The organism is Nonomuraea polychroma, from assembly GCF_004011505.1.
Lineage (GTDB): Bacteria > Actinomycetota > Actinomycetes > Streptosporangiales > Streptosporangiaceae > Nonomuraea > Nonomuraea polychroma.
The window spans coordinates 114,592-172,089 of the sequence record NZ_SAUN01000001.1 but is presented as its reverse complement, the minus strand read 5'-3'; the positions used below and the strand labels follow the sequence as shown (position 1 = coordinate 172,089).

The following is a 57,498-nucleotide window of genomic DNA, read 5'->3' as shown; positions in this document are numbered from 1 at the left end:
CCGCGAGCGCTGGCTGCCGCCCAGGTGCGCACCCTCAAGAACGTCGTGGACCGGATCGAGGTCTTTCACGAGCTCAAGGGCCGCCGTCGCCGCGGCGCTGGCGCGCGTGCACACGCCCATGCGCGCCCGCTGCGCGACCGGGCCATCGTCTACCTGCAGTTCGGCACCGGGCTTCGCCGCGCAGAGGTGGTCGGCCTGGACCTTGCCCAACTGGAACCGGCCGACCCGGACCGGTTGCGCCAGGCCAAGAAGGCGCGCCTGACCGGCGTGCGAGGCAAGGGCCGCACCAGCCGGACCGTGTTCCTCGGCCACGACGCCCGCCAGGCGCTGGCCGACTACCTGCGCGGCGAACGGCCCGGCGACGCCGCCGCCAGCATCGAGGCGGCCGCGCTGTTCCTGTCGGCCGCCTCGATCGTCGCCCGCCGCCCCGACGGCCGCCTCTCAGCCCGCTCGATCAACACCATCGTCGGCGAGATCGGCCGCCTGCACGACGCCCAGACCATGGATCCCGACCGCAACCTGGGCACCCTGCACCCGCACGACGCCCGTCACACCTTCGCCTACGCGCTGTCGCAAACCTCCGACCACAACCGCGCCGAACTCGAACGCCGCCTCGGTCACGCCAATGACCGCTACCTGCGCCTATATACCAACCCACCCGACGACATCGCCGCTGGCTACGTCGAAGGCCTATGACCGCAAGGCTCGAGCACCCTGAAGACCAGTGGGTCGACATAGGGCGTGAGGTACAACGGTTCCAGCCAGGATGGACCACGACAAATAGCGATCCCAAAATCACGTCATCAAACGATCCAAGTCACAGCCGAACCCGAGCCCACCCCGGCCCGGCCCGTCGAACGACAAGCGCTCCATGGTCGTGACGGTGAAGTTCTGCTTGAACATCTCCTCCGCGCGCCCAGCACGCGTTCCATCCGGGTCGTCTTCGGCGGCTCGATCCTGTGTTCGCGGCAACGCGCCAGTAGCGCGCCGCGCAGCCGATCCCGCGACATCTCCACCGGGCAGATCTTGGTGGCCAGCCAGTCGGCGAGGTTGTCCTCATCGCCCACTGTCGGCTCGCGGACACATGCTGCCCCGTGGGACGACATGTTGTTCCGGACGGTTTCGAGCGGAGTTGTTCAGGTCTACCCGCCGCGAGACGGCTGGTGTCGCAGACATCAGCTGAGCGGCCACCTCATGCCAAGCCGCTTGGCCCACTCCGCGCGCCGTTGGATCACATACGGGCCCACACGAAACTCCGCAACCCAGCCATGATCACCTCCGTCCCCGCCTGGAATCGGTCGAAAGTACGGCTGGGAACGGCGGCAACGGTACCTGCGGCCGGTGCCGGGCGCCGATCCCGAGCTGCAAGATCAACCCATGCCACATGACAACACCCGCCCAGCACGGAAATGGCCGGCGCTTCTGGCCACCGTCGCAGGGCTGCTCGCCCTCACCGCCTCCGCCCTGTGCGCGCCGGGCGCGGCCGCGGCAGCCGGTACGCCGTTCCTGCCCAAGCCGACCGGCCCGCACCGGGTCGGCACGACCTCTCTGCACCTGACCGACGCCTCCCGCCGTGACCCGTGGGTTCCCTCCGCCAAGACCCGCGAGCTCATGGTCTCCCTGTGGTACCCGACGGCCGCGCGTGACGGACGGCGCGCGCCGTACGTGACGCCCAAGGAGTCGGAGCTGCTCATAAAGGGCGTGGCGAAGCCGGAACTGGAGAAGATACCGCCCACAGCGCTGAGCCGGACGCGGACGAACGCCTTCACCGACGCCGAACCGGCCGGACGCCGGCGCAGCCTGCCGCTCGTGGTGCTGTCACCAGGCTTCACCTGGCTGCGCACCTCGATGACGGGTCTGGCCGAGGACCTGGCCAGCAGAGGGTACGTGGTGGCGAGCATCGACCACACCTACGAGAACTTCGCCACCACCTTCCCCGACGGCCGAGTCACCAGTTGCGCCGCCTGCGAGATCGAAACCGACGACAACGCCCACCCCGACGCCTTCGGTCGAACGATGATCCGGAGCCGGGCGATCGACATCTCCTTCGTGCTCGACCAGCTGACCGGTCCCCGCCCCAAGTGGAAGGGCGGCGCCCTGATCGATCCGGCCCGGATCGCGATGGCGGGCCAGTCCCTCGGAGGCGCCGCCGCCCCCGAGACCATGCTGAAGGACTCCCGAGTGCGCGCCGGGATCAACATGGACGGCAGGTTCTTCCTCCCGATCCCCAAGAGCGGACTGGCACGCCCGTTCATGCTCATGGGCGAGCCGAAGCTGCACACCCCCGAAGGCAAGGACGACACATGGAAACGTGACTGGCAGCACATGACCGGGTGGAAACGCTGGCTGGTGGTGAAGGGGGCGCTGCACCCGTCCTTCACCGACTACGACATGCTGATCCAGCAGCTCGGCGCGGACCTCGGCAGCGGCCTGAAGGAAACCCGCTCGATGGACATCACCCGCAAGTACGTCGCAGCCTTCCTCGACCTGCACCTGCGCGGCAAGCCTCAACCCCTGCTCGACAAGCCCTCCCCGCGCTACCCCGAGGTCCAATTCTGCTCACCGCCCGCCAAGAACTGCCGATGAGAACACCTGCACCCCCAGGCCAATGATTCTCCACGACAGCAGCGGGGCACCGTGATCGAGACAAGTTCACTCCCTCATGGCGGCGAGGAGAGGCTGCGCGCCTTGGGCAGACCTGCCGGAAGCTGATTCCCGCGGCAGTGTGTTCGCGTTCTTCGGGTGCCACCGGAATAGGGAAGATTCAGGCCGCCGAGCCTCTGACCTGGGACGTTGCAAGGCCGGTCGCTCGCTGTCCAGGTGCACGTTCTCGGACGGCGAGCCCACCTGCACGAATGCCGTCCGAAAACCTGTGTCCGAGAAGTCCCTGCCGCTCGGCGGCCCATGCCAGCCGTATTCCGGTGGCACCCCAAGTACGCCGGACTCGACCTCCACCGACTCCGGCGCAGCGCCGCTCCCCATCTCGGCGACGCCGAGGCCATCGCGGCCGTGCCGGTTCGCCCTCGGCTATGACCTCACGCTCGAACCCGCTGGAGCCGCCGTCATTCAACAGCGGCCTCAGGCCTAGGCACCGGGACCATGTGAGGTCGCGTTCTCGCGTCGATTTCTGCACGACGGGGCAGAGGGTTCTCTGCGTCAGTGCGCGGCGCCCTACGGATCCTCCCGGCGGGGCAGGCGGGCCCACCGCCGCTGCCGACCAAGGTATGGATCAACCAGCCGCCCACAGCACTACCGGACACTCCACTACAAACCACAGAAGCAACCTGATGTCTCATCAGGTTTGACAGGTTCCGGGCGTCGGGCACCTTGCGGACAGGCGGGGTGGCGCGTGAGCAGCGACCGGCCCAGAAATGGCCTGGGATGTGGACTGTGCCCGTGCCTAGGTTCGGCCTTGCCTGGGCCCGCTCATGATGCGGGCTGGGCCGTGCCGCGTATGGCGAATGCCTTGCCGCGGCTTGTCGAAGCAACCCGTCGGAACAAGGAGAAGACCTTGAAGCGTGCCCCGCTGGCTGGTGCCACCCCTATCCCCTTGCGTCGCGCGATGATCGGCGCCGTGAACGCAGCTCTGGTCGCCACGGCCATCGCCTCGCCCGCTGCTGCTTCCACCGCAGCCTCCGCCGGCGCCGTCACAGCCGCGGCCGCTGCACCTCCAACCGGCACTCTGAGCATCAGAAACCGCAAGACGAGCCTGACGTTGGAGGTCGGCGACGTCGGCGGCAGCGGTAAGGGCAAGGTGTTCAGCCGCTTCGCCCGCGGCGGCAACGACGTTGAGCAGCAGTGGAACTTCATCAACGGCGGCAAGCTCGTCAGCAGGAAGCTCGTCCGGGGACAGACCATGTGCCTGGAGGCCGACAGAGCCAGTCAGCTGTTCGTGGCCCGGTGCGTGGGCGGCAAGCAGAGCCAGAAGTGGGCGTTCAAGCTGGCGGTGGATGCTCCGGCTCCCTTCAAGGACGCCTTCACCATCCAGAACTTCGCGACCAAGAAGTGCCTGGTCAGCGCACGGCCCAACACGCGCGGCAACGCCGTGGTGGGCGTCGGCAACTGCCAGACCGGCAACCCGCTCCATCAGTGGACCCCCGCGCAGACGTTCACACCCTAGTAAGGAGCGGTACGCGATGAGGGGCGGGAATTCAACATGGCTGACGAAGGCGATACCGGTGCGATGAGCCGCCGAACCCGCTCTGAACTGGGTAATCAGCGGCCCGTTCGCAGCTCGGCCCGGGAACTTCTCCCGAACGTGTCCTGAGCCGCCGTTGGGTGAGAAAGATGGGAGAATGCGTAAATCCGCTCCGTGCTGTGGCCGGAATGGTCGAGTAGTCGCCAGGCTCGGGACTGTGCAGCAATGGGAGAGGAAGCACGCCGTGGATGAACTGACCGGTTGTGCCCCTCCCGCACGGTCCACCGGTCCCTCCGGAGCACGCGTCGTAGAGACGGCGGGCACAGCGCCGCACGTGCGGCCGAGCCTGCTATGACACTGGTCGGCCGGCAATCCGAGATCCGTCGCGTCCTGGACGTCATCGAGGCGGATCGCGGCAGATCGCGGATGCTGCTCCTGCTCGGCGAGGCCGGCGCCGGCAAGACAAGCTTGGTGGCTGCCGCCGCCGACCATGCGCGCGGCAGCGGATGGGCCGTACTGGCGTGTCAGGGCAGCGAGGCGGAGTCGCAGCAGTCCTTCGCGTCCTTGCACCAGTTACTTCTTCCTGTCCTGCCGGAGGCCGGCACGCTTGCCGAGCATCTGCGGGAAGCGTTGGAGAGTGCGGTGGGCATCGCTCCGGCGGGCGGGCAGCCTGACCCGACGCTGCTGCGTGTGGCGGTCCTGACGTTGCTGACCGGCGTCTCCCTGCGGCAGCCCGTCTTGCTTGCCGTGGACGACGTCCAGCACTGCGACCGGGACTCTCTCGACGTTCTGGGCTTCGTGGCCCGCCGTATCTCGACGGAGGACGTTTCGGTGCTGCTGGCGGCGCGTGGGCAGACGCCTCCGGAGGGTGTCGCCGGTAACCTGCCCACGCTGCTTCTGGGGCCGCTGACCGAGCAGGCCGCGACCGAACTCGTGGACGCTCAGCCGCACCCGCCGACCGGCCGAACTCGCATCGATGTGCTCCAGCAGTCCGGTGGGAATCCGCTGGCCATCATCGAACTGTGCCGGGCGACCAGGACGGGCGGCCCGGAAGGGATGCCCGGTGGTGGGCTGCCGCAGACCGAGCGCATCCAGCAGATGTACGCCGCACGCCTGCGCGGCCTGCCGGAGATCACCCAGCGGCTGATCCTGTACGCGGCGGCGGCGTCGCAGTACGAAGACCTGGCCACGATCATGGCCGCCACCGGCGCGGGGCCGGACCTCGCGGTATGGGCTCCCGCCGAGGACGCCGGCCTGGTCACCGTCGTGGACGGGCGGGTCGCCTTCCGGCATCCGCTGGCGCGTGCGGGCTCCTATCACGGGGCCCCGGCCTACCTCAGGCAGCAGGCGCATCGGGATTTGGCGGCGGTGCTGACAGCTGATCCGGCCCGCCGGGCCTGGCATCTGGCTGCCGCGTGTCTCGGCCACGACGAGTCGGTGGCGGCGGCGCTGGAGGACACCGCGGAGCTCGCCGAGCGGCGCGGCGGTTTCTTCGCGGCGGCGCGGGCGCTCGAGCGGTCGGCGGAGTGCAGCCCCGTACCCGCCGATCGGGCACGCCGGTACGCCAAGGCGCTGAGAGCCGCCAACAACGCCGGCGACCCTTCGTGGGTACGCGAGTTGTACGGCAGGGTCATCGCACTGACGCGTGATCCCGATGTACTTGGCATCGCGGCGTGCGGAGCCGGCTTGGCCCTGTCGCTGCTCGGCCGCCAACGGGAGGCGTTCCAGGTGCTCATGAGCGCCCTCGAGCCGGATCAGCCCCGGGATGGCATGACGGTGCTCGCTCTTGCGTCCAACATGCACGCGGTCGCATTCCAGTCCGGGCTGCCCGAGATCAGGCGTCCGATCGCGGCTCTTCTCGAGGGAATCGACGCCGACGGCCGAGACACGCCCTACCCCGAACTGAGGACGGCCGAAACCTCCGACGGAGTGCGGGCCGCGGCCCTGGCCGGGGCCGATCCGAGGACCGCCCCCGAGCTGCTGCGGCGGATACTCCGGCGGCCTGACCCGCCGGAGGCGGAGGACGACGTGGCGAAGATGACCCGCTTGCACACGTTCGGCGCGGTCGCTTCGTACGCCGACGAGTCCGGCCTGTGCGTGGAGTTCTTCCGGCAGGCATACGCCATGCTGGCGGCGTACGGGTCCATGGGCTCTGCCGGACCCTCGCTCGCGACGATGGCATCGGCGCTGATCGACACCGGGCGGTGGGCGGAGGCCGACGAGCATCTGGAGATGACGGCAACGCTGACGGCGGTCCAAAAGCTGAGGCACCTGGAGATCGACGTCGAGGCGCTGCGGATCACCCTGCAGGCCCTGCGCGGGCAGCCCGCCGTCATGCCGGCCGACCCGGCGTGGATGGCCGTCGGGCTGGAGGAGAACCGCGCCACGCACGCGCGCCTGCTGCGCGCCGCCGGCACCGCCGCCGCCGCAGCCGGCGACTTCGACGGCGCGTTCCGCCACTTACGGCTGCTGTTCGACGAGGACGGCGCTCCTTTGCACTACTTCTTGTCCCACCGCGCGATCACGGATCTGGCTGCGGCCGCCCAGCGGACGGGCAGACAGGAAGAGGTGGCGCACATCGTCGTGGCGGTGCGCGCCGCGCTGGGCCCACGGCCGACCACCCGGATGACGCTGCTGCTTCACCACGCCGCCGCGCTGACCGGCGATCCCAAGGACGCCGAGCACCACTTCCGGCTCGCCACGGTGAACCCGGCGGGCGAGCAGTGGCCGCTGGCCCGCGCGCAGGCAAGGCTCCACTACGGCCAGTGGCTGCGCAGGAAACGGCGCCCCCTGGACGCCCGCCCGCTCCTGGCCACGGCACTGGAGTCGTTCACCCGGCTCGGCGCGATCGGCCTGGCCGAAGAGGCACGCGCGGAACTGCGGGCCAGCGGCGTCGCCACCGCGCCTGCCCCGGCCGACCCGCTAGCGGGGCTGACCACCCAGCAGCGCGAGATCGTCCGCCTGGCGGCGCAGGGACTGCGTAACCGGGAGATCGCCGAGCAATTGATGCTCTCGCCCCGCACGGTCGGCTCCCACCTCTATAACGTGTATCCGAAGCTTGGTGTGAGCAGCCGCAACCAGCTTCGGGCCCTGCTGGGCGATCTGTGACCGCCGCGTCGAGCCGTCCGGTGGACGCCGCTTTGCGGCCCTTGCGACCCTTGCGACCTTTGCGGACCGAGGGCGAAGGCGAGGGCGCTCGCTGCGGCGGCCGGTGGGCCGCTGCATGATGATCCCTTCGACGACAGGAAAGGTGGAGCGCGTGAGTTTCGAGCCCGTCACGGGCCCACGGGGACACGACCGTTCGGCCCTCGTCCTCGACCCCCTCGTCCAGCGACTGGTCGACGCCTCGGCCGCGCCGCCCTACCTGCACCAGCTCGGCCCGGTCGATGGACGGCAGGCGTTGCTGGAGATCCAGGGCCACGCGTACGACGACTTCGGCGTGGACGCCGATTACGCCGTGGCGCCGGTGGGCCCCTCCGGGCTCGCCGGCTTCTGGATCTTCCGGCCCGCACGGGCGGCCGGTCCTTTGCCCGTGGTCGTGTACCTGCACGGCGGCTGCTGGATGCTCGGCGACGCGCGGACCCACGCACGCATGATCTGCGAGCTCGCGGTCGCCAGCGCCGCCGCATTCGTGGTCCCCGAGTACACCCGCACCCCGGAGGCCCGCTACCCGGTCGCGCTGGAGGAGTCGTATGCGGTGCTGACCTGGCTGGTCGAGCAGGCCCCTGGCCTGGACCTGGACGGCCGGAGGCTGGCGGTGGCCGGCGACTGCGCCGGCGCGACCTTGGCCACGGCGCTCACCATGATGGCCAAGCAGCGCGGCGGCCCCCGCATCCGCGCGCAACTGCTGTACTACCCGACGACCGCCCCGTACTGCGACACCGCGTCCCGGAAACAGTTCGCGTCCGGCTACCTCCTGACGCGCGCGGCTTTGGAGTGGTACTGGCAGCAGTACAGCGACCACAGCAGTGAACTCGCCGAACCCACCGCCTCGCCGCTGCACGCCACCACGGCGGACCTCGCCGGACTGCCCCGCGCTCTGGTCGTGTCGGCGGAGGCCGACGTCGTAAGGGACGAGGCCGAGCAGTACGCCGGCCTGCTGCGGCGGGCGGGAGTGCCGGTGACCTGCGTGCGCTACCTGGGCACGGTCCACGACTTCGCGTCACTGAACCCGCTGCGCGACAGCCCGCCCACCGTGGCCGCACTCAGACAGGGCGGCCGCTTCCTCAAAGAGGCCCTGGCCGACCGGAGCTGACACCGGCAGTCCGCCTTGTCCACACCCGGAGGCGATAGGTCCCTCTCTCTTCCGTCGGCAGCCTGCGACAGACCAGTCAATTTACTGATGTGTACGGAAAGCGTGGTTTGCCAGGATGACGGGCGTGAGGCCGCGGCGGCGGCACGTCATGCACAGGGAAAGAGGCCAGGATGCCCACCGACAAACCCGTTCTCGAAGATGCCGCGCAGGCCTTCGCCGAGGCCACCGCCGACCCGCCCTACCTGTTCGACCTCGATCCCGCCGACGGCCGCAAGGCCGTGGACCAGGCCCAGACGCCCGAGATCGAAGTGCCCGGCACCAGCAAGGAGATCCTCCCGGTCGCCGACGGGCTGACGGTGAGCGTCTTCCGGCCGACAGGCGCGACGGGCCCCCTACCGGTGATCATCTACGTGCACGGAGCCGGCTGGGTGTTCGGCAACGACCACACCCACGGCCGCCTCGCCCGCGAGCTGGCCCTCGGCGTCGGCGCGTCGGTGGTGTTCGTCAACTACAGCGCCTCTCCCGAGGCCCGCTACCCGGTCGCGATCGAACAGGTCCACACCGCCGCCCGCTGGGTCATCGAGCATGGCGCCGCCCATGACCTGGACGCCTCCCGCCTGGCGGTCGCCGGAGACTCGGTCGGCGGCAACATGGCCATCGCCCTCACGCTCATGGCCAAGGAGCGCGGCGGGATCCCGCTGGCCGCGCAGGTGCTGTTCTACCCGGTCACCGACGCCGCCTTCGACACCGGCTCCTACCACGAGTTCGCCGAGGGATACTTCCTGCGCCGTGACGGCATGCAGTGGTTCTGGGACCAATACACCACCGACGCCGCCGAGCGTGACCAGATCACCGCCTCGCCGCTGCGGGCCGGCCTGGAGGAACTGGCCGGGCTGCCGCCGGCACTCGTCATCACCGCCGAGGCCGATGTGCTGCGCGACGAGGGCGAGGCGTACGCGAACAAGCTGCGCGCGGCCGGCGTCGCCGTCACCGCCGTGCGCTACCAAGGCATCATCCACGACTTCGTGATGCTCAACGCCCTGCGCGGCACCCAGGCCGCTGAAAGCGCCATCCGACAGGCCATCGACTTCCTGTCCACCGCCCTGAAGACCGACCAGGAGAGCTCATGACCACTTCGCCCACCATCGTCCTCGTCCATGGGGCCTTCGCCGAGTCGGCCAGCTGGAACGGCGTCATCACCAGGCTGCGCGAGCACGACCTGAGCGTGATCGCCGCCGCCAACCCGCTGCGCAGCCTGTCGGGCGACGCCGACGTCGTCGCCGGCCTGGTTTCCTCCCTCGACGGCCCGGTCGTCCTGGTCGGCCATTCCTACGGCGGTCAGGTCATCTCGAACGCCGTCCGCGGCGACGACCGCGTCAAGGCGCTGGTGTTCGTGGCCGCGTTCGCCCCCGAAGAGGGCGAGAGCATCGCCGAGCTGAGCGGCCGCTTCCCCGGCAGCACGCTGGGCGACACGCTGAACCCGGTCCCGCTGCCCGATGGCAGCACCGATCTGTACATCCGCCAGGAGCGCTACCATGCGCAGTTCGCCGCAGACCTGACGCCGGAACGCGCCGCTCTGGACGCCGTGACCCAGCGGCCGTTGAACGACCGGGCGCTGCATGAAAAGTCCGGTCCGCCGGCCTGGCGGGACCTGCCGTCCTGGTTCGTCTATCCCGAGCTGGACTTCAACATCCCGCTTGCCGCGCACCGGTTCATGGCGGAACGGGCCGGCGCCCGCGAGCAGGTGGAGATCGCCGGCGCCTCGCACGCGTTGCCCGCCTCCCAGCCCACCGCCGTCGCCGACGTCATCCTCAAGGCCGTCCAAACCGTCGCATGACAGCCCTCCCGCCACAACCGGCCGGCACCTCAGCCACCGCGAGGGGCGGTAACATCGGCCGGCTCGGCAGGTCGCCTTCGAACGGGCGATCCGCCGAGCCGTCATCCAAGCCTCACGGCGCTCGTCGCCGATGCGCGGGCGTCGCCCCGCCTCCGTGGCGGGGGCATGTCCGGTCAACACGCTCTCGGTGGCCATAGCGGAGAGCACGTATCCCCCGCAGGACCGCCATCTGCCGGCAACAACCTCCAAGGAATCCGCTATGTCCCGTATCTCCCGCACCCGCTCGGTCGTTCGCACCCTCGTCACCGTGGCCCTGGCTCCGGTCGTGGCCGGCTCGCTACTGGCCGCCACCGTGACCAGCAGCAGCGCCGCCGCCTCGCAGAACGACGAGACGGCCAAGGCCCAGCCGACCATCGTGCTCGTCCACGGCGCCTTCGCCGACGCCTCCAGCTGGTCCGACGTCATCCGGCGCCTGCACCGCGACGGCTACCGCGTCGTCGCCGCGGCCAACCCCCTGCGCGGGCTGAGTGACGACGCCGCCTACGTGCGCAGCGTCCTGGACACCGTGGACGGGCCCGTGGTCCTGGCCGGCCACTCCTACGGCGGCTCGGTCATCACCGAGGCGGCCGCCGGCGACCCGGACGTCAAGGCACTGGTCTACATCGCCGCGTTCATCCCCGACGCCGGTGAGAGCGCCGGCGAACTGGCCGGCAAGTTCCCCGGCAGCACCCTGGGCGAGACCCTGAGCACCGCCTCCTACCCGCTGCCCGGCGGAGGCGCCGGCACCGAGCTGACCATCAAGCAGGTCAAGTTCCACAAGCAGTTCGCCGCCGACGTGCCTGCCACGACCGCCGCGATCATGGCCGCCACCCAGCGGCCGGTCTCCACCCTCGCCCTGGAGGAGAAGGCCACCAAGGCCGCCTGGAAGGACATCCGGTCCTACGCTCTGATCGCCGGCCAGGACTACAACATCCCGCCCAAGGCCCAGCAGTGGATGGCCGAACGCGCCGACGCCCGCACCGTCACCGTCAAGGACGCCTCACACGCGGTCTCGGTCTCCGAACCCGCGGCGGTCACCGACCTCATCCGCCGCGCCGCCCGCGACAGCCGCTGAGCGACCACGGGCGCACTGCGCAAGCCGAGAGCCACGTCCCGGAAACGGCGATGAGCCACGTCATGACGGACTTTTCCAAGTCGAACACAAGGGGGATCTTTGATGGCGGCGGATGAGCGAAGCGGCGTACCGCAGCCGGTACTGAGCCCGTTGACGACCGCCGCCGTCTTCCTCGTGCTGAGGATCGATGATGGCGGCGAACCGGTCGTACGGGAACTGCTGGGCGACCTGGCCGGGCTGTCGCGGTCGGTGGGTTTCCGGGTGCCGGGCGGCAGACTGAGCTGCGTCGCCGGCATCGGGTCGGACGCCTGGGACCGCCTCTTCGACGGACCTCGACCGGCTGAGCTGCACCCCTTCCGCGAGGTCTCCGGAGCCGCGCACCGTGCGGTGGCCACCCCGGGCGACCTGCTGTTCCACATCCGCGCCGAAATGCTCGACCTGTGTTTCGAGCTCGCGTCCCAGATCATGAACCGGCTGCGGGGAGTGGTCACGGTCGAGGACGAGGTGCAGGGGTTCATGTACTTCGACGTGCGCGACCTGCTGGGCTTCGTCGACGGCACCGAGAACCCGGTGGGTCCGGCGGCGGCCGCGGCGGTCCTGATCGGCGACGAGGACCCCGACTTCGCCGGCGGAAGCTACGTGATCGTACAGAAGTACCTGCACGACCTTGAGGCGTGGAACGCCCTGCCCGTGCAGACTCAGGAGCGCATCATCGGCCGCACGAAGCTGGACAACATCGAGCTGGACGACGCCGTCAGGCCGTCCAACTCGCATGTCTCGCTGACCACGCTCACCGACCCCGACGGGACGGAACTCCGCATCCTGCGGGACAACATGCCGTTCGGGAACGTCGGCCGGGGCGAGTTCGGCACCTACTTCATCGGCTACGCCCGCACCCCGGCGGTCACCGAGAAGATGCTGGAGAACATGTTCATCGGCGATCCGCCGGGCAACCACGACCGGATCCTCGACTTCTCCGCCCCGGTCACCGGGACCCTGTTCTTCGTTCCGGCCGCCGACTTGCTGGAAGACCTCCCCTCGGTGGCCATCGAACCCGCCGCCGCGAGCGACATCCCCTGGTAGGGCACCGGCGCAGCCGCGGTGAGGACGGCGTCCGGCAAGCCGGAAAGCCCGCCCGACGGTTCGTGAGGATCGGCGGCCTCCCGTCGCGGCAGCGGACGTCTATCTCTCCGCGGCCCTTCTCGGCAGGAACGAGATGCCGGCTCCAGGACACAAGGACGGTAAGGCGGTGCCCGTCTTCCATCTCCGCGGTAACAAGGTCAGCTACGCGTTCCAGTGGAGGAGGATCGCCGCTCCGACCGCCTTCCACATTCACCAGGGCAAAGCAGGCACGAACGGTGATGTCAAGATCCCCTTCTTCGGTCAACATGGCTACCAAGCCTTCCTCCTCCAAGGAGCGCAGCGCCGCCGCCCGCACCAGGCTCCTGGCCGCCGCCGACGAGCTCTTCTACGCCGAGGGAATCCAGGCGGTCGGCATCGACCGCGTCATCCAGCACGCCGGCGTCGCCAAGGCCACTCTCTACAACATCTTTGGCGGCAAGGAGGCGCTGGTGCGCGCCTACCTGCGAGCCCGTCACGCCGTCACCCAGGAGCGCATGGACCGCGAGCTCGAACGGCGCTACCGCACGCCACGGGAGCGCCTTGTCGGAGTCTTCGAAGTGCAGGGGCTGTCCTTCTCCGACCCGGTCTTTCATGGCTGCGCCCTCGTCAGCGCCAACGCGAACGCGCCACTCGTTGGTGCCGTCAAGGAGGTGTCCGCCGAATACCGCACCTGGCTGCACGCGCTCTTCCATGATCTCGCCGAGCAGGCCGGGGCCAAGGATCCCAAGGGATTGACTCGTCAGCTGGTCCTGCTGTACGACGGTGCGGACATCAGCGCCTGGCTGGATCGCGACCCGAGCGCCGAAACCACCGCCCGCGCCGTTGCCCAAGCACTGGTTGACGCCGCGATTCCCGCGAGCGCGACGCATCCGGAGGACCTTCCGTCCCAGCGGTGAGGGGAGGGAAGCGGCATGCGCCGGTAGATCGTCGCCGCCGTCACCGCTGACCAGACCAGCGCCGCAAGCAGCATGAATGCTCGACGACGCCCTCCTCGAACGGTGGCTGATCGTGCTCAACGTCAGCTCGAACGGGATGACCTCGAAGTCGTCCCAGTCCACCGTCAGCAGACTGTTCAGTTACCCGACTGCTCGACTGCTCACTCTGCGTTCGCCCTGCACATGAGCTGAGCCGGATACCGGCAAATTCGATCACACCCCTTGATGAGGAAGGACGCCGGCGCGGCCGGCATGCGCGTGACGGCGAGGGTCGCTCAGGCCAGCGACCGCGCGATGCCAAGGATCGGCGGGTCGGGCTGTTCCGCGCGGCGCTGGCGGGCGGCTGGCCGGGGAGGCCGGACACGTGCCGGGCGAGGGACCGGTCGTGGTCGCGGCGCCGACATCGCCGTCGGCCACACCCAGCCGGGCTGGGGGGAACACGTGCGGGAGGCGACCGGCGAAATGGGCATGGACATCGCCTGCGACGCCAGTGGCGGACCCTCGGCAAGACCTTGCTGATCCCCTGACCGCGACTGGGCGCACAGCCGCCACGCGACAAGGCTGAACGCGCCGCTCTGGCACCGCGGGGTGGGCGGAAATCGGCGGCCGGACAGTCTGGGAAATGAGCAGTCCTTCGTAGTGGGCTGTCGGCAGCACACCAGACGACTGAGGAGCTGCACACGATGGAAACCGAGACGAAGACCCTCACCCCGACCGAGCGGATCAACCGCCGGACCGTCACCGAGATCTACTCGGCGCTGGCCACGGGCGACATGCAGGGGTTCATGGAGCGCCTGGCGCCGGACGTCACGTGGACGGTGGCGGCCGGCGGCGCGACCGGCGGCACCTACCACGGCCCCCAGGAGGTCCTCGAAAAGGCGATGGCGCCGATCGCCGTCGACTGGTCCGACTTCACGATCACCACGTTCGAGCTCACCCCCGTGGGCGACAAGCTCTTCGCCCAGGGCGAGTACCGCGGCGTGAATCGCACGACCGGTAAGGAAGGGGCGGCCAAGTTCGTCCATGTCTGGCACCTCCTGGACGGGATCGCGCAGCGGTTCGAGACCGTCTTCGACACCCACACCATCTGGCGAGCCACGCAGTAGGCCATGTCCCAACGGCCGCCCCGATCCGGCGGCCGCCCACCCCGGAACCTCCGGGGCGTCATCCGCTTGGGCGGCACGATCTCGCGACAGCTGCCCAAGCAGGCCGGCTGACGCCGGAAGGGCGGCGTCCGTCCTTCACCGCCACCGCCGCGCCCAGCAGCAACGCCAGCGGATGGCCGCCGGCGAAGGTCAGCAGCGCGCCGACCCGCAGCCGCGGCAGGAAGCGCTCCCGCAGCCAGCCCTCCAGGCCCTGGATCCGTTCGAAAGTGTCCACCAGGAGGACCGCCCGCTCGTCGCGCAGCACCGGCTCGGCCGCGGCCTCGAACGCGGCCGGCTAGGGCTCCGGTGCGTGCCCGGCGAGCCCATCGCCGGAGTGCTGACGACGGCCGGCCCGGCCACCCGGCGGCAGCACCTGATCAGCGAGGGCGGCCGTCGGTGACGGACTGGTCGGCGTCGGGGACGCGTGGGCGACCACCTACCCGACGTTCTGCCAGGGGATCTCGATGGCATTGGTGCAGGCCGAGTTGCTGCGCGACGCGTTGCGGACGCAGAGCGACCCGGAAAAGCTCGTCCTCCGGTACGAGGAGACGGCGCACGCGGCCCTCGGTCCGTTTATGACACGCTGCGTTCCTGGGATGTGAAGTGGGCAGTGGTCGCGGAAGGCGGCGTTGTGTCACATGCGCTGGACGCCACCAAGCCAACGGCAGTTCCCCGGCCCCCTCAGGCATTGACGTGCGCGGGGGAGAGCGCGTCGGCGAGCTCTCGCCAGTAGGGCATCGCCGTCTGGCCCGGTTCGATCCCGATCACCTGTACGGCGACGTGGTCGGCGCCGGCCGTGACGTGGTCGTGGAGTCTGCCGACGATGGTGTCGAGGTCCCCCCAGAACACGACATCGTCGATGAGCCGGTCGCTGCCGCCGCCGTCGATCTCCTCTTGCGCGTAGCCCAGGCGGCGGAACTTCGTCCTGTTGTACGGGCTGTTCAGGTAGGGGGCCAGGTGCTGGCGGGCGATGGCGCGGGCCGCGGCAGGGTCGGTTTCGAACAGCACCGCGTGCTCAACGGCCAGGAACGCGTCCGGGCCGAGGATCTGCCGCGCCTGCGCGGTGTGCGCCACGGTGACGTGGTACGTGTGCGCGCTGGCGGTGCGGTCGCGGGCCAGTTCGAGCATCTTCGGCCCGTACGCGGCCAGGATACGGCGCACCGGGGCCTTCGGCGCGGGGTTGAGCATCTCGAGGGCGTCCATCTCGTCCAGGTACGCGCTCATGGCCGCCAGCGGCTTGGTCCCCGGCCGTCGTTGCCCGCCGAACCCCAGCCCGAGCATGTGCCGGTCGGGGTAGGCGTCGGCCAGCAGGAGGGCGGCGCCGTGCGTCCACCTGGCCTCGCGGGACCAGATCTGCGCGATGGCGTTCACGATGTGCAGGCGTTCGGTGCAGGAGAGCAGAAAGCCGGCGTGGGTGAGCGCCTCACGTCCGAGGAGTTCGGGCATCCAGAAGGCCCGCCAACCCTGTTTCTCCAGTTCCTGGATTGACTCGCGCATCTGCGCGGCCGGCTGATGCTCGAAGTCGAAGGTGTAGATGCCGAACGTGCCCAGATCCATACCGTCGATACCGCCCATGGAACATCCCCTCGGTCGTGCCGATCTATTTGGCATATGGAATGCGGCTCGGGTCCACAGATCGAAACCGCAGGCCAAGATGGTTCCTCACCGAAATGTCCAGGACCCAGGTCATTTCTCTGCCCATTCGGTGCTCAACCGGCACACGGCCGACTTCGCCGGAGTCCCGCACGCGATGGTCGTGCCGTCCACCACGCACGGCCTGGGCGGCACCCCGCGCTGACCGAGCCAGCGCAACTCGCCGCACCGACCTGCTCGGTCGGGCGCACGTCACCCGGTCCCTTGGTGCTGTTCGGGATGGCCGGAGCGCGCCCCGTGAGACCTTCCGAGGGCCGGCTCCGCCGCGCCAAATGCGTATGAATACACACTCGAGGACGCCTGTCCCTCATACGTGGGTGACTACTGTTACTCCCATGTGTTCCGGGAGTGAGCAGGAGCTCGGGGTGTTGGAGCAGCACTTGGAAGCGGTGCGGCAGCGGTCGTTCGTGGGCCGGGAGGAAGAACTCGGAGTCCTCACCGACGCCCTGCGCGGCTCCCGCAGCGTCCTTTACGTGCACGGCCCCGGCGGCGTCGGCAAGACCGCGTTGCTGCGCCGCTTTGCTCAACAGGCGGCGGCCCTCGGACGCCAGGTGACGACGCTGGACGGGCGCACGCTGGACCCGACCCCGGTGGCCTTCGAGGCCCAGGCGGCGCCGGTGCTCGCCGGCGAGCGCGCGGTGCTCGTCATCGACACCTTCGAGCGCATCCAGGGTCTGGAGGGCTGGCTGCGCGAGCGGTTCCTGCCACGCCTGCCGCTCGGCGCGCTGGTCGTGGTGGCCGGGCGCGTCCCCCCGGACGTGATGTGGACCGCCGACCCCGGCTGGTCCGAGGCGCTGCACGTGTTGCTGCTGCGCGACCTCGCCCCGGCGGACGCCGCCGCACTGCTGGAGGCGCGTGGCGTGGCGGACGAGCTACGCGGGCCGCTGCTGGCCTTCGCCGGCGGCCACCCCCTGGCCCTGTCCCTAGGGGCGGCTGTGGCGACCAAGGACAGTCGGGCGAGCGCGCGCTGGAGGCCCTCGCAGGACGTCGTCGCCACCCTGCTCGACCAGCTCGTCGGCGAGGTGCCCAGCCCCACGCACCGGCACGCGCTGGAGGTCTGCGCGCACGCCTACATGACCACCGAGGACCTGCTGCGCGAGATCCTGCCGGAGGACGCCTCGTCCCTGTTCACCTGGCTGCGGCGGCTGCCGTTCGTGGAGTCCAGCCCGCGTGGGCTGTTCCCGCACGACGTCGTCCGCGAGGTGCTCGAGGCCGACCTGCGGTGGCGCGATCCCCAGGGATACGCCGCGATGCACGAGCGCATCAGCAACTATCTCGCCGCCCAGACGCGCGCCGCGCCCGACGCCTTCGTACTCGGGGCCGTCGGCTCGCTGTTCTACCTGCACCGCGCCGTCGGCTCGACCTCGGAGTTCAACAGCTGGCGCGGAGACGGCGAGGCGTACGAGGACGCCTTCCGCCCCACGGAGACCGAGGCGCTGGTGCGGATGGCGGCCGAGGTGGAAAACGAGGCGTCGGCAACCGCCGTCGCCTACTGGACCGCTCGCCAACCTGAGGCGTTCCGCCTCTACCGCCGGGCCGAGACCGGCGAATTGGTGGGCTTCTGCTCCTGGCTACGGCTGTACGAGCCGTCCGAGGAGGAGGCAGCGCTCGACCCGATCGTGGCCACGGCCTGGGCGAATGCCCGCGCGCTCGCTCCGTTGCGGCCCGGCGAGCACCTGGCCGTCGGCCGGACATGGGTGCGCCCCGAATATCGTGGCATGTCGCCGGTCCAGGACCTCATCCAGTGGCGGTCCATCGGCTACTGCCTGCGCGCGGACCGCATGGCCTGGTCGTTCATGGCCATGCGGAGCGACGACCCCATGCGGGACTACCTGCGGCACTACGACATGCACGACGTCGGCGAGCACGCCTGGCTCGGCGACACCGAATACGCGCTGTACGCCCACGACTGGCGGGCGGCGCCCGCGCAGGCGTGGCTCGACCGGCTCAACCGGCTACTGCTCGGCGACCCGCAGGACGTCCAGGCCCTTCCCGGCCCCGCGCTGGCGGTGCTGTCGCAGGCCGAGTTCGGCGACGCCGTACGGAAGGCGCTGCGCCACCTGTCCCGGTCCGGCGAGCTGGCCGCCAGTCCGCTCACGCGCTGCCGGATCGTCACCGACGACTCCGAGCCCGACCCCGCCCGTGCCCTGCGCCGGATCCTGGAGCAGGCCGTCGACGATGTGCGGCGGGACCCGCGCGCGGACAAGCTGCACCGGGCCCTGTCCATGACATTCCTGCGCGGCGCCCCGACGCAGGAGGTCGCTGCCGAGCGGCTCGGCCTGCCTTTCACCACCTACCGCCGCCACCTCGCCTCGGGCATCGAGCGGGTCTGCGAGGACCTCTGGCACCGGGAGATCTACGGCGCGGCCAAGGGCTGAGCCAGTAGTCGCCGATACCCGAGGTCGGCGGCCAGGATGCGTGAAGTGCTTGCCACCGTGGGTGCGTTCCCCGACCACCCGCCCCGCCCGCAGCGACCGGAACCGCTCGCCGCGTACCGACAGCTCGCCGACCAGGGCGACGAGCTCCGGGAGCAGCCGGCGTAAGCGCCTGCGCGGCCCGCTCGCCAGACCCTCGTCCTCGGGCGTGACCTCGCTCCTGCGGACCTGGAGAAATGCCCCGAGTTCCCGATTCGTGGCTCCAGTCTGACGGTCGCGGCCACGGCGAGCCTGCCCCTCCGAGTAGCTGGATATCCGGAATCGTCTTCGGGCATAGTGCCCAGCATGTGCCATTCCACTGACAGCAGGCCACCCGCACCTCCGATCCAGGGCGAGGTGGCCTCACATGAGCAAATAGAGCTGACCGCCGCCGACGGCAACCGTTTCCTCGCCTACCGGGCCGAACCGGCCGAGCCGAACGGGCGTTCCGTGGTGATCATGCCTGACGTGCGCGGGTTGCACCCGTTCTACAAGGACCTGGTCGTGCGGTTCGCCGAGGCGGGGTTCCGTACGATCGCGATCGACTACTTCGGCCGCACGGCGGGTCTCGGCGAGCGCGGCGACGACTTCGACTACATGACCCACGTCAAGCAGCTGACCAGTGACCACGTCAGGGCGGACGTGCGGGCGGCCACCGAGCAGTTGGAGAGCCCCGTCTTCACGGTGGGCTTCTGCATGGGCGGCGCCCACTCGTGGCGGCAGGCGTACGAGGGCAACGGCCTGGCCGGCGGCATCGGCTTCTACGGCGCACTCCGGGCGATCGAGGAGCCCACGACCGGTCCGGGCGCGCCGATCCTGCTGCTCAGAGGCGGGGCGGACACGGCCTCGACGCCGGAGGACTTCGACCGGTTCACAGCCGCGCTCGACCGGGTCGGCACCGAGCACGAAACCCACATCTACGAGGGTGCGCCGCATTCGTTCTTCGACCGCTCGTACGGCGAGTGGGCGGAGGCCTGCCAGGATGCCTGGCGTCAGATCCTTTCGTTCACCGAGCGCCATGCTCAATCCAACGGGGCTCAGCCCAAGTAGGCGGCCCGGACGACCGGGTTCTCCCTGATCTCGGCCGGCGTGCCGGTGGCGATCACCTTGCCGAGGTCCAGCACGACGATCCGGTCGCAGGTGTCCATGACGAAGCCCATGTCGTGCTCGACCAGCAGCACGGTCGTGTTCAATGACCTGACGACCTCGCCCAGGCGGGTGGTCTGACCGGCGTCCAGGCCGGAGGTGGGCTCGTCGAGCAGAAGCAGCGCGGGCCGGTCGGCGAGCGCCCGGGCCAGCTCGACCAGCCGGCGCTGCCCGACAGGGAGCGCCGCGGCGTACGCGTCGCGTAACCCGTCGAGCCCGCACAACCGCAGCACCTCGGTCACGCGCTCGCGCCGCTCCTGCTCGTGCCGCCGCCGCGCCGGCCAGCCCACCAGGTCGGCGGCGAGGCCGCCACCGCCGCCGTGCCAGTCGAGCGCGGCCAGCACGTTGTCGGCGACGGTGAGCCGGCCGAACACCTGGGTCCGCTGGAACGTGCGGCGCAGCCCGGCCCTGGCCCGCTTGACCGGCGACACCCCGGTCAGGTCCCGGCCCGCCACGCTCACCCGCCCCGCGCTCGGCCTGCGCAGCCCGGACACCACGTCGAACAGCGTGGTCTTGCCCGCGCCGTTCGGCCCGATGATCCCGCAGACCTGCCCGGCGGCGACCTCGAACGACACCTGATCGAGCGCCCTGACCCCGCCGAACGCCACTGACACGCTCTCGACGGCCAGCATGGTCACCTCACCGTCCCTAGGCACGGCCCAGGAGCGACTCCTGCGCAGCGGCACGCCCCGGACGGTCTTGGGCGCACTGGTCCCCCACGTTCAACCCCAGGCGGCGACGCACGTCCTGCTTGCGGTCCGATCCAGGGCGGCAGGTTCCCTGGCGATGGTGTCCAAGATCGCATGTGTAGCGTCATCATGCCGTTCCAATGCGTCAACGCGATCAACGAACAGTTCCAATCCCCAGGTAAGCGGCGGCCAGCCGTTCGCTGTCCACCTCGGAGCGGGGCCCGGTCCAGGTGACGCGGCCGAGCTGCATGAACGCCACCCGGTCGGCGATGGCGAGGGCCTCCGTGGCCTTCTCCTCGACCAGCAGCAGCGCCACCCCGCGCTCGCGCAGCTCGCCGAAGACCTCGAACACCTGCCGCACCACCAGCGGCGCGAGCCCGAGCGACGGCTCGTCCGCGATCAGGACGCGGGGTGGCCGCACCAGCGCCGGAGCGAGGGTGAGCAGTTGCTGCTCGCCGCCGGACAGGGCGCCGGCGAGCACGCCGCGGCGTTCGGCAAGCTGCGGCAGCCGGTCGTAGACCGGTTCTGGGTCGGGCAGCCAGGTCCGGAGGTTCTCCTCCACGGTGAGGCCGGGGAACACGCCCCGTCCCTCGGGCGCCAGCAGGATGCCGGCGCGCGCCCTGCGGTGGGCGGGCCAGGCGGTGACGTCCTCGCCGTCCAGCAGGACCCCGCCGGCGGCGATCGGCAGATCTCCGGCGACGGCGGCGCAGGTGGTGGACTTGCCCGCGCCGTTGGCGCCGAGCAGCGCGACCACCTCGCCGGGATGGATGGCCAGGTCCACACCCCGGAGCACGGTGCAGTCCTGATAGCCGGCGACGACGCCGTCCAGCACGAGCAATGGCCGCACGCCGCCGCCCGCCACCGGGACTGATCCCGCGCCATCGCCCGCCGCGGGGACCACTGCTTCCGTGCGGGGGCGGGCGGCGGCGGCCTTCGTGCGCCGGCGGTGGCGCAGCTCGGCCATCTGGGTGAGCACCCCGTCGGGGTGCTTGGCGAGGATCATGCCGCCGAGCCCGAACAGGATGGCCCCGACGTGCGCGGACAGGTTCCAGGTGGACAGCAGCTCGGGCATGACGACCGCGATGAGCCCGCCGAGCACCGCGCCGCCGATGCGGCGCACCCCCTGCAGCACGACCACGGCCAGCCACACGAACCCGGCGAAGGCCGGCAGGTCGGTGGCGGTGATCGAGCCCTTGGCGACCGCGAACAGCACTCCGCCGAGACCGGCGATCGCCGACGCCAGCACGAACAGCATGATCTTGGTACGTGGCGCGGACAACCCGGACGTCGTGGCCGCTGCCGGGGCCGACCGCACGGCCAGGATGGCCCGCCCGGACGCGGACCTCTCCAGGTTCCGCACCAGCCACGCCACCAACCCGATCAGCACGAGCAGCACCACCACCAGCACCCGGGGATCAGAGGTGTCGGCGAAGCCGAACCCGAGCGCGGGCAACGACCACCCGATGGTCCCGTTGCTGAACGCGTCCACCTGGAACAACACCTGATCGGCCAGCAACGCGAGAGCCAGCGTGGCGAGGGTCAGGACCCGTCCGCCGAGGCGCAGCGCGGGCAGCGCCACGAGCATGCCGACCGCGGCCGCCGCCAGCACGCCCAGCAGGATCGCGGCGAAGAACGGCAGCCCGGAGGAGAACGCCCAGCCGCAGGTCAGCGCCGCCATCGAGGCGAAGGCCGCCTGTGCCAGGTTGACCATGCCGCCGATCCCGGTCACCACCACGAACGAGCAGAAGATCAGCGCGAGCACGAGCCCCTGCGCGGCGATGCCCACGTAGTACGCAGGCGCCAGGAAGGTGAAGCCCACCAGCAGGACCACGCCCACGGCCCAGGGCAGGCGCCGCCGCCACGGCGGCAGCCCGGCCAGGTGGTCGGGCGGCGGGGTGTCCTCGGCCGCGCTGCCCGCGACCCGCTCGCGTGACCGGTTCAGCAGCACGAGCCCGGCGAACAGCAGGATCACCGGCACGGCGGTACGCAGCCCGGTGACCTCCTCCAGGAAGTCGGTGTACCCGGCGACCAGGTTCTGCACCACGCCGAGCGCCAGCCCGGCGGCGAACGTCCAGGGAATCGACCGCAGCCGCCCGAACACCGCCGCCGTGGCCGAGGCGAACAACAACACCGTGTACGCCGTCGCGTCCAGCCCCAGCACCGACACCGCCAGCACCCCGGCCAGCCCCGCCAGGCAGGAGCTCAGCATCCAGGCCAGCGCCGAGGTGGCGTCGGCGTCGATGCCCCGCAGCGTGGCCAGGCGGCGGCGGTCGACCGAGGCTCGCATGCGCAGGCCGTACGGGGTGTGGCGCATGAAGGCCCACAACCCGGCCGCCGCCACCGCCGAGACGGCGAACGTGATGAGCTGATCGGTGTCCAGGTGCACGCCGAGCACGTCGAACGACAATGCCGGGTGCGGCCCGACGCCGCGCGGCAGCGAGGTCGCGTCCGCGGCCGGCAGCCCGGCCAGGTCCACGACCAGCAGGCCGAGCGCGGGCAGCGCGATCGTCAGCCCGATCGTGGCGACGATCTGCGCGGTCTCCCCCGCCTGGGCGAGGCCGCGGAACATGGCCTTGTGCAGCACGTATCCGAGCGCGGGCGCGAACAGCACCACCGAGACCAGCGCCGCCGCCCACGCGGGCCACCCGGCGGCCGTGGTGAGCTCGTAGAACAGCAGGGCGGACAGGAACCCGAGCGCGCCGTGGGCGAAGTTGAACACCCCGGTCGCGGCGTACGAGAGCGTCAGGCCGGATCCCATGATCGCGAAGATCGCGCCGGTGACCAGGCCGCTGAGCACATAGCTGACAAGGATCATTTGAGCGGCACGTTGTCGAAGCACTTCATGCTCTTGGCCACCTGGAAGGCGCCGTTCTCCAGCTTGACCAGGGCGCCGCAGCCGTTCGGCTCGCTGTGGTCCTTGGGGTACTGGATCCTGCCGAAGCCGGCGTTCTCGTAGGTGTACGAGCCGTTGCCGGTGGCCAGGAACTTCTCCCTGGTCAGGTCCTTGCCGGTCTTGTCGAGCATGTCGAGGAAGATGTCGGCGGCCCAGTAGCCGATCGCCAGGTGCTGGGTGAGCACCGTGCCGGGGGCGACCTTCTCGACGTCCTGCTTGAGCTGCGCGATCTCGGGGGCGGTCGACTCGAAGGGCTCGAACATCGGGGCGGCGATCACGCCTTCGAGGGCCTGCGCGCTGGCCGGGTCCTTGAGTATGGCCGCGTCGTAGCTGGTGGCGTCCGTGAGCACGCCCTTGTAGCCGGCGCGCTTGAGCGCCGAGTACAGGCCGACGTTGAACTTGGTGCCGGCGATCACCGAGACCACGATGTCGGGCGCCTTGCCGCCGTTGGACGTCATGATCTTGTTGACGTACGGCAGCCAGTCGGGTGGCGGTGCGGCGGCCGGGAGGCCGGAGTTCACGCCGACCAGCTTGAAACCGGCCGCGGTGAACGACTGGGAGATCGTCGTGCCGCCGTACTTGCTGCCGCTGGAGTCGCTGGTCTGCACGTAGACGCTCTTGCCCTCGGCGCCGCCGAGCAGGTCCGCCATCTGCCTGCCCCACCACGTCTGCGATCCCGCGCCCTGCTTGGGGGCCAGGCAGCCGTTGTAGCCGAAGCCGGTTTTCGTGCCGCACCACTGCGGTCCCGTCGCCCAGCCGAACCACGGCACGCCCTGCTGCTCCAGGAAGGCGGCGCCGCCGAAGTTGGGGGCGTGCACCGGGACCAGGGCGAACACCTGGTCCTTCTGCACGAGCTTCTTGGCCGCCGCGTCGCCCTTGGCCGCGTCCTGCCCGTCGTCCTCGGCCCCGATGAACTCGATCTTCCGCCCGTGCACGCCGCCTTCGGCATTGGCGCGCTCGAATCTGGCCTTGGCGCCGATCTCGGCGTCCTTGGTCGAGTACCCGCTGGCACTGGTCTTGGTCAGCACGCCGCCGACCTTGATCGTCGTGCCGGTCACCCCTGGCACGGCCGCGCCCTCTTGCTGGGTCGTGCCCTTCTGCTGGGCCGCGCACCCGGTGGCGAGCAACGCCACCGTGAGCGCCGCCGCCGCACCCCGCCGTACGATCATGATTGCCCTCGCGATTTGGCCTAGCGCTCGCTTGGTTTTGCGCTGAGCGTAAATTCGCCCAGAGGGGCTGTCAACGGCATACCTAGCAATCGCTTGCTTACAATTCGGCACCGGGGTTACCGTGTGGCGCATGCTGATGCGCGCGGCCGTGCTGACCGGATTCCAGGCCCCGATGGAGATCCGCGAGGTGGAGATCGCCGATCCCGGGCCGGGCGAGGTGCGCGTGCAGATCAAGGCGTCCGGGGTGTGCGGCTCGGATCTCAAGGCCATCGACGGCAAGAGCCCGGTGGTGAGCAGGCTGCCCTTCATCCTCGGACACGAGAGCGCGGGCGTGGTGGAGAGCGTCGGCGCGGGCGTCACCTCCGTCACGCCCGGCGACCACGTCATCATCTCGATGAACGGTCCCTGTGGCCGGTGCCGCCCGTGCGGCGCGGGCCGCTTCCACCTGTGCTCGGGCCCCGCCCGGTTGCCCACCATCATGGGCGGCCTGCCCAGGATCACCCTCGACGGCCAGGAGACGCGGCGCTTCATCGGCATCGGCTCGTTCGCCGAGTACGCGGTCGTGAGCGAGGCCATGTGCGTGAAACTGCGCAAAAGCGTGCCGTTCGCCGCCGGGTGCCTGCTGGCCTGCGGCGTCGTGACCGGCGTCGGCGCCGTCCTGAACGTGGCCGAGGTCCCGCCCGGCGCCTCGGTCCTCGTCGTCGGCTGCGGCGGGGTCGGGCTCAACGTCATCCAGGGCGCGGTGCTCGCCGGCGCGACCACGATCATCGCCGCCGACGTGGCCGAGCACAAGCTCAAGCTGGCCATGCAGTTCGGCGCCACCGCGACCCTGACGGCGGGGAACCTGCCCAAGCAGGTGGCCGAGCTCGCGCCGGGCGGCGTCGACTACGCCTTCGACGCGACGGGCGTGCCCGGCGTGCTGGCCCAGGCGTTCGCCGCGACCCAGCCGGGCGGCACGACGGTCATGGTCGGCAGCCCGCCGGCGGGGCAACCGCTGGAGCTTGACCCGGGGCTGCTGTTCGCCTCCCGTCGCCTCATGGGCACCCAGGGCGGCGACGCCGCCCCGCACCGCGACCTGCCCATGCTGGCCGCTCAATACCTGAGAGGCCGGTTGGACCTCGACGGCCTGATCTCCGAACGCCTCCCGCTCGACCAGATCAACGAGGCCGTCGCGCACGTCCGCCAGGGCACCGTCGCTCGCACGGTGATCACCTTCTGACGCTATCCTGCCGACATGTCCTACCCCGAGGCCCAATACCTGGGCGAAACCGGCGAGATCAGCAGCACGCTACGACCGGCAGGCGGAGAGCCGGACCTGACGATGGGCACCGGGACACGGGTGCACTACCTGGGCACCGGCGGCTCCACGAACGGCGCGTTCGGCCTCTACCGGTGGGAGATGGGGCCGAAGCCCGGGGGCGCCGGCGCGCATTTCCACCGGACGATGACCGAGTCGTTCTACGTGCTGTCCGGCACCGTGCGTCTCTACACGGGCGAGACGTGGGCGGCCGGCCGGCCGGGCGACTTCCTGCACGTGCCGGAAGGCGGCATCCACGGCTTCCGCAACGAGTCGGGCGAGCCGGCCTCGATGCTGATCCTCTTCACGCCGGGCGCGCCCCGCGAGGCGTACTTCGAGGAGCTGGCCGAGATCTCGACCAGCGGCCGCCAGCTCACTCCCGAGGAATGGACGGACCTCTACCTGCGCCACGACCAGTACATGGTGTGACACCTCTTCACTAGACCCCCGCCCCGACGGGTTCCCGGCGCTCGGCGACCGGCTCGTCCTCCTCCTCCTCCTCGTGCCCCTCCACGGAGAGGTTCGGCAGGAGCCGGTCCAGCCAGCGCGGACACCACCAGTTCCACCGCCCGAGGATCACCATCGTGGCGGGCACCAGGAAACCGCGGATGATCGTGGCGTCCACCGCGATGGCCACCGCCAGCCCCACCCCGAACGTCTTCACCATGGCGTCCGGGTATGCGATGAACGCCACGAACACGGCCACCATGATCAGAGCGGCGGAAGTGATCACCCGGCCCGTCGAGCCGAGCCCTTCCGCCACCGCGCGCGCGTTGTCCCCGTGCCTGGCATGCGCCTGCCGCACCGCCGTCAGCAGGAACACCTCGTAGTCCATCGACAGGCCGAACAACACCGCGAACAGCAGCAGCGGCACATAGCTCTCCACCGGCACCGAGAAGAAGATCGTCTGCAGGTAGGAGGCGTTCGCCGGCGGGTCCATGCCCACCAGCCCGCTGCCGAGCCCGAACGAGAACACCAGCGCCAGCGCCCCGAACGCGGCCCCGAGCGAGACCAGGTTCATCACCGCGGACTTGACCGCGACGACCGGCGCGCGGAAGGCCAGCAGCAGGAGCAGCGCGCTGAGCAGCACCACCACGCCGATGACCAGCGGGGTGCGCTCGGCCATGCGGTCCCCCGCGTCGGTGAGACCCGCGACCTTCCCGCCGACGTGCACGTCGACGCCGGGCAGCGCGATGGCCCTGATGTCCCTGACGACGCCGGCGGCCCGGCTGTCGCTGGGGGCGTACTCCGTGACGGTCTGCAGCAGGACCGCGCGGCCGGAGGCGTTGACCTTGGGGGCGGCCACGTGCGCCACCCCGTCGACGGCCTTCACCTCGCGGGCGACCTCCTCGACGATCGGGTCCTTCGCGCTCTCGACCTGGGACGGCAGCTGGGCGATCACGATGAGCGGGCCGTTGGAGCCGGGGCCGAAGCCGGTGGCCATCAGCTCGTACGCGCGCCGCGACTCCGAGCCCTGAGCGCCGTACCCCTCGTCGAGCGAGCCCAGCTTGAGCCCGAGCGCGGGTGCGGCCAGCGCGCCCAGCACGGCCACGCTGGCCGCCAGCGTCCCCCACGGGCGACGCGCCACCCACGACCCCAGGCCCGCCCAGCCCGTGCCGGAGGAGCCGCCGCGGCCCAGGAACGGCACCTTGAGCGCGTTGACGCGGTGGCCGAGCAGCCCCAGCATGGCCGGGACAAGCGTGATCGAGGTCAGCACGGCGGCGACGACGGAGATGCCGGTGACCCAGCCGAGCGTGGCCAGCAGCGGGAAGCCGGCCAGCATGAGCGCGCTCAACGCGATGATCACCGTGCCGCCGGCGAAGACGACGGCGCCGCCCGAGCTCGACACGGTCCGCCGTACCGACTCCACGACCGGCACCCCCTGAGCCAGCAACCGGCGATGGCGTGACAGCAGGAACAACGCGTAATCGATGCCGACGCCGAGCCCGATCATCGTGGCCATGATCCCGGCCTGCTTGGGCATGTCCACGACCCAGCCGAGCAGCCCGATCACGCCGAGCCCCGACGCCACGCTGACCAGTGCGGCGAAGATCGGGATCATCGCCGCCACCAGTGTCCCGAACGCGAACACCAGCACCAGCAGCGCGCAGACCACGCCGATGATCTCGCTGGGACCGGTCTTGATCTCCTTGTCGGCGGGGGTCGAGGAGTCGGCGGGCACGACTTCCATCCCGGCGGCCCTGGCCGGGTCGGCGGCCTTCGACAGCGCCCGGGTGGTCTCGGCGAGCTTGTCCGGGTCGTGGCCCTCCATACGGATGGTGATGAGGCCGATCTGCAGGTTGGAGGCGATGCCGCCCCTGCGGAACGGCGTGTCCACCTGCACGACGTGCGGCATCGTCCGCAGGCCGGCGATGGAGCGCTCCACGGCCTGCTGACGCTTTTCCTCGGTGAGAGGGCCGTCCGCGGAGTACACCAGCAGCTGGACCGTGCCGCCCTGCGCGTAGCCGGGACCGAAGCCCTCCTTCATGAGGTCGTGCGCGCGCTGCGCGTCGGTGCCGGGAATGCTCGCGTCGTTACTGGTGGGGCTGCTGAACGCGAGGTTGGCGCCCATCAGCGCGGCGGCCGCGATCACCCATAACGCCAGTACGATCTTGCCGTGCCGCGCGCACCAGCCGCCCAGCCGTCCCAGCCACAGCGCCATTGCTCAGCCCCCAACTCAGCGGCCGTCCTGTACGGTCGTACAGGACATACGATAAGGCGGGTATGTTACGGAACGCGTACAGCGCGGGAAAATGAGATGATGACCACAGCCGACGACACCCGCAGCCGCATCCTGGCCGCGGCGAGAGAGCTGTTCGCCGAACGCGGCTACGCGGCCACGTCGCTGGCCGACATCGCCGCCGCCGTCGGCCTGACCAAGACCGCCGTCGCCTACCACTTCCATCCGAAGGACCGCCTGGCCGCCGAACTGCTCTCGCCGGCCGCGGACGAGATGCTGGCGTTGCTCGGCACGGACTACGCGGACCGGGCGGAGTTGGTCGAGGCCCTGGTCGCCTTCTCGGTGCGCTACCGCTCCGTGATCCGGCTGTTCATGGAGGACCTGTCCGCGGACGACGCGGTCTCGCCGGGCTCGAAACGGGAGACGGTCAAGACGTTCAGGGACGAGATCCACGCCAGGCTCGTGGGTGACGATCCCGCCCCGGAGGCCAGGGTCAAGAGCTGGGCGTTGCTCGGCGCGCTGCTGTGGGGCGTGGTCAGGACCATGGACCTGCCGGAGGACCAGGTGCGTGCCGTGCTCCTCGAGTCCTGCCGCGCCTTCTAGATCCCGAGGACCTCCCGCTCCACATGATCGAGCGCGAGGCGTACCGCGCCCAGCGCCACCCCCTCGTCCCCGAAGGTGGACACGACCACCTCGGGCACGCTCACGCACAACTCGGCCAGGTGCCGCCGGAGCGGTTCGAGCAATACCTCGCCGGCCCGCGCGTGTCCGCCGCCGAGCACCAGCAGCTCGGGGTCGACGGCCAGGGCGAGCGCGGAGGCGCCGATGGCGAGCTTCTCCGCGTAGTGGTCCACCCGGCGCGCGGCTTCGCGATCGCCGCCGAGCGCCGCCTCGAACACCACTGACGCCGGGGCCTCCTTCACCAGCTCGCGGGCGGCGTCCTCCCAGCCGACCTGGCGCAGCGTGCCGATCTCGCCGGCGGCCCCGCCGCGTCCCGTATGCAGGCGGCCGTCGATCAGGATGCCGGCGCCCGTGCGGTGGCCCGTCAGGACGTACACGACGTCGGAGGCGTGCTGCGCGCTGCCGCGCCAGTGCTCGGCGAGCGCGGCGAGGTTGGCGTCGTTGGCGGCCAGCGCGGCGCCGCCGAACCAGCGCCCGGCCAGCCCCGCCAGGTCCACCCCGGTCCAGCCCGGCAACGTGAGCGACAGTGACACCCGCCCGGTGCGGTCAACGATGCCGGGGGTGCCGGCCGCCACCGCCCACACCTGCCTGCGTGCCACGCCCGCGTCGTCCACGCAGGCCAGCGACGTACGCCTGGCCGCCTCCAGCCGTTCGGGGGCGGCGGCGTCGACGGAGACGGCGGCCCGCCGCCAGGCGATCACCTCGCCGTTGAGATCGGCCAGCGCCACCACGATGCCGTCCCCGCCGACCTCCACGCCCACGACGTGGCCGGCGTCGGCTCGGAAGGCGAACCGCCGCGCGGGCCGCCCCATCACGCCCTCGTCCGGCGGAACCTCCCTGACGTAGCCGCGCGCGGCCAGCTCGTCGAGCACCGCTTCCACCGTCTGCCTGGACAGCCCGGTGATGCGGCTGAGCTGCGTCAGCGTGGCCACGCCCGCGCGCCGCAGGGCCTTGAGCGTGACCTGGGTGTTCACCTTCCGCAGCAGCGACGCGTCACCCGGCCCGAGCTCGGTCACTTATGAGACCCTCTCCCATAATTGCGCTCTTGACCGCTACCAGCCAGGATCCTAGCATCGGCCGACATACGTGAATTGGTTACATAAGTGGAGGCGTCATGGTCACGCTCGCCGTCATCGGCGCGGGTTCGCGGGGGACCGCCTATGCCCGCCACGCCGTCGCGACCGGCCGGGCCCGCGTGGTCGCCGTGGCCGATCCGCTGGCCGGGCGGCGCGGTCGTTTCCCCGGCGCCGAGGAGTACGCGGACTGGCGTGAGCTGGCCGCGCTGCCCCGCCAGGCGGACGCCGTGATCGTCGCCACCCAGGATCGCGACCATGTCGAGCCCGCGGTGCGCTTCGCCGGGCTCGGCTACGACATCCTGCTGGAGAAGCCGATGGCGGTCTCCGAGGACGACTGCCGGGCCGTCGTGGCGGCCGCCGAACGATCCAATGCGATCTTCGCGGTCTGCCATGTCCTGCGGTACACGCCGTACACGCGGGCGTTGAAGGCGCTGGTCGACTCCGGCCGGATCGGCGAGATCGTCAGCATCCAGCATCTGGAGCCGGTGGGCTGGTGGCACCAGGCGCACTCGTACGTGCGGGGCAACTGGCGGCGTACGGACGAGTCCACGTTCATGTTGCTCGCCAAGTCCTGCCACGACCTCGACTGGCTGGTCCACCTGACCGGCAGGCGGGTCACCCGCGTCTCCTCGTTCGGCGGGCTCCACCACTTCCGCCCCGAGCACCGCCCGGCCGACGCGGCCGAGCGCTGCCTGGACTGCACGGTGGAGCCGGAATGCCCGTACTCGGCCAAGCGCATCTACCTGCCGCTGGCCGGGCGCGCGGAGTGGCCTCTGTCGGTGCTCACGGACGACGTCTCCGAAGCCGGCGTGCTGGAGGCGCTCAGGACCGGCCCGTACGGCAGGTGCGTGTACGCCTGCGACAACGACGTGGTCGATCACCAGGTCGTGAACATGGAGTTCGAGGGCGGCAGCACCGCGTCGTTCACCATGACCGGTTTCACACCGGCGCTGCACCGGCAGACCCGGATCTTCGGCACCCGCGGCTCGATCGAGGGCGACGGCGACCGCCTGACCGTCTTCGACTTCGTCACCGGCCGGTCGGAAACCGTGGAGACCCGTCCCAGTGGACCGGAGCGGAGGAGCTCGGGGGGAGAGAGCGAGGGACGAGCCAACGAGCCCCGAAGCGGCCGCGACCATGAGCGAGCGACGGCTCGGGGCGGTCACGGAGGTGGTGACGAGGCGCTGGTCGAGGCGTTCCTGACCGCGGTCGCCACGAGAGACCGCGGGCCGATCCTCTCCTCCCCGGCCGAGAGCCTGCACAGCCACCTCATCGCCTGGGCGGCCGAGAGGTCACGTCAGCAGGGCGAGACCGTGACGGTGGAAGGCGCACTCCGCTGAGGGGTTGCGTCACTCTCCGGAGACCGGGCCCGTCGGGGTCTCCGAAGGCTCCGTGGGGTCGGGACCGGACTGTCCCTGCAGCCCGACGACGATCAGCACCGCGGTTCCGGGCGCCGCGCAGGTGCCCGGCAGGACGCTCTGGCTGAGGATCATCCCCACGCGTGACTCGTCCTCCACCACCTGGCCCTGGAAGCGCGCCCGGAACCCGGCCGCCGCCAGTGCGCCCTGCCCCTCCTCCCGGCTCTTGCCCACGACGGGCGGAACGGCGGCGCCCTTGCGTGCCACCGTGAGCGCCACGGGCGTGCCGCCTGCCACCCGCTTGCCGGCCTGGGGCTGCGTGCCGAGCACCTGCCCGTTCGGCTGGTCGGAACAGGCGTGGGTGACGGTGCCGACGGCGAGACCGGCACCGGTCAGGGCGGATTCGGCGGCCTTGCGCTGGAGGCCGACGACGGATGGCACGGCCAGCCCCGCCGACACCTGGAGCGTGACCGTGCTCCCCTTGGGCACGGCCGCGCCGGAGGCGGGTTTGCTGCTCAGCACCTGGCCGATCTTCTGCGGCGAGTCGGCCTGGGTCACCGCCCCGGCGACCAGTCCCGCCCGCTGGATGGCCTTGATCGCCTTGGCACGATCCAGTCCGGCAAGCTCCGGGACGGGAACCGTCACCGGCGCCGCCACTGACGACTCGAGAGGCGGCTTGCGGGCCTCCTGCGTTTCCTTGGGTTCGGCGGGGGACGACTTCTCGGCGAAGGGCTTGGACGGCGCCGGCTCGGACTGCGCGGGCGGGGCCGGTCCCGCCACCTGTGCGGCGGGCTCGTTCTTGCTCAGGTTGGGGATGACCACGGCGAACAGCACGGCCGCGGTCGCCAGGAGGGCCGCGCAGACGGCGACGGCGGCCCGCGGCCACCCCCTCCTGCCGTGGCCTTCCGTGTCAACGGTCCGCACACCGTCGTCGCCCGCCCCGGAAACGGACGCCAGGCCGGGCTCGGATGCCGTTGCCGGATCGGACGGCTGATCAGAGGCCTGATCGTCGCCGGTCCGGCCCGGCAACATGTACCCACCGGGCAGCCCGGTGGCTTCCGGGTCGGCAATGGGCGTCCGGGGCTCGGGGACCAGGGGTGGAGTGATCCACAGGATGTGCGGCGGCGGCGTGCCGAGCACCTCGGCCGGCAGCTCGTCCGACTCCCCCAGCAGCTCGAACAGCAACTCCCTGCTGGTCGGCCGGTTCCTGGCGTCCTTGTCCAGGCAGGACTCCACCAGCCGCCGCAGCCGCCCCTCCAGCAGCCCCAGCTCCGGCGGCGCGGTCAGGATGCGGTGCAGCACCGGCGCCACCGAGTCCTGCCCGAACGGCGCCGTGGCGTTGGCCGCGAAGCACATCGTCGCGCCCCACGAGAACACGTCCGCCTTCCCCGTGACGGCCGACGCCGTGATCTGCTCGGGCGCCATGTACGCGGGCGTCCCCACGCCCCTGCCGCTCACCGTGGCCGCCGCGTCCAGCGCCCTGGCCAGGCCGAAGTCGATCACCCGGGGCCCGTCCGGCCCGAGCAACACGTTCTGGGGCTTGAAGTCGCGATGCACGATGCCCGCGCGGTGGATGGCCGTGATCGCGGTCGCGGTGCTGACCGCCAGCCGCTCCAGCGCCCCGCCGCGCCGCGGCCCGGTCAGCGCGACCTCCCTGGCCAGCGAGGGCCCGTCGACGTATTCGCTCACGATGTACGGCCGGCCCTCGTCGAACCCGGCGTCGATCACCTGGGCCGTGCAGAACCTCGCCACATGCTTGGCCAGCTCGACTTCCCGTAAGAACGCCGCCCGCTCGTCCCCCACCGGCCCGTGCAGCAGCTTGACCGCGTACGTCTCCCCGCCCCGCGAACCGAGGAACACCGCGCCTTGACCACCCTCGCCCAGGCGCCCGGAAAGCGCGTACTCTCCGAGTCGCTGCGGGTCCCCCGTTCTGAGCGGCTGTGCCGTTGGCACGGGGCGCCTCCCCTCGCCGCCACCCCCACTTCTGCTCTCTACTGAAAGCAACGGACCGCCAACAGTCAACGGTGCTCAGGGCAATCGCCGCCTGACCGTGACACAGCAGGTCAAGAGGTGCGGGTGACCGTACCCGAATACGTCACCTCGTCCTTACCCTGGCGCGTCACTTTGATGGCCATTTGGTCGGCGTACGACGTCGGGAACATCCGCAACGTCCCCGGATAACACTCCTCGCCCACGACCCGATCGAGCGCGAACACCGTCCCGCTCCCGGTCCGCCCGAGCCGCCCGGAGCAGCGCAGATCGGCTCCCCATCGCATGGCCCCGCCGTCCACGCCCAGCCGCAGCTCGACGGGGAAGACCCGCTGGGCGGTGAAGTGCTCGGCCGAGCCCTTCCACGTCCCCTCCAGCCCGGGTCCCTGCGCACCGCGCATCCAGAACACGAACCCGGCCACCGCCATGGCCACCCCGGCCACCGCCACACCCGCCTGCCAGGCCCGCGGCCGACGCCTGGGACGCTCCGGCTCCGGCGTGGTACGAGAGACCGCGGGGAAGCTGGTGGTCGGATCGGGATCCGTGAACGATTCCCCTGGGGACGTGACACTTCCGCCGCCGGCGATCGCCGACAACCCGGAGCGGGATATGGCGGCCATGGCGCCGGACGACAGCACGTCGTCGCCTGCCGCGTCCTGCCCCAGCAACCACCGCAGCACCTCCTCGGCGTCCGGCCGGTCCCCCGGCGCGGGCGCCAGGCAGGCCTCCACGATCTCCCGCAGCCGCCCGCTCAGCGGCCCCAGGTGCGGCTTGCCGTACAGGATCCTGGCCAGGACCTCGTGATAGGTGTCCGCCGTGTACGAGTGCCGCCCCGTCGCCGTGTACGCGACGGTCAGCCCCCACGCCCACAGGTCGGCGGCCGGCCCGGCGGGCTCGCCCTTGATGCGCTCGGGCGGCAGGTACGCCGGCGTCCCGACGGGAATCTGGCTGGTGGTCGCCGTCGTGGCGGTGACCAGCCGGGACACCCCGAAGTCGATCACCCGCGGCCCGTCGAGCCCGAGCAGCACATTGCCCGGCTTGAAGTCCCGGTGCACGACGCCGGCCCGGTGGATGGCGCCGAGCGCGGTGGCGGTGCCGATGGCCAGGCGCTCCAGGGATCCGCCCAGCCGCGGCCCCTTGGTGAGGACGTGTTGCTGGAGCGACGGCCCCTCGACATACTCGCTGACCAGGTAGGGCCGGTCTCCTTCGAGGTCGGCGTCGAGCAGCTGGGCCGTGCAGAACGCCGCCACCCGCCGCACCGCCTCGACCTCTCCCAGGAACCGGCGGCGCACGTCAGGGTCACTGGACAGGCTGGCGTGCAGCAGTTTGATCGCGACCTGCGCCCCCTGCGGCGAATGGCCGAGGTAGACGACGCCCTGGCCGCCCTGCCCGAGCCTGTGCGACAACCGGTACGCCCCTAGCCGGCGTGGGTCGTCAGTTCGTAGCTCGGACATATTCCGGCATTATGCCGGGGGCTAGATCAGTTGCGCATAATCATCGAGGATCGGGAGGACCGTGTCGGCCGGGCCGCTGGGCAGCGTGGCCACCGCCTCCTGGATGCCGAGCCCGGCGAAGTAGTCGAGTTTCTCCCTGGTCGGCCGCGTTCCGAAGGGGATCACCTCGGCCATCGGCCGCCCCGCCTTGTCACACGCCTCGCGCAGCGCCGGCAGCGCGGCCTTGATGCCGGCGCCGCCGATCGGCATCCAGCCGTCGGCGTACTCGGCGACATGGGCGAACAACTTCGGCCCCGCGGCACCGCCGATGTACACGGGCGGGCCGCCGATCGGCTTCGGCCAGGACCAGCACGGCTCGACGCCGTCGAAGGAGGCCACCTCGTCGCGCCAGAGCGCCTGCATCGCCAGCACGTTGCGCCGGGCCACCTCCCGGCGGCGGGCGTACGGGACGCCGTGGTTCTCGATCTCCTCCACGTTCCAGCCGAAGCCGACGCCGACCGCGACCCGCCCGTCCGACAGGTGGTCCAGCGTGGCGATGGCCTTGGCGGTCACGATGGGGTCGCGCTGGGCGGCCAGCAGGATGCCGGTGCCGACGCGCAGCCGCCGGGTCGCGGCGGCGGCGAACGAGAGCGCGACCAGGGGGTCGAGCGTGCGCTTGTATTCCTCGGGCAGCTCGTCCTGCCCGGCGGCCGGGGGCGTGCGGCGCGAGACCGGGATGTGGGTGTGCTCGGGCAGCCAGAGGGAGTCGAATCCGCGTTCCTCGGCCGCTCTGGCGAGCTCGTCGATCGGCATGGCCAGATCCGTGGCGAACATCGTGACGCCCAGCCTCATGCGCCCTCCTCGTAGTTAACCAAGCGATTGCTCGGCTAAGATTTCCAGAGTAGCTTGCGTAGGAACCGTCCGCGGAAAGAGGTCCCCGGTGAAGTTTTCCATTTTCCTGAATCCGCAGATTCCAGGCTCTGGATACGCGGCCGAGGAGAACGCCAAGGCCAAGCGCCCCATCGGGCGGGACACGGAGTCGTACCAGAAGCTGCTGCACGAGGTCCGGGAGATCGCCGTCCACGCCGACCAGCTCGGGTTCGACGCGCTGATGATGACCGAGCACCACTTCCACTCCGAGGGCATGGAGTTCTCCGTCAATCCGCTGATGTTCCTCACCGACCTCGCCGCGCGTACCGAGCGGATCCTGCTCGCTCCGCTCGGCCTGGTGCTGCCGGCCTGGGACCCGATCAGGGCGGCGGAGGACGTCGCGCTGCTCGACCAGTTCAGCAAGGGACGGCTGCGGCTGGGGGTGGCGCGCGGTTACCAGAACCGCTGGATGAACGTCCTGGGCCAGCGCTGGCACGCGGCCGCCGCCCGTTCGGACGGCTCGGCGTCCGACACGCGTAACTTCGACGTCTTCGGCGAGGTGCTGAAGATCATGAAGCTGGCGTGGACCGAGGAGACCCTGCGTTACAAGTCCGACGTGCTCGACTATCAGGTGCCCTATCCGTACGACGGCATCGAGGGTTGGCCCGCCCAGGAGTGGACGCGGACCTTCGGCGCGCCCGCGGAGCTGGACGAGGAGGGCAAGGTCGTGGCCGTGTCGGTCTGCCCGCGGCCGTACCAGAACCCGCACCCCGAGCTGTGGCAGCCCTTCACGATCTCGGACCGGTCGGTCATCAGGGCCGCGCAGGAGAACATCCTGCCGTGGATGTTCACCCCCAATCCGGACGACCACGCCGCCAAGGCCAAGCTGTACCAGGAGGAGTCCGCCAGGCAGGGCCGCCACTACAAGCTGGGCGAGCACACCGGCATCCTGAAGATCGTCGGGATCGCGGACACCACCGAGCAGGCGATCAACACCTTCGGCCGCAGCATCCCCAAGGACTTCGCCGCCTTCTTCGGCCCCTTCGGATATCTGGAGGTGCTGCGGAAGAAGGAGGACGAGAAGCACAAGCCGATCTCGCCGGAGAAGGGCGACGCCAAGCGTATGAACGACGTCGAGATGGCCCTGTTCGGCACGCCTGACGACGTCAAGCGCGGCATCCAGCGCATGCTGGACCGGATGCCGGACCTGGAGTGGTTCGGGCTCTACATGCAGGGGCAGCAGGGCGTGCTGCCGCTCGACACGGTCAAGCGCAACCTGGAGCTGTTCGCGACCAAGGTCGCCCCGGAGTTCCGATGAAGATCTGGCTGGGGGCCTCCTTCGTCGACGCCGACCAGTTCGTGGAACTGGCGCGGGCGGCCGAGCGCTGCGGGTTCGACACGCTGACGCTGTCGGACCACCTCTTCTACGCCGACTTCGCCACGCCGTACCCGTACTCGCGGTCGGGGCGGCCGCGCTGGGACGCCACGACGCACTGGCCGGACGTGTGGGTGACGATCGGGGCGATGGCCGCGGTCACCACGTCTCTGCGCTTCTCGCCGAACGTCTACATCGCCCCCGCCCGGGACCTGTTCACCGTGGCCAAGCAGGTGTCCACGGCGGCGGTGCTGTCGCGCGACCGGGTGACGTTCGGGGTGGGCGTGGGGTGGTGCAAGGAGGAGTTCGTCGCCACCGGACAGGACTTCCACACGCGGGGGCGGCGGCTGGACGCCATGCTCCCGGTGCTGCGCTCGCTCTGGGCGGGCGAGACGGTCAGCCTGGACGGCCTCCCGCCCCTGTCGATCTCACCGACTCCTGCCCAGCGCATCCCGGTGTACGTGGGCGGCGACAGCGAGGCGGCCCTGCGGCGGGCGGCCCGCGCGGGCGACGGCTGGATCGGCAACCGCATCTACACGGAGGAGCAACTCGACCCCGTGCTCGACACGCTGCGGCGGCATCTCGACGAGAACGGCAGGACCGGGCCGTTCGACATCATCGCGCCGCTGGCCGTGCTGCCGGACGCGGACGCCTACCGCCACTTCGCCGCCAAGGGCGTGACCGGCACGATGGCCGCCCCGTGGTGGCTGGCCACCCCGGAGGAGAAGGCACGGTACGGCGAGGGCACGCTCGAGCTCAAGATCGCCACCATGGAACGCTTCGCGGAGGAGGTCATCGCGAAGCTCTGATGCTCCGAGGTCAGGCCGGCGGGAGGCCGAGCTCGGCCATGAGCGGGTCGACCAGGTCGAGCGGCGGCTCCGTCACCACCCCGACGCGGGCCAGTGCGGCGAGCCCCAGGTAACCGCCGTACCCGGCCAGCACCCGCCGGCGGGCCTCCGCCGGCGGCTGCCCGGCCTCCTCCAACGTGGCCTGCATGTACGCCAGCCGCCGCTTGCTCACCCGCCGCACCACCGCCCCCACCACCGGATCGTCGGCCTCGCTGATCAGCCGGAACGCGACGGCCGCGTCGCGCCCGTCCCCCAACGCCCGTTCGAGCAGCGTCCGCATGCGCGCCACCGGATCGCGCACCGCCTCCAGCCCGGCGATGATCTCCTCGGTCTCGGCCTCCCAGCGCCACAACGCCGCCTCCACCAGCGCCTGCCGGTTGGCGAAGTGCCAGTAGAAGCTGCCTTTCGACACGCCGAGCCGCACGGCCACCGGCTCGACGGCGACAGCCGCCAGCCCGCCTTCCGCCAGCGCGTCCAGCGCGGCCCGCGCCCAGTCATCCGCGTTCAACCGACCCACCCGGCCAGCCTGCCATACGGCACCGTATAGTCGGCACCATACGCATCCGTATGGAAGAGGTGGCCCATGTCCCAGCTCGCCGACCGGCTCATCCCCCGCCCCGACGCCGCCGAACGCCACTCCATCGTGATCAATGCCTCGCGCGAGCGTGTCTGGGACACCCTCACGCACCTGCACCCGTCGGACGTCCGCCTCGCCAAACCGCTCTTCGCCGCCCGCGCGCTGGTCTCGCGGTTACGCGGCGGGCGCCCCCATCCCATTCCGCCCGCATTCACGCTCCTGGCCGAGGAGCCGGGCCGCGAGATGGTTCTCGGCACGATCGGCCAGTGGTGGCGCCTGGGCCGCGCCGAGGACACGCCGTCCGTCGCCACCGCCGGCGACTTCGACGCCTTCGACCGCCCGGGCTACGCGAAGGGCACGTTCAGCTTCGTGTTGGAGGAAGCGGGCTCGGGGCGGGTGCGGCTGGTGACCGAGACCCGCGTCCTGGCCACGAGCCCGGCCGCACGACGGGCCTTCCTGCGGTACTGGGCGGTGATCCGCCTCGGCAGCGGCCTGATACGCCACATCATCCTCGCCGCCGTCCGCGCCCGCGCCACCCAAGCACCCTAGGCGTCCGGCCCGTCGGCGAGGTTCTTCATGATGCGCCGCAGCATGTCCGCCACCTGCGCCACCTCCTCCGGCGGGCCTCGAGGCGGGCCTACGGCGTGGGGCAGGCGGGCCGGTGGCGTGGGGCGAGCCGGATCCCGGTGGGCGGGGGATGGCGGGGAGGGGCTGGGGAGGTGGGTGGGGTGGCTGGGCGGTAGCCTCGTCTCGTGCTGGATAAGATCGCAGCCACCCGTTATGTGACCCCGTTGCGGGAGGGCGGGTCGCTGCCCGGCGTCGTCGAGGCCGACGACCTGGGCACGTACGTCGTGAAGTTCCGCGAGGCCGGCCAGGGCCGCCGGGTGCTGGTCGCCGAGATCATCGCCGGCGAGCTGGCCCGCAGGCTGGGGCTCAAGACCCCTGAGCTCAAGCTCATCGACCTGGACCCGCAGCTCGGCCTTCGCGAGCCGGACGAGGAGGTCCAGGACCTGCTCAAGGCCAGCACCGGGCTCAACCTGGCGGTGGACTTCCTGCCGGGCGCGCTGGGGTTCGAGCCGCTGGCGTGGGTGGCGGATCCGGTGTTCGCGGCACGCGTGGTGTGGTTCGACGGCCTCATTCACAACATCGACCGGAGCTGGCGCAACCCCAACCTGCTGGTCTGGGACCGCGACACCTGGCTGATCGACCACGGCGCGTCGCTCTGGTTCCATCACAACTGGCCCACGGCGGATCCGCAGCGCCCGTTCGACGCCGGTGACCACGTGCTGGAGCCGTTCGCCGGCGACGTGGCGGCCGTGGGCGACGACCTGGCCGGGAAGATCACACGGGAGCTGCTGGAGACCGTGACGGCTCTGGTGCCGGACGAGTGGCTCGACGGAGAGCCAGGGTTCGACGGCCCGCAGGCGGTGCGGGAAGCGTACGTCGACCATCTGGTACGACGAGCGCACGGGCCGCGCGAGTGGCTGGTGCGCGGCGAGGAGCGGGCCCCGCGGCGGTCCGGGCCTGGGTCCGTCGGCGAGTTCTGGCGGGGAGGCGGCCGATGACCAGGGACGTGTACGAGTACGCGGTCATCCGCGTGATCCCCAAGGTGGAGCGCGGCGAGCAGATCAACGCGGGCGTGCTGCTCTACTGCCAGCCGCGCGCCTACCTGTGCGCGCGGGTCGAGCTCGACCCGGCCCGGTTGCGCGCGCTCGACCCGACGGCCGACGTGGACGCGGTACGCCGGGCGCTCAGCGCGTACGAGCTGGCCTGCGGCGACGAGCCGGGGCCGCTGAAGGCGGAGTCGCTCGGGGGCAGGTTCCGCTGGCTGACGGCGCCCCGCAGCACGATCGTGCAGACGGGTCCGGTGCATGCGGGCCTCACCGCGGACCCGGACACGGAGCTGGCCCGGTTGTTCGACAAGCTCGTACGTCTCTAGAACAGCACGGACATGAAGGTGTCGACCTCGACGAAGCCCACTTTGCGGTAGACGGCCCGCGCGGATCGGTTGTAGTCGTTGACGTAGAGGGTCACCAGCGGGGCGAAGCATTCCATCGCGGCCTCGACCACGGCGGCCATGCCCGCCACCGCGTGCCCCTTGCCGCGGAGCTCGGGGTCCACCCAGACGCCCTGGATCTGGCAGGCCTGGGGGGTGACCGCCCCCACCTCCGCCTTGAACACGACCTTCCCGTTGTCGATGCGGGCGTAGGACCGGCCGATCCTGATCAGCTCGGCGACCCTGGTGCGGTAGAGGGCGCCGCCGTCGCCGAGGTTGGGCGAGACGCCGACTTCCTCGGTGAACATGGCCACGCAGGCCGGCAGCAGGATGTCGAACTCCTCCGGCCGCACCCGCCGGACGAGCGGGTCGGCGGGCACCGGCGGCTTGCGCGAGGTGGCCATGACGGGCTGCGCCCAGCGGATCGCGCGCGCCCGGCCCCAGTACGGCTCGAGCCGCTCCCACAGCAGGGAGACCGCGTCCACGGGCCCCACGATGGACGAGCAGCGCCGCCCCTGCTTTCGGGCGCGGTCGGCGAACGCGTGCACCGCCTCGGGACCGGCGCTGACCGGGACCATGTTGGCACCCGCGTAGCAGAGTGACACGAGGCCACCGCGCGGCCCGAATCCCCACATCTGCCCGCCGAGCCGAGCCGGGTTGAGTCCGACGGCCCGCACCCTGGAGGAGACGAAGACGTTGGCGACCGGATCGGAGTCCAGCAGTGCGAGAACCTCGTCCCGGTCGCTGTCGTCAAGCACGCGCGACGCCGATGTACGCAGCATCACATGGTCAGACTACGCGAAGGGTTACCGATTAGCTCATCATGCGATGCCCGCGGTAACCCTTTCTTGACGTCATCGTGCTCCAAGCACCCCCGTGAGCACCCCCAGGAGGTCGTGGCGCTGGACCGGCGGCTCCGCCGCCATGCGAGCGACCACCGGACGGGGCTCGGGCCGAGCGTCGCAGACCGCGTCACGCGGAGGCAGGGACCCGTCCGTCAGGTACGCGGCCAGATGCCGGTCCACGCACTGGTTCCCCGCCAGCGAGGCCCCATGGTTGCCCCCCTTGTCGACCACCATGCGGGCCGTGGGGAAGCGCGCGCGCATCCGCAGCGCCCCCTCGTACGGCGTCGCGGCGTCGCCACGGGACTGGAGCATGAGAATGGGCGGCAGCGTCGCCGAGCCCCGCACCTCGACGGGTTTCCCGCCCGCGACCGGCCAGAAGGCGCAAGGGGCGTTGTACCAGGCGTTCGACCAGGTCATGAACGGCGCCTGGCGATGCATCTTCGTCATGTCGGCCCGCCAGCTCTCCCACTGGCGCGGCCACGTGGCGTCGCGGCACTGGACGCCCAGGTAGACGGCGTAGCTGTTCTCGTCGGCGGCGTCATTCTTGCCGTGCTTGGTGTAGGCGTCGACCAGGCCCTTCACGTCGCCCTTGCGGACGTAGGACGACCAGGCCTGGGCGAACTGGGGCCACACGCGGTCGGTGTACCCGGCCATGGTGAAGGTGTCGTCGAGCTCGCTCGGGCCCACGATCCCGCCCGCCGGGCGGGCGCGCAGCCGGTCGCGCAGCGCGTAGTAGGCGAAGGACGTCTGCGTGACCGTCGCGCCCAGCTTGTACGTGGAATGGTGCCGGGCCGTCCAGGCGAGGAACTGGCGGTGCCGGCGCTCGAAGGCCTGGTCCTGCGCCAGGTTCGTCTTGTACCAGACGCCGGTCGGGTCCACGTTGCTGTCCAGGACCAGGCGCTTGATCCGGTGCGGGAAGAGCGTGGCGTACACGGCGCCCAGGTAGGTGCCGTACGAGAAGCCCAGATAGCTGATCTTCTCCTCACCCAGTGCCGCGCGGATCGTGTCCATGTCCCTGGCCGAGTTCTCGGTGGTCAGGTGCGGCAGCAGCCAGGACCAGAACTGGCCGCAGCGGGTGGCGTACTCGGCGGCCCTGCCCAGCAGGACCCGCTCGTCGTCCCGCGTCCGCGGGACCGCGTCCGGTCTCGGGGCCTTGTAGAAGACCTCCGGGTCCACGCAGTGCAGCGCCGGCTGGCTGCCGCCGACGCCGCGCGGATCGAACCCCACGATGTCGTAACGCTCGCTCACCTTGGCCGGCAGAGACATGGCCACGTATTCAGCCAGGTTCCGTCCGGACGCCCCGGGGCCGCCCGGGTTGATGAGCAGCGTGCCGAGGTGGTTGGCGTCACGGGACACCTTGGCCTTGATCCTGTTGATCGCCACCTTGATCGACTGGCCCAACGGCTGGCGGTAGTCGAGCGGCACCCGTACGGTGGCGCACTCGACGTTCGCGTTCGCCGCCTTCCCGGGGACCGCCGGACAGGCCCCCCAGGCCACTGGCGCTCTCCCTGCGGCGACGGCCGGCGCCCCACCACCGGCGACCGCGACCCCTGCGACGAGCACCACCATTCCGGCGACAACCCCAACTACCCGCTTCACCCGGCCCCCTTCCCAGTCATAGGCCTTGCGATGCTCTCGTGAGCGACCGCGCCGTGACGCTGGGTATGGGGAAATGCTTGCCAATCTGTAAGCGGTATGTGGCAGAGAGTAGCCCAGGAAAGGATCTTGTCAGCTCACCGTGACCACGGGGCCGGAGTCGTCGTCGAGGTCGACCTCGACGCCCATCTCCTCGGCCAGCCGCAGCGCCTCCTCGATCAGCGTCTCGACGATCTGCGACTCGGGCACGGTCTTGATGACCTCGCCCTTGACGAAGATCTGGCCCTTGCCGTTGCCCGAAGCCACCCCCAGGTCCGCCTCACGGGCCTCACCGGGACCGTTGACCACGCAGCCCATCACGGCCACCCGGAGCGGCACCTTCATGCCCTCCAGGCCGGCCTGGACCTGGTCGGCCAGCGTGTAGACGTCCACCTGGGCGCGACCGCACGACGGGCAGGAGACGATCTCCAGGCCGCGTTCGCGCAGTCCGAGCGACTCCAGGATCTGGTTGCCGACCTTGACCTCCTCGACCGGCGGCGCGGAGAGCGAGACGCGGATCGTGTCGCCGATGCCCTCGGCCAGCAACGCGCCGAAGGCCACGGCCGACTTGATCGTGCCCTGGAAGGCGGGTCCGGCCTCCGTGACGCCCAGGTGCAGCGGGTAGTCGCACTTGGCGGCCAGCAGCCGGTAGGCGTTGATCATGACGACGGGGTCGTTGTGCTTGACCGAGATCTTGATGTCGCGGAAGCCGTGCTCCTCGAAGAGGGAGCACTCCCACAGCGCCGACTCGACCAGGGCCTCGGGCGTGGCCTTGCCGTACTTCTGGAGCAGGCGGGGGTCGAGGGAGCCGGCGTTGACGCCGATCCGGATCGGCACCCCGTGGTCGGCGGCGGCGCGAGCGATCTCACCCACCTTGTCGTCGAATTTCTTGATGTTTCCAGGGTTGACCCGGACGGCCGCGCAGCCCGCCTCGATGGCCGCGAACACGTACTTCGGCTGGAAATGGATGTCGGCGATGACCGGGATCTGGGACTTCTTCGCGATGATCGGCAGCGCGTCCGCGTCATCCTGGGACGGCACGGCCACGCGGACGATCTGGCACCCGGACGCTGTCAGCTCCGCGATCTGCTGCAACGTGGCGTTGACGTCGGCGGTCACCGTGGTCGTCATCGACTGCACCGAGACGGGTGCGTCGCCGCCCACGGGCACGGTGCCGACCATGATCTGGCGGGAGTGCCGGCGTTCGGCGAGCGGCTTGGGGCGGACGGTCGGGATGCCGAGAGCTACGGAAGACATTTCAACCCTTACTGTGGCGACGGTTTCAAGTTTATGTAGCTAGCGCGACTGCACGGCTGTGAGTTCGGCCGCACGCGCGCGGGCCCACGTGTCGGCCGCGAGCACCTCTTCGACCGAGTCCGCCGGGGTCACGGCGTGTTCCTCGACGACCTTGGCGACGGTATCGACGATCGCCAGGAACGGCAGCTCGCCGCGCGCGAACGCCTCCACGCAGGCCTCGTTGGCCGCGTTGTAGACGGCGGGCGCGGTGCCGCCCTCCGTGCCCACGTGCCTGGCCAGCGCCACGGCCGGGAACGCCATGTCGTCAAGCGGCTCGAACGTCCACGTGTGCGCCTTGGTCCAGTCGATGGCCTGGGCCGCGCCGGGCACGCGGTGCGGGTGGCCGAGCGCGAGGGCGATCGGCAGACGCATGTCGGGCGGGCTGGCCTGGGCCATGGTCGAGCCGTCCACGTATTCGACCATGGAGTGGATGATCGACTGCGGGTGCACCACCACCTCGATCCGGTCGAAGTCCAGGTCGAACAGCAGATGCGCCTCGATCACCTCCAGTCCCTTGTTGACCAGCGTCGCGGAGTTGATGGTGATCACCGGGCCCATGGACCAGGTGGGGTGGGCCAGCGCCATCTCAGGGGTGACGTCGGTCATCTCCTCACGGCTCATGCCGCGGAACGGCCCGCCGCTGGCGGTCACCACGAGCCGCTTGACACTGTCCGGGTCGTACGCGCCCGGCCCCGAGGCCCACAGGCACTGCTGCAGTGCCGAGTGCTCGGAGTCGACCGGCAGCAACTGCCCGGGCTTGGCCAGCCGCTTCACCAGCGGCCCGCCGATGATCAGGGATTCCTTGTTGGCGAGGGCGAGCGTCCTGCCCGCTTCGAGCGCGACGAGCGTGGAGGTCAGCCCGAGCGCGCCGGTGATGCCGTTGAGCACGGTGTCGCACGGCCACCCCGCCACCTCGGCGACCCCTTCGTGGCCGCCGAACACCTCGGGCCGGGCGCCCTGCGCGGCCAGCGCCTCCTTCAGCGCGGGCACGGCCGCCTCGTCCGCCACGGCCACCGCCTCGACACCGAACTCGGCCGCCTGCCTGGCCAGCAACTCGACGCGCCCGCCACCGGCGGCCAGCGCCGCGACCTTGAAGCCGCCAGGGTTGGCGGCCATGACGTCGAGGGCCTGTGTGCCGATCGAACCGGTGGAGCCGAGCAGGACGACGGAGCGGAGGGTCTCTGCATGCACGCGTCCATTGTCCCCGCTGCGGAGGGCGGGCGAGCACGGGGTGGTGGCCGTACCGAAATTCCCTTACGTATGTGACACGCGATAACCGAGTTAATTTACGCCGGAATATCGCTATATCGGAATGCGCAAATCCTGAGAAATCTGGATATTGAGGCGGCTACCTTCCAACCCCACGTCCGGTTTCGGGAGGTACGTAATGCACCGCAGATTCGCCCTGCTCTCCACCCTCGTCCTCGCCACGGGAAGCGCCGCCTTGTTCCCCGCGACAGCGGCACAGGCCAACGTCCACATGCGGCCCAAACCCGCCCAGCACGCCGCCGCGGACTCGGCCTCTGAGCAGCGGCAGGTCCTCCAGTACTGGACGGAGCAGAAAATGGAGTCCGCCGAGCCGCTGGCCGCGCCGGGTCCCAAGAAGGGCATGAAGCTCACCACGGCGGCCGCGGGCAACCCGTGGTCGGCAGTGCCCACCAAGGGGCTCACCAGCGCGTCCGGCGGGGGCCCGGTGTTGCAGGCGGCCAGGAGCGGAGGTGAGCCGTGGACCGCCGGCGGCGCGGTCGTGAAGACCACCGGGCGGATCTTCTTCACCACGCAGGGCCGCAATGCCTCGTGCTCCGGATCGGCGGTGACCAGCGCCAACAAGAGTGTGGTGATCACCGCAGGCCACTGTGTGAAGCTGAACGGCGCCTTCCACACGAACTGGGTCTTCGTGCCGGGCTACGACAAGGGCAGCCGTCCCTTCGGCACCTGGGCCGCCACGAAGTTGCTGACCACGCAGCAGTGGAACGCCAGGGAGGACATCAACTTCGACATGGCCGCCGCCGTGGTGGCGCCGCTCGACGGCAAGGCGCTGGTCGACGTCGTCGGCGGGCAGGGCGTGGCGTTCAACCAGCCGAGGCGGCAGCAGATGTACGCCTTCGGCTACCCGGCCGCGGCCCCGTACGACGGCTCCAAGCTCGTCTACTGCAGCGGCCGCACCTTCGACGACTTCCTGATGTCCGACGACCTGGGCCTGACCTGTAACATGACCGGCGGTTCGAGCGGCGGTCCATGGATGCAGGGTTTCAGTGAGTCCACCGGGCTCGGCACCGTCAATTCGGTCAACAGCTTCAAATACAACTTCGCCCCCAACTGGATGTTCGGCCCCTATTTCGGGAACGAAGCCCAGGCGGTCTACCAAGCCGCACAGACCACCGGCGCACTCTGAGGGATTTACCGAAAGTAGTCACAAGAACACACCTTGTGGTGCACACTCGGGGGCCATGACGCTGAGCATCCCCCTGCTGGTGGCCGCCCCGCTCCTGGCCGGGCTGATGGGGCCCGCGCTCCTCGGGGCGGTTCCCGGCCCGCAGCAGGACGACGGCCCTGTGACCACGCCCGTCCACACCGCTGAGCGAGACCGCGTAGTCGAGCATGTGGCCGCCCGCACCGCTGCCGAGCAGCGGCGCGTGCTCGACTACTGGACGCCGCAACGTATGGCCAGGGCACTGCCGATCGACCTGCTCGACATCGTGACGGGCGGCGAGCGCCTGCTGGACGGGCTGTCCGGCGGGACGCTGAACAGGACCACCCGGCAGCTGATCGACGTGGACGCCGTCACGAAGGTCGTGGGCGCGAAGACCGGCCTGGCGCAGCGCGTCCCGAGGCAGGGCACGCCGCTCCTTCCGCGGACGGCCGCGTCCAAGCTCCCCATGCCGAGCCACCAATCGGCGGCCAAGCCGAGCGCGAGCACGATCGGCGCCCGCTGGATCACCGGCGGCGCCGTGGCCAGGACCACGGGGCGGGTGTTCATGACGGTGCGCGGCGCCGACTTCGTCTGCTCGGCCAGCACGGTCAGGAGCGCCAACAAGGACGTCGTGGTCACCGCCGGCCACTGCGTCAAGGACGGTGCCGGTGAGTGGGCCGAGAACTGGACGTTCGTCCCCGGTTACGGCACCGGCGGGGAGCAGCCGTTCGGGCGGTACGCGGCCCGCCGCATGTTCGTCGCCGAGGCGTGGTCGCGCGAGGGCGACGACGACTACGACGTCGCCATGGTGGCGCTGGCCACGTCAGGCGGCAGGCACGTGGCCGACGCGGTGGGCACGCAGGAGATCGCCTTCAACGCGCCGCGCGGCGGCCAGGTGTTCGGCTTCGGTTATCCGGCCGACCCGCCCTACAACGGCGGCCATCTGGTCTACTGTGCGGGCCGGCTCAAGGACGACCCGCACGGTCAGACCCGCGACCAGGGCCTGGGCTGCGACATGACGGCGGGCTCGAGCGGCGGGCCCTGGATGGCCGGGTTCGACGCCGCCACCGGAAACGGCACCATCACGTCGCTGAGCAGCTTCAAGTACAGCGACGACCCGCGCACCATGTACGGCCCGTACCTGGGCGACGCCGCCAAGGCCCTCTTCAACGCGGCGCAACACGCATGACCCGCTCGCATGCGCCGCCCGGCCTAGAGCGTCAGGCCCGTCAAGACCATGACCTTCTCGTACGTCAGGTCCTCCATGGCCGAGTGCAGCCCTTCGCGCCCGATGCCCGAGTCCTTCACGCCGCCGTACGGCATCTGGTCGGCCCGGTACGACGGCACGTCGCCGATGATGACCCCACCGACCTCCAGTTCCCGGTTCGCCCGGAACGCGGCGTCCAGGGAGCGGGTGAACACGCCGGCCTGCAGGCCGTACTTGGAGTCGTTGACCATCGCGTACGCCTCGTCGACCGAGGCGGCGGGCTGGAGGATCATGACCGGGCCGAAGACCTCCTCGCAGGCCACCTTCGCGTCCTGCGGCACGTCGGTCAGGACCGTCGGCGCGATCGCGGCCCCTTCCCGGGTGCCGCCCGCGAGGACCTTGGCCCCGGCCGCGACGGCCTCCTGGACCCACTGCTCGACCCGTTCGGCGGCGTGCTCCGAGACGAGCGGGCCCACCTGGGTCTTCTCGTCGGCGGGGTCGCCGGTGACGAGGCCGGTCACGGCGGGCAGGAGGCGCTCGACGAAGGCGTCGTAGACCGGCTGCTCGACGATCACGCGCTGCACCGCGATGCAGCTCTGGCCCGCCTGGTAGTTGGAGTACAGGGCGATGCGCTGGGCGGCCCAGTCGAGGTCGGCGTCGGCCAGGACGACGGCGGCGGCGTTGCCGCCCAGTTCTAGGGTCACGTGCTTGCGCGGGACCTGGTCGGCGATGGCGTACCCGACGGGCGCGGAGCCCGTGAACGACACCACGGGGAGACGCGGATCCTGGACCAGTGCGGCGGCGCGCTCGTTCTCGACGGGCAGCACGGAGAACATCCCCGGCGGCAGGTCGGTCTCGGCCAGGATCTCGCCGAGCAGCAGCGCCGACAGCGGCGTGGCGGGGGCGGGCTTGACGACGACCGGCGCGCCGACGGCGATGGAGGGGGCGACCTTGTGAGCGACCAGGTTCAGCGGGAAGTTGAACGGGGTGATCGCCAGCACAGGCCCGTACGGCACGCGCGACACGTACGCCAGGCGCCCGCTCGCGGCCGGCTCGGTGTCGAGCCGCTGCACGCCGCCCGACCAGCGGCGGGCCTCCTCGGCGGCGAAGCGGAACGTGGCGACGGCACGGCTGGCCTCACCGCGCGCCCAGAAGATCGGTTTGCCGTTCTCGGCCGTGATGAGCTGGGCGATCTCCTCAGCCCGCTCCGCGATCCTGCGCGAGACGTGGGCCAGGGCCTCGGCCCGTACGTGCACGGGCAGCGCGGCGGCCTCCCGGGCCACCGCGTGGGCGGCCGCGACGGCCTCCTCCACCTGGGCGTCGGTCGGCAGGGAATGCCTGCCGACCTCCCGGCCGTCGTGGGGGTTGGTCACAGTGAGCTCGGTGTCCCCGGCCGCGGGACGGCCGGCCAGCCAAAAGGTACGCACGTCCATACCTCGACGTTATGCCAAGCCTAGGATCGGGGAATTACACCAGGATGCACAAGAGCCTCATGAGCGCTCATCGTTAAGTACAAGCCCCTGGGTATACCCATGATGTAACAGAAGTAGACCTAATTCGGGATGTTTACCATGCGGAGTGGTTTGAGGGATCTCCGCCATGGCTAAGTCAACGGTGCGGGTCTCCAGCGCGGCGGGCCCCCGATCTGAGAAAGGCGTGGGCCCCGTGACCGAACAGCGTGAGGTCACAAGGACGCAGAGATCCTTGGCCACAAAGGAGGTCTCATGACCTCGGCGCCTCTCGGGCTGCAGGGCGCCTACCTCCTAGGTGAGCGCGCCAGCCACGACGAACTCCGCTCCCGCCTCCTCGACGTGGCGGTGAACCTGCTCGAGACCGACGGCCCCGACAGCCTGACCATGCGCAGGATCGCGGCCGAGGCGGGCTGCACGACGACCGTCATCTACACCATGTTCGGCAACAGGGAGGGCCTGGCGGAGGCGCTCTATCTGGAGGGGTTCGAGCGCTTCCGCCGCCTGCTCGAGGCGGTGCCGCAGCGGCGTAACCCGCTGGAGCACCTCCACGCGCTCGGGCCGGCGTACCGGCAGGCGTGCCTGGGCGAGCCCGGCTACTACAGCCTGATGTTCGAGCGGGCCATCCCCGGCTTCGAGCCCAGCGAACGTGCCAGGACCCTGGCGCGGGCGGCGCTGAACATCCTCGACCGGGTGATCGCCGACTGCATCTCGGCGGGATATCTCATACCGACCCAGCCCCGCAAGATCGCGGACGCCCTGTGGGCGGCGGCGCACGGGGCGATCAGCCTGGAGCGTGCCGGGCACCTGCGCGACGGGCGCACCTATGAGGCGGTGACCACGGCGACCATCTGCTGCTACCTGGTGGACAAGCCGTAGCCCGCGCTCAGCGGGGAGCGGCGGCGGCTTGGAGCGCGAGCCACAACTCGGCGCGCACTCCCGGGTCGTCGAGGTCGCGGCCGAGCAGCTCGGCGACGCGTTTCATGCGGTAGCGCAGCGTGTGCCGGTGCACGCCGAGGCGCTTTGCGGCCGCGTCCCAGTGACCGTTGCAGTCCAGGTACGCGCGGAGCGACTCGATCAGATCGGCGCGGGAGCCGTACTCGGCGAGGGGGGCCAGGAGCGCGGCCGAGAACGCCTGGGCGGCCGCCGGTTCGAGCAGTCCAAGGAGGCCCTGACCGGCGAGTTCGCCGAACCTCACCACACCCGCCTGGCGGCTCCTGGCCGCGTCCAGGGCGCGTCTGGCCTGATCGAGCGCACCTCGCAGCGCCACGGGATCGTAGCCGGACGGCAGGCTGACGCCCACCGGCCCGTCCACCTCCCGCGCCACCGTGTCAGCCGCGACCCTGGCGACGAGGGCGATGGCCATCGGTCCGGCGGCGCGTGCGGCGGCGGTGGTGGCCGCGTCGTCGATCAGCACCGTGAAGGCGCGCGTTTCCAGGGTGTCGAGCCCGTCGGCGTCCGTCGCGAGGACCACCAGCGGCGCGTCGGGCAGCCTGCCGCCGAGCCGCCCCAGCACGGCGTGTGCCTGGTCGGTCGCCCCGGCCAGCAACAACTCCAGAACCGCCGAGCGGGTGCGCCGCTCGGCGGCCAGGTGGGTCCTGCCCTGCTCCACCGCGAGCGTGAGCAGGGACCCCGCGGCGTTGATCACCGTATGGGTGACGGGTGAGAACGGCTCCTTGGCCCCGACGGCGAAGAAGCCGCGCGGCCGCGTCCCACCGCCCAGCGGCTGCACCACGATGTGCTCACCGGGCCCGGACAGCGCCAGGCTCGCGGGCAGGCGGACCTCAGCGGCGGCCCAATGTGCCGGTTGCCCCGTCCCGGGAGCGAGGCGGGTGAGCTCGGCGGTGACGGCGTCCGTGTGAGCGCCGCGGGTCGCGTGGCGTACCTCGCCGGTCTCGTCGAGCAGCGCCGCCCACCCGCCGACCTCTTTGGCCAGCCGGTCGATGACCGCGTGCATGCCTTCCGGCCGCAGCGCCGCCCGCGTCAGCCGGCCCTGGGCGGCGAAGGCGCGGGTGATCTCCTCGTACTGCTCGGCGGCGAGCAGCTCGCTGACCGCCTTGCCGATCGCGATGAACGGCGTCTCCCGCGGCACCTCCAGCAGCGGCAGCCCGGCCTGGTCGGCGGCCTCGACGAGGGCGGCGGGCACCTCCTCGTGGGAGACTCCCACGCCGAAGCCGAGCCCGGCGACGCCGCGTGCCACCAACCGGGCAACATATCCGGATATGTCGGCTTCCAGGCGCATCCCCGTGGTGAGCAGCAGCTCGTCGCCCTCCAGGTACGGTGTCGGGTCGGCGAGCTCGCTGACCGCCACCCACCGCACCACCGCGTGCAACGACGCGGGACCGGCCAGGGGCCGCAGCCCCATGCGACGGACCACGGTCTGGAGCGTAGGCGGCATGAGGAGTTTGTCCATTCCGGCAAAGACGAGCACCCCTAGTGTGACATATCGACGTATCGGCGCAGGTAGGAGGCCGCCGTAGCGTCGAAGGCATGAGCATTCCCCAGGAGCGGCGCGTCGTGACCGCGATCCCCGGCCCCAAGTCCCAGGAGTTGCTGGCCCGCAAGCAGGCCGCCGTCCCGCCGGGCATCGGCACCACCCTCCCGGTCTTCGTCACCCGCGCCGGCGGCGGCGTGATACAGGACGCCGACGGGAACTCCCTGATCGACTTCGGCTCGGGCATCGCCGTGACGAACGTGGGCAACGCCGCGCCCAAGGTCGTCGAACGTGTCCAGCGGCAGGTCGCCGACTTCACCCACACCTGTTTCATGGTGACCCCGTACGAGTCGTACGTCCGGGTGTGCGAGAAGCTGAACGAGTTGACCCCCGGCGATCACGAGAAGCGCACGTTCCTGGTGAACTCCGGCGCCGAGGCCGTGGAGAACGCCGTCAAGATCGCCCGCCACGCCACCGGCAGGCCGGCCGTCGTGGTGTTCGACCACGGCTACCACGGCCGCACGCTGCTCACGATGACGCTGACGGCCAAGAACATGCCGTACAAGCACCGCTTCGGGCCGTTCGCGCCGGAGGTGCACCGGGTTCCGCTGGCGTACCCGTTCCGCTGGCCGACCGGGCCCGAGAACTGTGCCGAAGAGGCCGCCGCGCAGGCCATCGACCTGATCAACAAGCAGATCGGCGCGGACAACGTGGCGGCCGTCGTGATCGAGCCGATCGCAGGCGAGGGCGGCTTCATCGTGCCGGCCAAGGGTTTCCTGCCGCGCATCGCCGAGTTCTGCGCGGAGAACGGGATCGTGTTCGTGGCCGATGAGGTGCAGACGGGCTTCGCGCGTACAGGTCACCTGTTCGCGTGCGAGGACGAGGGCGTGGTCCCCGACATCATCACCACCGCCAAGGGCATCGCGGGCGGCCTGCCGCTGGCCGCGGTGACCGGCCGGGCGGACATCATGGACAAGGTGCACGTGGGCGGGCTGGGCGGCACGTACGGCGGCAACCCGCTCGCCTGCGAGGCCGCGCTCGGCGTGCTGGAGACCATCGAGGAGGATGACCTGGTCGCCAGGAGCCGCCGTATCGGCGAGATCATGCTCCCTCGGCTCAAGGCGCTGCAGGAGCGCTTCGACGTCATCGGCGACGTCCGCGGCCGGGGCGCGATGATCGCGATCGAGCTGGTCGAGCCCGGCACCAAGGAGCCGAACCCGACCGCCGTCCAGGAGATCGTCAAGCGCTGCCACGCCGAGGGCCTGCTGGTGCTGACGGCCGGCACGTACGGCAACGTGCTGCGTTTCCTGCCTCCGCTGGTGATCCCCGAGCACCTGCTCGAGGAGGGCCTCGGCATCCTGGAGAAGGCCATCGCCGAAGTCTAGAAACCCCTCTAAATCGGGCATCCAGCTTGCGGCTGGATGCCCGATTTTGTTGCTGTAACGCCCATCACCCGGGGAGAGAATTCACCCTGACTTGACGCTCAGCTAGACGCTCGCGGCACTGGTCAGGGTTATAACGGATCCGACATACGGATGGGCGAGCGCTTCTGGAAACGTGATGAACTGGGGTCCGACAAGAACGGCGCGGAATATGTTGACGTTCGACCCTGAGGGCCTGACCTGGGCCCAGCGCGACGGCGACGCTTGTGTCGTCTGCCACAAGAGATGGCCGCGGCCGCGCGTGCGAGTGGGCCGGCTGCCCGACGACTCCGCGGTGCTGGCCTGCAGCGACTGCGCCGAGTCCCTGCTGCCTGCCCCGATGGCGACGGTCGTGGCGTTCCCGTCACGCTAGCCGGAGGGCGAGACGCCCCGGGACAGGGGGAAGGCCCGGGGCGCCTCTTCGGGCCGCACCCAGCGGGGGGATGAGGGCGGGGCCCGTGGCGGGATCACGTGGGGATCGACGGCCCCCACTCCCTTGGCTCACTTGACGAGTTCCTGCCACCGTTGGGACCAGGTGACATAGTCAGTGCATTCCCCGTCCTCCGCCTGGCAACCCCCTGGCGGCCGCACGGCGAACACCACGCGGTCGAGGCGCTTGGCCTTGCCGACCTCGTAAACCTCGCAGATGGCCTTGGCCCGCCCCTTGCACGCCTTGTCGTTGGCCGGCGCCAGCCCCACCCACGCGGCGGCGTCGCGCTGCGCGTTGGACGCGGTCACCCAGTTCAGCCACCGGTAGGCACAGGTGGTGTCGGGCACGCCCGCGCCGAGCATCCAGGAGTCGACCCATCCGGTGGTCTCGCGCGTGTTGAGGCCCTTGACCGGCATGCCGGCCTTCTGCAGCAGCAGCCGATAGTAAGGAGTGGCCTGGGCGTAATCCAGCGAACCGGTGGCGAACCCCTTGACCAGATCGACGGGGCTCGTCCAGTAGGTCCGCTCCTTCACCCCCTCCAGCAGCGCCATCGCCCGGTCGAGCTGGTCATTGCTCAACTCGAACGGCTCCTCGCCCTCCCCGGCGGCCAGGGCGGCGTCGGCGATCGTCAGCGGGCTGTCCTTCAGCGCCGTGCGCTCGGAGGAGAACGCCTCCTCCAGGTTGCCCTTGACCTTGGCCGGATCGTAGATGAACTGGTGGTACCCCCACAGGTACGGCACACCGTAGACCTTGTCCGACACCGTCATCATGTCGCGGAAGCGCTCGTCGATGTCCTCGTAGCCGCTGACCTTGGCCGGGTCGATGGGCTGCACCTTTTTCTCGGCGATCAGCCGCCCGGCCAGCGCGGGCCCGGCGGAGACGAGGTCGTAGGGCCGCTTGTCGACCTGGGCGTCCATCTCTTCAGCGGTCTGCACGGTGTCGAGCTTGGCGATCCGGCAGCCGGTCTCCTTCTCGAACGAGCCCACCCAGTTGACCTTGGGGCTGACGCCGCCGTACTCGGCGTAGCCGCGGTAGGTGAGGATCTGCAGCGTGCCGTCGCTCTGCGTGGCAGTGGGGGTGGGAGTGGGAGTGGGCGTAAGGGTCGGGGCCGGAGTGGGGGTCGCCGCGCCCATGCCGGTGACCAGCGCCGATGCGGCGAGCGCCAGGGCATAAGTACGACGGCGATGCACGATGTCCCCCTCTGTCCGGTGCCTGGAGCTTACCGGGGACGGGGCCGGGAGGGCGCACGTCGCTCCCGGCCGGAATCGCGGCTTACCCGTTCGTGGGGAATCCCAGGTTCACCCCGCCGTGCGAGGGATCGAGCCAGCGGGAGGTGACGACCTTGCCGCGGGTGTAGAAGTGCACGCCCTCGGTGCCGTGCACGTGCGTGTCGCCGAAGAGTGAGGACTTCCAGCCGCCGAAGCTGTAGAAGGCCATCGGCACCGGGATGGGCACGTTGATGCCGACCATGCCGACTTCGACCTCGTTCTGGAAACGGCGGGCCGCGCCGCCGTCGTTGGTGAAGATCGCGGTGCCGTTGCCGTAGAGGCCGCCGTTGATGACCTCCAGACCTTCCTCGTACGAGCCGACGCGCACGATCGAGAGCACCGGACCGAAGATCTCGTCGGTGTGCGTACGCGAGCCGGCGGGCACGTGGTCGAGCACCGTCGGGCCGAGCCAGAAGCCGGGCGTCCCGGCCGCCGTGCCGCCGCCGAGCACCGGGGTCTCGCGGCCGTCCACGACCAGCTTGGCGCCCTCCTCGACGCCGAGGTCCAGGTAGGAGGCGACCTTGTCGCGGTGCGCCGCGGTGACCAGCGGGCCCATCTCGGACTTGGGATCGTCGCCAGGGCCGACCACGAGTTTGCCGACCCGCTCCACGATCTTCTGGACGAGCTCGTCGCCGATCGGGTCCACGGCCAGCACGACGGAGATCGCCATGCACCGCTCCCCCGCCGAGCCGAACCCCGCCGACACCGCCGAGTCCGCCACCAGGTCGAGGTCGGCGTCCGGGAGCACGAGCATGTGGTTCTTGGCGCCGCCGAGCGCCTGCACCCGCTTGCCGTGCGCGGTGCCGGTCTCGTAGACGTACTTGGCGATCGGCGTGGAGCCGACGAACGACACTCCCCGCACGTCCGGGTGCTCCAGCAGCCGGTCGACGGCGACCTTGTCGCCCTGTACGACGTTGAACACGCCGTCCGGCAGCCCGGCCTCCTGCCAGAGCCGCGCCATGAGCAGCGACGCGGACGGGTCCTTCTCCGACGGCTTGAGCACGAAGGTGTTCCCGCAGGCGATCGCGATCGGGTACATCCACATCGGCACCATGGCGGGGAAGTTGAACGGCGTGATCCCGGCCACGACCCCGAGCGGCTGGCGGATCGAGTAGGAGTCGACCCGGGTCGAGACGCCCTCGGAGTAGCCGCCCTTGAGCAGGTGCGGAATGCCGCAGGCGAACTCCACGACCTCCAGGCCGCGGGCGACCTCGCCGAGCGCGTCGGAGTGCGCCTTGCCGTGCTCGGCGGAGATCAGGGCGGCCAGTTCGTCGCGATGGGCGTACATGAGCTCGCGGAAGCGGAAGAGCACCTGGGACCGCTTGACCAGCGAGGCGTCCCGCCAGGCGGGGAAGGCGGCGACGGCGGCCGCCACGGCCGCGTCCACGTCGGCCACGGAAGCGAGGGAGACGTGTCCGCTCACCTCACCGGTGGCCGGGTTGAACAGCTCCGCGGTACGCGCGGGATCGCCGTCCGCGAGGGCTCCGTTGATCCAGTGCTTGACGGACTTCACTGCGCTGCTGCCTCTGCGTTGATGGTTTCGAGGGCGGTGACGATGATGCCGAGGCCTTCGACGGCCTCCTCCACGGTGAGGGTGAGGGGCGGCGCCATGCGGATGGCGGTGCCGTACAGGCCTCCCTTGCCGGCCAGCAGCCCGGCCCTCTTGGTCTCCTCCATGAACCTGGCCGCCTGGGCCGGGCTCTCCAGCTCGACGGCGAACATGAGGCCCTTGCCGCGCACGTCCTTGACGATGGGCAGTCGCTGGGCGGCCTCGCGCAGCCCGCGGATGATGATGTCGCCGGTCCGCGCGGCGTTGGCCTGCAGGTCGTGGTCGAGCACGTAGTCGAGGGTGGCGTTGGCGGCGGCCATGGAGATCGGGTTGCCGCCGAACGTGGACAGGCCCACCGCGTGCGGGCCGTCCATCAGGTCGCCCCGGGCCACGATGCCGCCCACGGCGAACCCGTTGCCGAGCCCCTTGGCGAACGTGATCATGTCAGGGGTGACCCCGTGGTTCTCGATGCCGAAGAACGCGCTCCCGGTCCGCCCCCAGCCGGTCTGCACCTCGTCCGAGATGAACAGGATGCCCTGCTCGTCGAGGACCTCCTTGTACGCGGCGAACAGCCCGTCGGGCGCCATCGTGAACCCGCCCACGCCCTGGATCGGCTCGGCGATCAGCGCGGCCACGTCGTTGGAGACGGAGGTGGCCAGCACGTGCCGCAGGTCGTCCACGCAGGCCTGGATGTAGTCCGCGTCCGACAGGCCCTTGAACTGGGTGAGGTGCCGGTCCGCGCCGTGCAGGAAGTGCACGTTGAGCGGGGACAGCGAGTTGTTCTTCCACGACCGGTTGGAGGTGACGCTGATCGCGCCGAAGCTGCGCCCGTGGTAGCTCT

The 57,498-nt window shown here is 70.6% G+C and carries 48 protein-coding genes and 1 pseudogene (2 of these 49 cut by a window edge); 29 read left to right on the top strand and 20 right to left on the bottom strand.

The window, feature by feature from the left end; genetic code table 11:
* The 12 genes and pseudogenes from EDD27_RS00765 to EDD27_RS00710 all read left to right on the top strand — a co-directional run.
* Positions 1–696 carry the 3' portion of a tyrosine-type recombinase/integrase gene (locus EDD27_RS00765; RefSeq protein WP_164903406.1) on the top strand. The gene continues 21 nt to the left of window position 1, outside the view, so the window shows 696 of its 717 coding nt (coding positions 22–717); its start codon lies beyond the left edge, outside the window; it ends in the stop codon at positions 694–696.
* 681 nt (positions 697–1,377) lie between these two features.
* On the top strand, positions 1,378–2,586 hold the full coding sequence (locus EDD27_RS00760) for an alpha/beta hydrolase family protein (protein ID WP_127930591.1): 1,209 nt from the start codon (positions 1,378–1,380) through the stop codon (positions 2,584–2,586).
* Positions 2,587–3,574: 988 nt separating this feature from the next.
* Positions 3,575–4,120, top strand: a complete 546-nt coding sequence (locus tag EDD27_RS00755; protein ID WP_127930590.1) for an RICIN domain-containing protein — start codon at positions 3,575–3,577, stop codon at positions 4,118–4,120.
* Positions 4,121–4,489: 369 nt separating this feature from the next.
* Entirely contained in the window at positions 4,490–7,246 is a 2,757-nt protein-coding gene (locus EDD27_RS00750; RefSeq protein WP_127930589.1) for an ATP-binding protein, read from the top strand.
* A gap of 151 nt (positions 7,247–7,397) precedes the next feature.
* Positions 7,398–8,393, top strand: a complete 996-nt coding sequence (locus EDD27_RS00745) for an alpha/beta hydrolase (protein WP_206641182.1) — start codon at positions 7,398–7,400, stop codon at positions 8,391–8,393.
* 170 nt (positions 8,394–8,563) lie between these two features.
* Positions 8,564–9,523, top strand: a complete 960-nt coding sequence (locus tag EDD27_RS00740; RefSeq protein ID WP_127930588.1) for an alpha/beta hydrolase — start codon at positions 8,564–8,566, stop codon at positions 9,521–9,523.
* Positions 9,520–10,230: an alpha/beta fold hydrolase gene (locus EDD27_RS00735; RefSeq protein WP_127930587.1), complete on the top strand. Its 711-nt coding sequence runs from the start codon at positions 9,520–9,522 to the stop codon at positions 10,228–10,230. Before EDD27_RS00740 ends, EDD27_RS00735 begins: the two co-directional genes overlap by 4 nt.
* A gap of 259 nt (positions 10,231–10,489) precedes the next feature.
* Positions 10,490–11,344, top strand: a complete 855-nt coding sequence (locus tag EDD27_RS00730) for an alpha/beta fold hydrolase (RefSeq protein WP_127930586.1) — start codon at positions 10,490–10,492, stop codon at positions 11,342–11,344.
* Positions 11,345–11,446: 102 nt separating this feature from the next.
* Positions 11,447–12,427, top strand: a complete 981-nt coding sequence (locus EDD27_RS00725) for a Dyp-type peroxidase (RefSeq protein ID WP_127930585.1) — start codon at positions 11,447–11,449, stop codon at positions 12,425–12,427.
* Positions 12,428–12,560: 133 nt separating this feature from the next.
* Positions 12,561–12,680: pseudogene (locus EDD27_RS58510) on the top strand (hypothetical protein); the annotation flags it as partial.
* A 52-nt stretch (positions 12,681–12,732) separates the two neighbouring features.
* The gene (locus EDD27_RS00715; RefSeq protein ID WP_127930584.1) at positions 12,733–13,362 is read left to right on the top strand and encodes a TetR/AcrR family transcriptional regulator; all 630 of its coding nucleotides are present in this window, start codon (positions 12,733–12,735) and stop codon (positions 13,360–13,362) included.
* A gap of 722 nt (positions 13,363–14,084) precedes the next feature.
* Positions 14,085–14,507 (top strand): nuclear transport factor 2 family protein, encoded by a 423-nt coding sequence (locus tag EDD27_RS00710; RefSeq protein WP_127930583.1) that lies wholly within the window; start codon positions 14,085–14,087, stop codon positions 14,505–14,507.
* A 58-nt stretch (positions 14,508–14,565) separates the two neighbouring features.
* Here EDD27_RS00710 and EDD27_RS00705 read toward each other — a convergent pair whose 3' ends face one another.
* Positions 14,566–14,781 carry a hypothetical protein gene (locus tag EDD27_RS00705; protein WP_127930582.1) on the bottom strand — a complete coding sequence of 72 codons (216 nt, stop codon included), beginning with the start codon at positions 14,779–14,781 and terminating at the stop codon, positions 14,566–14,568.
* A gap of 446 nt (positions 14,782–15,227) precedes the next feature.
* Positions 15,228–16,121, bottom strand: coding sequence for a TIGR03620 family F420-dependent LLM class oxidoreductase (locus EDD27_RS00700; protein ID WP_206641181.1), 894 nt, complete (start codon positions 16,119–16,121; stop codon positions 15,228–15,230).
* Positions 16,122–16,534: 413 nt separating this feature from the next.
* On the opposite strand from EDD27_RS00700, the gene EDD27_RS00695 reads away from it, so the two are divergent.
* The 3 genes from EDD27_RS00695 to EDD27_RS00690 all read left to right on the top strand — a co-directional run bounded on the left by EDD27_RS00695 (position 16,535) and on the right by EDD27_RS00690 (position 19,663).
* Positions 16,535–18,577, top strand: coding sequence for an ATP-binding protein (locus tag EDD27_RS00695; RefSeq protein ID WP_164903405.1), 2,043 nt, complete (start codon positions 16,535–16,537; stop codon positions 18,575–18,577).
* A 36-nt stretch (positions 18,578–18,613) separates the two neighbouring features.
* Positions 18,614–18,742, top strand: coding sequence for a hypothetical protein (locus tag EDD27_RS57595; RefSeq protein WP_277750684.1), 129 nt, complete (start codon positions 18,614–18,616; stop codon positions 18,740–18,742).
* A gap of 177 nt (positions 18,743–18,919) precedes the next feature.
* Positions 18,920–19,663, top strand: a complete 744-nt coding sequence (locus EDD27_RS00690; protein WP_127930580.1) for a dienelactone hydrolase family protein — start codon at positions 18,920–18,922, stop codon at positions 19,661–19,663.
* Here the strand turns inward: EDD27_RS00690 and EDD27_RS00685 are convergent.
* From EDD27_RS00685 to EDD27_RS00675, 3 genes are all read right to left on the bottom strand, one after another.
* Complete coding sequence (locus EDD27_RS00685) at positions 19,651–20,415, bottom strand: ABC transporter ATP-binding protein (RefSeq protein WP_241563786.1); 765 nt, start codon at positions 20,413–20,415, stop codon at positions 19,651–19,653. The two genes, EDD27_RS00690 and EDD27_RS00685, sit on opposite strands and share 13 nt — an antisense overlap.
* Before the next feature lie 187 nt (positions 20,416–20,602).
* Positions 20,603–23,263 carry an ABC transporter permease subunit gene (locus EDD27_RS00680; protein ID WP_127930579.1) on the bottom strand — a complete coding sequence of 887 codons (2,661 nt, stop codon included), beginning with the start codon at positions 23,261–23,263 and terminating at the stop codon, positions 20,603–20,605.
* On the bottom strand, positions 23,260–24,510 hold the full coding sequence (locus EDD27_RS00675; protein ID WP_164903404.1) for an ABC transporter substrate-binding protein: 1,251 nt from the start codon (positions 24,508–24,510) through the stop codon (positions 23,260–23,262). The genes EDD27_RS00680 and EDD27_RS00675 overlap by 4 nt, the downstream gene beginning before the upstream one ends.
* A gap of 130 nt (positions 24,511–24,640) precedes the next feature.
* Between EDD27_RS00675 and EDD27_RS00670 the strand changes: the two genes are divergently transcribed.
* Positions 24,641–25,729: an alcohol dehydrogenase catalytic domain-containing protein gene (locus tag EDD27_RS00670; RefSeq protein WP_127930577.1), complete on the top strand. Its 1,089-nt coding sequence runs from the start codon at positions 24,641–24,643 to the stop codon at positions 25,727–25,729.
* A 15-nt stretch (positions 25,730–25,744) separates the two neighbouring features.
* Positions 25,745–26,236, top strand: a complete 492-nt coding sequence (locus EDD27_RS00665) for a cupin domain-containing protein (RefSeq protein WP_127930576.1) — start codon at positions 25,745–25,747, stop codon at positions 26,234–26,236.
* 10 nt (positions 26,237–26,246) lie between these two features.
* On the opposite strand, the gene EDD27_RS00660 is transcribed toward EDD27_RS00665, so the two are convergent.
* Positions 26,247–28,469 (bottom strand): MMPL family transporter, encoded by a 2,223-nt coding sequence (locus EDD27_RS00660; RefSeq protein WP_127930575.1) that lies wholly within the window; start codon positions 28,467–28,469, stop codon positions 26,247–26,249.
* Positions 28,470–28,565: 96 nt separating this feature from the next.
* Between EDD27_RS00660 and EDD27_RS00655 the strand changes: the two genes are divergently transcribed.
* Positions 28,566–29,090: a TetR/AcrR family transcriptional regulator gene (locus tag EDD27_RS00655; protein ID WP_241563785.1), complete on the top strand. Its 525-nt coding sequence runs from the start codon at positions 28,566–28,568 to the stop codon at positions 29,088–29,090.
* Here EDD27_RS00655 and EDD27_RS00650 read toward each other — a convergent pair.
* Positions 29,087–30,184 carry an ROK family transcriptional regulator gene (locus tag EDD27_RS00650; RefSeq protein WP_127930573.1) on the bottom strand — a complete coding sequence of 366 codons (1,098 nt, stop codon included), beginning with the start codon at positions 30,182–30,184 and terminating at the stop codon, positions 29,087–29,089. The genes EDD27_RS00655 and EDD27_RS00650 overlap by 4 nt on opposite strands.
* A gap of 98 nt (positions 30,185–30,282) precedes the next feature.
* Between EDD27_RS00650 and EDD27_RS00645 the strand changes: the two genes are divergently transcribed.
* Entirely contained in the window at positions 30,283–31,584 is a 1,302-nt protein-coding gene (locus EDD27_RS00645) for a Gfo/Idh/MocA family protein (protein ID WP_127930572.1), read from the top strand.
* 9 nt (positions 31,585–31,593) lie between these two features.
* On the opposite strand, the gene EDD27_RS00640 is transcribed toward EDD27_RS00645, so the two are convergent.
* The 3 genes from EDD27_RS00640 to EDD27_RS00630 form a co-directional block, all read right to left on the bottom strand.
* Entirely contained in the window at positions 31,594–33,555 is a 1,962-nt protein-coding gene (locus tag EDD27_RS00640; protein ID WP_164903403.1) for a protein kinase domain-containing protein, read from the bottom strand.
* A gap of 110 nt (positions 33,556–33,665) precedes the next feature.
* Positions 33,666–35,045: a serine/threonine-protein kinase gene (locus EDD27_RS00635; RefSeq protein WP_127930570.1), complete on the bottom strand. Its 1,380-nt coding sequence runs from the start codon at positions 35,043–35,045 to the stop codon at positions 33,666–33,668.
* A 21-nt stretch (positions 35,046–35,066) separates the two neighbouring features.
* Entirely contained in the window at positions 35,067–35,876 is an 810-nt protein-coding gene (locus tag EDD27_RS00630; protein ID WP_127930569.1) for an LLM class F420-dependent oxidoreductase, read from the bottom strand.
* Between the two features lie 88 nt (positions 35,877–35,964).
* On the opposite strand from EDD27_RS00630, the gene EDD27_RS00625 reads away from it, so the two are divergent.
* Positions 35,965–37,212, top strand: coding sequence for an LLM class flavin-dependent oxidoreductase (locus EDD27_RS00625; protein ID WP_127930568.1), 1,248 nt, complete (start codon positions 35,965–35,967; stop codon positions 37,210–37,212).
* Complete coding sequence (locus tag EDD27_RS00620) at positions 37,209–38,078, top strand: TIGR03619 family F420-dependent LLM class oxidoreductase (protein ID WP_127930567.1); 870 nt, start codon at positions 37,209–37,211, stop codon at positions 38,076–38,078. Before EDD27_RS00625 ends, EDD27_RS00620 begins: the two co-directional genes overlap by 4 nt.
* 10 nt (positions 38,079–38,088) lie before the next feature.
* Here the strand turns inward: EDD27_RS00620 and EDD27_RS00615 are convergent, their stop codons facing one another.
* Positions 38,089–38,625 carry a TetR/AcrR family transcriptional regulator gene (locus EDD27_RS00615; RefSeq protein ID WP_206641180.1) on the bottom strand — a complete coding sequence of 179 codons (537 nt, stop codon included), beginning with the start codon at positions 38,623–38,625 and terminating at the stop codon, positions 38,089–38,091.
* Between the two features lie 75 nt (positions 38,626–38,700).
* Between EDD27_RS00615 and EDD27_RS00610 the strand changes: the two genes are divergently transcribed.
* From EDD27_RS00610 to EDD27_RS00600, 3 genes are all read left to right on the top strand, one after another.
* Entirely contained in the window at positions 38,701–39,243 is a 543-nt protein-coding gene (locus EDD27_RS00610; protein ID WP_127930565.1) for an SRPBCC family protein, read from the top strand.
* Positions 39,244–39,446: 203 nt separating this feature from the next.
* Positions 39,447–40,259 (top strand): HipA family kinase, encoded by an 813-nt coding sequence (locus EDD27_RS00605; protein WP_127930564.1) that lies wholly within the window; start codon positions 39,447–39,449, stop codon positions 40,257–40,259.
* The gene (locus EDD27_RS00600) at positions 40,256–40,633 is read left to right on the top strand and encodes a DUF3037 domain-containing protein (RefSeq protein ID WP_127930563.1); all 378 of its coding nucleotides are present in this window, start codon (positions 40,256–40,258) and stop codon (positions 40,631–40,633) included. The genes EDD27_RS00605 and EDD27_RS00600 overlap by 4 nt, the downstream gene beginning before the upstream one ends.
* Here the strand turns inward: EDD27_RS00600 and EDD27_RS00595 are convergent.
* The 4 genes from EDD27_RS00595 to dxr form a co-directional block, all read right to left on the bottom strand.
* Complete coding sequence (locus tag EDD27_RS00595; RefSeq protein WP_127940388.1) at positions 40,630–41,472, bottom strand: GNAT family N-acetyltransferase; 843 nt, start codon at positions 41,470–41,472, stop codon at positions 40,630–40,632. The genes EDD27_RS00600 and EDD27_RS00595 overlap by 4 nt on opposite strands.
* Positions 41,473–41,544: 72 nt before the next feature.
* On the bottom strand, positions 41,545–43,134 hold the full coding sequence (locus tag EDD27_RS00590) for an alpha/beta hydrolase (protein WP_241563784.1): 1,590 nt from the start codon (positions 43,132–43,134) through the stop codon (positions 41,545–41,547).
* Between the two features lie 129 nt (positions 43,135–43,263).
* Entirely contained in the window at positions 43,264–44,427 is a 1,164-nt protein-coding gene (gene ispG / locus EDD27_RS00585; RefSeq protein WP_127930562.1) for a flavodoxin-dependent (E)-4-hydroxy-3-methylbut-2-enyl-diphosphate synthase, read from the bottom strand.
* A gap of 39 nt (positions 44,428–44,466) precedes the next feature.
* Entirely contained in the window at positions 44,467–45,657 is a 1,191-nt protein-coding gene (gene dxr / locus EDD27_RS00580) for a 1-deoxy-D-xylulose-5-phosphate reductoisomerase (protein ID WP_127930561.1), read from the bottom strand.
* 196 nt (positions 45,658–45,853) lie between these two features.
* On the opposite strand from dxr, the gene EDD27_RS00575 reads away from it, so the two are divergent.
* Positions 45,854–46,861: a trypsin-like serine peptidase gene (locus EDD27_RS00575; protein ID WP_127930560.1), complete on the top strand. Its 1,008-nt coding sequence runs from the start codon at positions 45,854–45,856 to the stop codon at positions 46,859–46,861.
* Between the two features lie 55 nt (positions 46,862–46,916).
* Entirely contained in the window at positions 46,917–48,068 is a 1,152-nt protein-coding gene (locus EDD27_RS00570; RefSeq protein ID WP_241563783.1) for a trypsin-like serine peptidase, read from the top strand.
* Positions 48,069–48,091: 23 nt separating this feature from the next.
* Here the strand turns inward: EDD27_RS00570 and EDD27_RS00565 are convergent, their stop codons facing one another.
* Positions 48,092–49,519 carry an aldehyde dehydrogenase family protein gene (locus tag EDD27_RS00565; protein WP_127930559.1) on the bottom strand — a complete coding sequence of 476 codons (1,428 nt, stop codon included), beginning with the start codon at positions 49,517–49,519 and terminating at the stop codon, positions 48,092–48,094.
* A 291-nt stretch (positions 49,520–49,810) separates the two neighbouring features.
* On the opposite strand from EDD27_RS00565, the gene EDD27_RS00560 reads away from it, so the two are divergent.
* On the top strand, positions 49,811–50,434 hold the full coding sequence (locus EDD27_RS00560; RefSeq protein ID WP_127930558.1) for a TetR/AcrR family transcriptional regulator: 624 nt from the start codon (positions 49,811–49,813) through the stop codon (positions 50,432–50,434).
* A gap of 7 nt (positions 50,435–50,441) precedes the next feature.
* On the opposite strand, the gene EDD27_RS00555 is transcribed toward EDD27_RS00560, so the two are convergent.
* Positions 50,442–51,932, bottom strand: a complete 1,491-nt coding sequence (locus tag EDD27_RS00555; protein WP_338324626.1) for a PucR family transcriptional regulator — start codon at positions 51,930–51,932, stop codon at positions 50,442–50,444.
* Between the two features lie 113 nt (positions 51,933–52,045).
* Here EDD27_RS00555 and gabT point away from each other — a divergent pair, with 113 nt between their 5' ends.
* Positions 52,046–53,374: a 4-aminobutyrate--2-oxoglutarate transaminase gene (gene gabT, locus EDD27_RS00550; RefSeq protein ID WP_127930556.1), complete on the top strand. Its 1,329-nt coding sequence runs from the start codon at positions 52,046–52,048 to the stop codon at positions 53,372–53,374.
* A gap of 208 nt (positions 53,375–53,582) precedes the next feature.
* Positions 53,583–53,783: a hypothetical protein gene (locus EDD27_RS00545; RefSeq protein ID WP_127930555.1), complete on the top strand. Its 201-nt coding sequence runs from the start codon at positions 53,583–53,585 to the stop codon at positions 53,781–53,783.
* A gap of 128 nt (positions 53,784–53,911) precedes the next feature.
* Here EDD27_RS00545 and EDD27_RS00540 read toward each other — a convergent pair whose 3' ends face one another.
* The 3 genes from EDD27_RS00540 to EDD27_RS00530 form a co-directional block, all read right to left on the bottom strand.
* Entirely contained in the window at positions 53,912–55,030 is a 1,119-nt protein-coding gene (locus EDD27_RS00540; protein WP_164903401.1) for an extracellular solute-binding protein, read from the bottom strand.
* Between the two features lie 82 nt (positions 55,031–55,112).
* Positions 55,113–56,621, bottom strand: a complete 1,509-nt coding sequence (locus tag EDD27_RS00535; protein ID WP_127930553.1) for a CoA-acylating methylmalonate-semialdehyde dehydrogenase — start codon at positions 56,619–56,621, stop codon at positions 55,113–55,115.
* Positions 56,618–57,498: the 3' portion of an aspartate aminotransferase family protein gene (locus EDD27_RS00530; protein ID WP_127930552.1), read on the bottom strand. 400 nt of this gene lie beyond the right edge of the window; the window shows 881 of its 1,281 coding nt (coding positions 401–1,281); its start codon lies off the right edge, out of view — the gene reads right to left on this strand; its stop codon occupies positions 56,618–56,620. The genes EDD27_RS00535 and EDD27_RS00530 overlap by 4 nt, the downstream gene beginning before the upstream one ends.

What these genes read in the sequence shown, in the direction of transcription:
- EDD27_RS00630 (WP_127930569.1), bottom strand. Translation starts at nt 35,876, where the DNA reads ATGAGGCTGGGCGTCACGATGTTCGCCACGGATCTGGCCATGCCGATC.
- EDD27_RS00610 (WP_127930565.1), top strand. Translation starts at nt 38,701, where the DNA reads ATGTCCCAGCTCGCCGACCGGCTCATCCCCCGCCCCGACGCCGCCGAA.
- EDD27_RS00690 (WP_127930580.1), top strand. Translation starts at nt 18,920, where the DNA reads ATGTGCCATTCCACTGACAGCAGGCCACCCGCACCTCCGATCCAGGGC.
- EDD27_RS00675 (WP_164903404.1), bottom strand. Translation starts at nt 24,510, where the DNA reads ATGATCGTACGGCGGGGTGCGGCGGCGGCGCTCACGGTGGCGTTGCTC.
- EDD27_RS00715 (WP_127930584.1), top strand. Translation starts at nt 12,733, where the DNA reads ATGGCTACCAAGCCTTCCTCCTCCAAGGAGCGCAGCGCCGCCGCCCGC.
- EDD27_RS00710 (WP_127930583.1), top strand. Translation starts at nt 14,085, where the DNA reads ATGGAAACCGAGACGAAGACCCTCACCCCGACCGAGCGGATCAACCGC.
- EDD27_RS00600 (WP_127930563.1), top strand. Translation starts at nt 40,256, where the DNA reads ATGACCAGGGACGTGTACGAGTACGCGGTCATCCGCGTGATCCCCAAG.
- EDD27_RS00700 (WP_206641181.1), bottom strand. Translation starts at nt 16,121, where the DNA reads ATGGGCGGTATCGACGGTATGGATCTGGGCACGTTCGGCATCTACACC.
- EDD27_RS00645 (WP_127930572.1), top strand. Translation starts at nt 30,283, where the DNA reads ATGGTCACGCTCGCCGTCATCGGCGCGGGTTCGCGGGGGACCGCCTAT.
- EDD27_RS00670 (WP_127930577.1), top strand. Translation starts at nt 24,641, where the DNA reads ATGCTGATGCGCGCGGCCGTGCTGACCGGATTCCAGGCCCCGATGGAG.
- EDD27_RS00750 (WP_127930589.1), top strand. Translation starts at nt 4,490, where the DNA reads ATGACACTGGTCGGCCGGCAATCCGAGATCCGTCGCGTCCTGGACGTC.
- EDD27_RS00545 (WP_127930555.1), top strand. Translation starts at nt 53,583, where the DNA reads ATGTTGACGTTCGACCCTGAGGGCCTGACCTGGGCCCAGCGCGACGGC.
- EDD27_RS00575 (WP_127930560.1), top strand. Translation starts at nt 45,854, where the DNA reads ATGCACCGCAGATTCGCCCTGCTCTCCACCCTCGTCCTCGCCACGGGA.
- EDD27_RS57595 (WP_277750684.1), top strand. Translation starts at nt 18,614, where the DNA reads ATGCGTGAAGTGCTTGCCACCGTGGGTGCGTTCCCCGACCACCCGCCC.
- EDD27_RS00595 (WP_127940388.1), bottom strand. Translation starts at nt 41,472, where the DNA reads ATGCTGCGTACATCGGCGTCGCGCGTGCTTGACGACAGCGACCGGGAC.
- EDD27_RS00725 (WP_127930585.1), top strand. Translation starts at nt 11,447, where the DNA reads ATGGCGGCGGATGAGCGAAGCGGCGTACCGCAGCCGGTACTGAGCCCG.
- EDD27_RS00665 (WP_127930576.1), top strand. Translation starts at nt 25,745, where the DNA reads ATGTCCTACCCCGAGGCCCAATACCTGGGCGAAACCGGCGAGATCAGC.
- gabT (WP_127930556.1), top strand. Translation starts at nt 52,046, where the DNA reads ATGAGCATTCCCCAGGAGCGGCGCGTCGTGACCGCGATCCCCGGCCCC.
- EDD27_RS00565 (WP_127930559.1), bottom strand. Translation starts at nt 49,519, where the DNA reads ATGGACGTGCGTACCTTTTGGCTGGCCGGCCGTCCCGCGGCCGGGGAC.
- EDD27_RS00620 (WP_127930567.1), top strand. Translation starts at nt 37,209, where the DNA reads ATGAAGATCTGGCTGGGGGCCTCCTTCGTCGACGCCGACCAGTTCGTG.
- EDD27_RS00660 (WP_127930575.1), bottom strand. Translation starts at nt 28,469, where the DNA reads ATGGCGCTGTGGCTGGGACGGCTGGGCGGCTGGTGCGCGCGGCACGGC.
- EDD27_RS00695 (WP_164903405.1), top strand. Translation starts at nt 16,535, where the DNA reads ATGTGTTCCGGGAGTGAGCAGGAGCTCGGGGTGTTGGAGCAGCACTTG.
- EDD27_RS00730 (WP_127930586.1), top strand. Translation starts at nt 10,490, where the DNA reads ATGTCCCGTATCTCCCGCACCCGCTCGGTCGTTCGCACCCTCGTCACC.
- EDD27_RS00655 (WP_241563785.1), top strand. Translation starts at nt 28,566, where the DNA reads ATGATGACCACAGCCGACGACACCCGCAGCCGCATCCTGGCCGCGGCG.
- EDD27_RS00680 (WP_127930579.1), bottom strand. Translation starts at nt 23,263, where the DNA reads ATGATCCTTGTCAGCTATGTGCTCAGCGGCCTGGTCACCGGCGCGATC.
- ispG (WP_127930562.1), bottom strand. Translation starts at nt 44,427, where the DNA reads ATGTCTTCCGTAGCTCTCGGCATCCCGACCGTCCGCCCCAAGCCGCTC.
- EDD27_RS00735 (WP_127930587.1), top strand. Translation starts at nt 9,520, where the DNA reads ATGACCACTTCGCCCACCATCGTCCTCGTCCATGGGGCCTTCGCCGAG.
- EDD27_RS00740 (WP_127930588.1), top strand. Translation starts at nt 8,564, where the DNA reads ATGCCCACCGACAAACCCGTTCTCGAAGATGCCGCGCAGGCCTTCGCC.
- EDD27_RS00570 (WP_241563783.1), top strand. Translation starts at nt 46,917, where the DNA reads ATGACGCTGAGCATCCCCCTGCTGGTGGCCGCCCCGCTCCTGGCCGGG.
- EDD27_RS00635 (WP_127930570.1), bottom strand. Translation starts at nt 35,045, where the DNA reads ATGTCCGAGCTACGAACTGACGACCCACGCCGGCTAGGGGCGTACCGG.
- EDD27_RS00560 (WP_127930558.1), top strand. Translation starts at nt 49,811, where the DNA reads ATGACCTCGGCGCCTCTCGGGCTGCAGGGCGCCTACCTCCTAGGTGAG.
- EDD27_RS00760 (WP_127930591.1), top strand. Translation starts at nt 1,378, where the DNA reads ATGCCACATGACAACACCCGCCCAGCACGGAAATGGCCGGCGCTTCTG.